The organism is Alicyclobacillus herbarius DSM 13609, assembly GCF_000430585.1.
GTDB lineage: Bacteria > Bacillota > Bacilli > Alicyclobacillales > Alicyclobacillaceae > Alicyclobacillus_G > Alicyclobacillus_G herbarius.
The window spans coordinates 115343-172703 of the sequence record NZ_AUMH01000004.1; the positions used below are offsets into that span (position 1 = coordinate 115343).

Annotated in this window: 60 protein-coding genes (2 of these 60 cut by a window edge); 21 read left to right on the top strand and 39 right to left on the bottom strand. The window is 59.5% G+C overall.

The genetic code is table 11. The annotated features are described in order from the left end of the window. Positions 1-255 carry the end of a GNAT family N-acetyltransferase gene (locus H522_RS20320; RefSeq protein ID WP_026961328.1) on the top strand. Its footprint begins 312 nt before the window's first position, so the window shows 255 of its 567 coding nt (coding positions 313-567); its start codon lies off the left edge, out of view; the stop codon is at positions 253-255. A gap of 21 nt (positions 256-276) precedes the next feature. Here H522_RS20320 and H522_RS0104095 read toward each other — a convergent pair whose 3' ends face one another. Then, a complete protein-coding gene (locus H522_RS0104095) occupies positions 277-987 on the bottom strand; it encodes a cytochrome c biogenesis CcdA family protein (RefSeq protein ID WP_026961329.1) in 711 nt (236 codons plus the stop codon). Between the two features lie 94 nt (positions 988-1081). Between H522_RS0104095 and H522_RS20325 the strand changes: the two genes are divergently transcribed. Then, positions 1082-1573: a helix-turn-helix domain-containing protein gene (locus tag H522_RS20325; protein WP_051343842.1), complete on the top strand. Its 492-nt coding sequence runs from the start codon at positions 1082-1084 to the stop codon at positions 1571-1573. A 92-nt stretch (positions 1574-1665) separates the two neighbouring features. On the opposite strand, the gene H522_RS20330 is transcribed toward H522_RS20325, so the two are convergent. Next, positions 1666-2712, bottom strand: coding sequence for a metal-dependent hydrolase (locus H522_RS20330; protein ID WP_051343844.1), 1047 nt, complete (start codon positions 2710-2712; stop codon positions 1666-1668). 169 nt (positions 2713-2881) lie between these two features. On the opposite strand from H522_RS20330, the gene H522_RS0104110 reads away from it, so the two are divergent. After that, the gene (locus H522_RS0104110) at positions 2882-3220 is read left to right on the top strand and encodes a hypothetical protein (RefSeq protein WP_026961330.1); all 339 of its coding nucleotides are present in this window, start codon (positions 2882-2884) and stop codon (positions 3218-3220) included. A 98-nt stretch (positions 3221-3318) separates the two neighbouring features. Here the strand turns inward: H522_RS0104110 and H522_RS0104115 are convergent, their stop codons facing one another. The 4 genes from H522_RS0104115 to H522_RS0104130 all read right to left on the bottom strand — a co-directional run bounded on the left by H522_RS0104115 (position 3319) and on the right by H522_RS0104130 (position 7743). Beyond that, positions 3319-4446 carry a DUF1648 domain-containing protein gene (locus H522_RS0104115; RefSeq protein WP_026961331.1) on the bottom strand — a complete coding sequence of 376 codons (1128 nt, stop codon included), beginning with the start codon at positions 4444-4446 and terminating at the stop codon, positions 3319-3321. A gap of 3 nt (positions 4447-4449) precedes the next feature. Further along, the gene (locus tag H522_RS17500) at positions 4450-4863 is read right to left on the bottom strand and encodes a GntR family transcriptional regulator (RefSeq protein WP_051343846.1); all 414 of its coding nucleotides are present in this window, start codon (positions 4861-4863) and stop codon (positions 4450-4452) included. Positions 4864-5398: 535 nt separating this feature from the next. Next, positions 5399-6487, bottom strand: coding sequence for a class I SAM-dependent methyltransferase (locus tag H522_RS0104125; RefSeq protein ID WP_026961332.1), 1089 nt, complete (start codon positions 6485-6487; stop codon positions 5399-5401). Between the two features lie 245 nt (positions 6488-6732). Beyond that, positions 6733-7743 (bottom strand): hypothetical protein, encoded by a 1011-nt coding sequence (locus tag H522_RS0104130; protein ID WP_155836167.1) that lies wholly within the window; start codon positions 7741-7743, stop codon positions 6733-6735. Positions 7744-8072: 329 nt separating this feature from the next. Here H522_RS0104130 and H522_RS0104135 point away from each other — a divergent pair, with 329 nt between their 5' ends. Beyond that, entirely contained in the window at positions 8073-8501 is a 429-nt protein-coding gene (locus H522_RS0104135) for a DUF1641 domain-containing protein (protein WP_026961334.1), read from the top strand. A 160-nt stretch (positions 8502-8661) separates the two neighbouring features. Here H522_RS0104135 and H522_RS0104140 read toward each other — a convergent pair whose 3' ends face one another. The 3 genes from H522_RS0104140 to H522_RS17505 all read right to left on the bottom strand — a co-directional run bounded on the left by H522_RS0104140 (position 8662) and on the right by H522_RS17505 (position 12577). Beyond that, entirely contained in the window at positions 8662-10014 is a 1353-nt protein-coding gene (locus tag H522_RS0104140; RefSeq protein ID WP_026961335.1) for an MFS transporter, read from the bottom strand. A 243-nt stretch (positions 10015-10257) separates the two neighbouring features. After that, positions 10258-11520, bottom strand: a complete 1263-nt coding sequence (locus H522_RS0104145; RefSeq protein ID WP_026961336.1) for a glycosyltransferase family 2 protein — start codon at positions 11518-11520, stop codon at positions 10258-10260. Between the two features lie 40 nt (positions 11521-11560). Beyond that, positions 11561-12577 (bottom strand): aldo/keto reductase, encoded by a 1017-nt coding sequence (locus H522_RS17505; RefSeq protein ID WP_051343848.1) that lies wholly within the window; start codon positions 12575-12577, stop codon positions 11561-11563. A gap of 127 nt (positions 12578-12704) precedes the next feature. Here H522_RS17505 and H522_RS0104155 point away from each other — a divergent pair, with 127 nt between their 5' ends. The 4 genes from H522_RS0104155 to H522_RS17515 all read left to right on the top strand — a co-directional run bounded on the left by H522_RS0104155 (position 12705) and on the right by H522_RS17515 (position 16359). Next, complete coding sequence (locus H522_RS0104155; protein ID WP_026961337.1) at positions 12705-13172, top strand: hypothetical protein; 468 nt, start codon at positions 12705-12707, stop codon at positions 13170-13172. A gap of 183 nt (positions 13173-13355) precedes the next feature. Beyond that, positions 13356-14489, top strand: coding sequence for a substrate-binding domain-containing protein (locus H522_RS17510; protein ID WP_035452507.1), 1134 nt, complete (start codon positions 13356-13358; stop codon positions 14487-14489). Further along, entirely contained in the window at positions 14486-15577 is a 1092-nt protein-coding gene (locus H522_RS0104165) for an extracellular solute-binding protein (RefSeq protein WP_026961338.1), read from the top strand. Before H522_RS17510 ends, H522_RS0104165 begins: the two co-directional genes overlap by 4 nt. Further along, on the top strand, positions 15574-16359 hold the full coding sequence (locus tag H522_RS17515) for an ABC transporter permease (protein WP_051343851.1): 786 nt from the start codon (positions 15574-15576) through the stop codon (positions 16357-16359). The genes H522_RS0104165 and H522_RS17515 overlap by 4 nt, the downstream gene beginning before the upstream one ends. A gap of 116 nt (positions 16360-16475) precedes the next feature. Here H522_RS17515 and H522_RS0104175 read toward each other — a convergent pair whose 3' ends face one another. Both H522_RS0104175 and H522_RS0104180 read right to left on the bottom strand, forming a co-directional pair. Next, positions 16476-16748, bottom strand: a complete 273-nt coding sequence (locus H522_RS0104175; protein WP_026961339.1) for a hypothetical protein — start codon at positions 16746-16748, stop codon at positions 16476-16478. 50 nt (positions 16749-16798) lie between these two features. Beyond that, positions 16799-18457, bottom strand: a complete 1659-nt coding sequence (locus H522_RS0104180) for a phospholipase C (RefSeq protein WP_245578010.1) — start codon at positions 18455-18457, stop codon at positions 16799-16801. 263 nt (positions 18458-18720) lie between these two features. On the opposite strand from H522_RS0104180, the gene H522_RS0104185 reads away from it, so the two are divergent. The 3 genes from H522_RS0104185 (at position 18721) to pobA (ending at position 21608) form a co-directional block, all read left to right on the top strand. Next, the gene (locus H522_RS0104185; RefSeq protein WP_026961341.1) at positions 18721-19464 is read left to right on the top strand and encodes an IclR family transcriptional regulator; all 744 of its coding nucleotides are present in this window, start codon (positions 18721-18723) and stop codon (positions 19462-19464) included. 13 nt (positions 19465-19477) lie between these two features. Then, positions 19478-20239, top strand: a complete 762-nt coding sequence (locus H522_RS20335) for an IclR family transcriptional regulator (RefSeq protein WP_026961342.1) — start codon at positions 19478-19480, stop codon at positions 20237-20239. Positions 20240-20423: 184 nt separating this feature from the next. After that, positions 20424-21608 (top strand): 4-hydroxybenzoate 3-monooxygenase, encoded by a 1185-nt coding sequence (gene pobA, locus H522_RS0104195; RefSeq protein ID WP_026961343.1) that lies wholly within the window; start codon positions 20424-20426, stop codon positions 21606-21608. Between the two features lie 28 nt (positions 21609-21636). On the opposite strand, the gene H522_RS0104200 is transcribed toward pobA, so the two are convergent. The 7 genes from H522_RS0104200 to H522_RS17535 form a co-directional block, all read right to left on the bottom strand. Further along, entirely contained in the window at positions 21637-22320 is a 684-nt protein-coding gene (locus H522_RS0104200) for a response regulator (protein WP_026961344.1), read from the bottom strand. Beyond that, positions 22317-23969, bottom strand: a complete 1653-nt coding sequence (locus H522_RS17525; protein WP_051343853.1) for a GAF domain-containing sensor histidine kinase — start codon at positions 23967-23969, stop codon at positions 22317-22319. The genes H522_RS0104200 and H522_RS17525 overlap by 4 nt, the downstream gene beginning before the upstream one ends. 120 nt (positions 23970-24089) lie before the next feature. Then, positions 24090-25175, bottom strand: coding sequence for an S-adenosylmethionine:tRNA ribosyltransferase-isomerase (locus H522_RS0104210; RefSeq protein ID WP_081411860.1), 1086 nt, complete (start codon positions 25173-25175; stop codon positions 24090-24092). 1 nt (position 25176) lies between these two features. Further along, positions 25177-26040, bottom strand: coding sequence for an SDR family NAD(P)-dependent oxidoreductase (locus tag H522_RS17530; protein WP_155836169.1), 864 nt, complete (start codon positions 26038-26040; stop codon positions 25177-25179). A 103-nt stretch (positions 26041-26143) separates the two neighbouring features. Beyond that, positions 26144-26962, bottom strand: a complete 819-nt coding sequence (locus H522_RS0104220) for an ABC transporter permease (RefSeq protein ID WP_026961346.1) — start codon at positions 26960-26962, stop codon at positions 26144-26146. Beyond that, positions 26922-27734: an ATP-binding cassette domain-containing protein gene (locus H522_RS0104225; RefSeq protein WP_026961347.1), complete on the bottom strand. Its 813-nt coding sequence runs from the start codon at positions 27732-27734 to the stop codon at positions 26922-26924. The genes H522_RS0104220 and H522_RS0104225 overlap by 41 nt, the downstream gene beginning before the upstream one ends. Then, the gene (locus tag H522_RS17535) at positions 27731-28234 is read right to left on the bottom strand and encodes a MarR family winged helix-turn-helix transcriptional regulator (protein WP_051343857.1); all 504 of its coding nucleotides are present in this window, start codon (positions 28232-28234) and stop codon (positions 27731-27733) included. Before H522_RS17535 ends, H522_RS0104225 begins: the two co-directional genes overlap by 4 nt. A gap of 206 nt (positions 28235-28440) precedes the next feature. On the opposite strand from H522_RS17535, the gene H522_RS0104235 reads away from it, so the two are divergent. The 4 genes from H522_RS0104235 (at position 28441) to H522_RS0104250 (ending at position 30957) form a co-directional block, all read left to right on the top strand. Beyond that, the gene (locus tag H522_RS0104235) at positions 28441-28701 is read left to right on the top strand and encodes a hypothetical protein (protein WP_026961348.1); all 261 of its coding nucleotides are present in this window, start codon (positions 28441-28443) and stop codon (positions 28699-28701) included. A gap of 98 nt (positions 28702-28799) precedes the next feature. Then, the gene (locus H522_RS0104240; RefSeq protein ID WP_026961349.1) at positions 28800-28991 is read left to right on the top strand and encodes a hypothetical protein; all 192 of its coding nucleotides are present in this window, start codon (positions 28800-28802) and stop codon (positions 28989-28991) included. Positions 28992-29070: 79 nt separating this feature from the next. Continuing rightward, positions 29071-30063 (top strand): aminoglycoside phosphotransferase family protein, encoded by a 993-nt coding sequence (locus H522_RS0104245; protein ID WP_026961350.1) that lies wholly within the window; start codon positions 29071-29073, stop codon positions 30061-30063. A gap of 6 nt (positions 30064-30069) precedes the next feature. Continuing rightward, positions 30070-30957: a R2-like ligand-binding oxidase gene (locus H522_RS0104250; RefSeq protein ID WP_026961351.1), complete on the top strand. Its 888-nt coding sequence runs from the start codon at positions 30070-30072 to the stop codon at positions 30955-30957. A 168-nt stretch (positions 30958-31125) separates the two neighbouring features. Here the strand turns inward: H522_RS0104250 and H522_RS0104255 are convergent, their stop codons facing one another. From H522_RS0104255 to H522_RS0104285, 6 genes are all read right to left on the bottom strand, one after another. Next, complete coding sequence (locus H522_RS0104255) at positions 31126-31740, bottom strand: nitroreductase family protein (RefSeq protein ID WP_211230645.1); 615 nt, start codon at positions 31738-31740, stop codon at positions 31126-31128. A gap of 244 nt (positions 31741-31984) precedes the next feature. After that, positions 31985-33376 carry an MATE family efflux transporter gene (locus tag H522_RS17540; protein ID WP_245578011.1) on the bottom strand — a complete coding sequence of 464 codons (1392 nt, stop codon included), beginning with the start codon at positions 33374-33376 and terminating at the stop codon, positions 31985-31987. A 248-nt stretch (positions 33377-33624) separates the two neighbouring features. After that, positions 33625-34872, bottom strand: coding sequence for a hypothetical protein (locus H522_RS22040; protein ID WP_026961353.1), 1248 nt, complete (start codon positions 34870-34872; stop codon positions 33625-33627). Next, positions 34847-36064, bottom strand: coding sequence for a glycosyltransferase family 4 protein (locus H522_RS0104275; RefSeq protein WP_026961354.1), 1218 nt, complete (start codon positions 36062-36064; stop codon positions 34847-34849). Before H522_RS0104275 ends, H522_RS22040 begins: the two co-directional genes overlap by 26 nt. Then, a complete protein-coding gene (locus H522_RS0104280; RefSeq protein WP_026961355.1) occupies positions 36061-37104 on the bottom strand; it encodes a nucleotidyltransferase family protein in 1044 nt (347 codons plus the stop codon). The genes H522_RS0104275 and H522_RS0104280 overlap by 4 nt, the downstream gene beginning before the upstream one ends. A 469-nt stretch (positions 37105-37573) precedes the next feature. Next, positions 37574-38818: an aminopeptidase gene (locus H522_RS0104285; RefSeq protein ID WP_026961356.1), complete on the bottom strand. Its 1245-nt coding sequence runs from the start codon at positions 38816-38818 to the stop codon at positions 37574-37576. A gap of 168 nt (positions 38819-38986) precedes the next feature. Here H522_RS0104285 and H522_RS0104290 point away from each other — a divergent pair, with 168 nt between their 5' ends. The 5 genes from H522_RS0104290 to gcvH all read left to right on the top strand — a co-directional run bounded on the left by H522_RS0104290 (position 38987) and on the right by gcvH (position 42482). Further along, complete coding sequence (locus H522_RS0104290) at positions 38987-40168, top strand: Gfo/Idh/MocA family protein (RefSeq protein ID WP_026961357.1); 1182 nt, start codon at positions 38987-38989, stop codon at positions 40166-40168. 98 nt (positions 40169-40266) lie between these two features. Further along, the gene (locus H522_RS0104295) at positions 40267-40677 is read left to right on the top strand and encodes a Fur family transcriptional regulator (protein WP_026961358.1); all 411 of its coding nucleotides are present in this window, start codon (positions 40267-40269) and stop codon (positions 40675-40677) included. A 90-nt stretch (positions 40678-40767) separates the two neighbouring features. Further along, complete coding sequence (locus H522_RS0104300) at positions 40768-41307, top strand: peroxiredoxin (RefSeq protein WP_026961359.1); 540 nt, start codon at positions 40768-40770, stop codon at positions 41305-41307. A gap of 246 nt (positions 41308-41553) precedes the next feature. Then, positions 41554-42012, top strand: coding sequence for a TlpA disulfide reductase family protein (locus H522_RS0104305; RefSeq protein ID WP_051343859.1), 459 nt, complete (start codon positions 41554-41556; stop codon positions 42010-42012). An 86-nt stretch (positions 42013-42098) separates the two neighbouring features. Next, on the top strand, positions 42099-42482 hold the full coding sequence (gcvH, locus tag H522_RS0104310) for a glycine cleavage system protein GcvH (protein ID WP_026961361.1): 384 nt from the start codon (positions 42099-42101) through the stop codon (positions 42480-42482). 73 nt (positions 42483-42555) lie between these two features. Here the strand turns inward: gcvH and arsC are convergent, their stop codons facing one another. The 11 genes from arsC to H522_RS17550 all read right to left on the bottom strand — a co-directional run bounded on the left by arsC (position 42556) and on the right by H522_RS17550 (position 53520). Next, on the bottom strand, positions 42556-42975 hold the full coding sequence (arsC, locus tag H522_RS0104315) for an arsenate reductase (thioredoxin) (RefSeq protein ID WP_026961362.1): 420 nt from the start codon (positions 42973-42975) through the stop codon (positions 42556-42558). Between the two features lie 15 nt (positions 42976-42990). After that, entirely contained in the window at positions 42991-44280 is a 1290-nt protein-coding gene (locus tag H522_RS0104320) for an arsenic transporter (RefSeq protein WP_026961363.1), read from the bottom strand. Positions 44281-44446: 166 nt separating this feature from the next. Continuing rightward, a complete protein-coding gene (locus H522_RS21405; protein WP_155836171.1) occupies positions 44447-44572 on the bottom strand; it encodes a VOC family protein in 126 nt (41 codons plus the stop codon). Beyond that, positions 44569-44940 (bottom strand): ArsR/SmtB family transcription factor, encoded by a 372-nt coding sequence (locus H522_RS17545; protein WP_051343861.1) that lies wholly within the window; start codon positions 44938-44940, stop codon positions 44569-44571. Before H522_RS17545 ends, H522_RS21405 begins: the two co-directional genes overlap by 4 nt. A 501-nt stretch (positions 44941-45441) precedes the next feature. Continuing rightward, a complete protein-coding gene (locus H522_RS0104335; RefSeq protein ID WP_026961364.1) occupies positions 45442-45840 on the bottom strand; it encodes a VOC family protein in 399 nt (132 codons plus the stop codon). A 125-nt stretch (positions 45841-45965) separates the two neighbouring features. After that, complete coding sequence (locus H522_RS0104340) at positions 45966-46730, bottom strand: phosphosulfolactate synthase (RefSeq protein WP_026961365.1); 765 nt, start codon at positions 46728-46730, stop codon at positions 45966-45968. Continuing rightward, positions 46727-48337 (bottom strand): AMP-binding protein, encoded by a 1611-nt coding sequence (locus H522_RS0104345; RefSeq protein WP_026961366.1) that lies wholly within the window; start codon positions 48335-48337, stop codon positions 46727-46729. The genes H522_RS0104340 and H522_RS0104345 overlap by 4 nt, the downstream gene beginning before the upstream one ends. A gap of 88 nt (positions 48338-48425) precedes the next feature. Beyond that, complete coding sequence (locus H522_RS0104350; protein WP_026961367.1) at positions 48426-49607, bottom strand: acyltransferase; 1182 nt, start codon at positions 49605-49607, stop codon at positions 48426-48428. A 32-nt stretch (positions 49608-49639) separates the two neighbouring features. Further along, positions 49640-51058, bottom strand: a complete 1419-nt coding sequence (locus H522_RS0104355; protein ID WP_051343863.1) for an MFS transporter — start codon at positions 51056-51058, stop codon at positions 49640-49642. Between the two features lie 576 nt (positions 51059-51634). Next, positions 51635-52486 carry an NAD-dependent epimerase/dehydratase family protein gene (locus H522_RS0104360; RefSeq protein ID WP_026961369.1) on the bottom strand — a complete coding sequence of 284 codons (852 nt, stop codon included), beginning with the start codon at positions 52484-52486 and terminating at the stop codon, positions 51635-51637. Positions 52487-52695: 209 nt separating this feature from the next. Next, positions 52696-53520 carry a G1 family glutamic endopeptidase gene (locus tag H522_RS17550; protein WP_051343865.1) on the bottom strand — a complete coding sequence of 275 codons (825 nt, stop codon included), beginning with the start codon at positions 53518-53520 and terminating at the stop codon, positions 52696-52698. A 262-nt stretch (positions 53521-53782) separates the two neighbouring features. Between H522_RS17550 and H522_RS0104370 the strand changes: the two genes are divergently transcribed. Further along, positions 53783-54301 carry a transcription repressor NadR gene (locus tag H522_RS0104370; RefSeq protein ID WP_026961370.1) on the top strand — a complete coding sequence of 173 codons (519 nt, stop codon included), beginning with the start codon at positions 53783-53785 and terminating at the stop codon, positions 54299-54301. Between the two features lie 51 nt (positions 54302-54352). Here the strand turns inward: H522_RS0104370 and H522_RS0104375 are convergent, their stop codons facing one another. The 4 genes from H522_RS0104375 to purU form a co-directional block, all read right to left on the bottom strand. Further along, entirely contained in the window at positions 54353-54643 is a 291-nt protein-coding gene (locus H522_RS0104375; RefSeq protein WP_425386995.1) for a metal-sulfur cluster assembly factor, read from the bottom strand. Position 54644: 1 nt separating this feature from the next. Beyond that, complete coding sequence (locus tag H522_RS0104380; protein WP_026961372.1) at positions 54645-56060, bottom strand: hypothetical protein; 1416 nt, start codon at positions 56058-56060, stop codon at positions 54645-54647. A gap of 3 nt (positions 56061-56063) precedes the next feature. Beyond that, complete coding sequence (locus H522_RS0104385; protein WP_035452512.1) at positions 56064-56555, bottom strand: DUF2249 domain-containing protein; 492 nt, start codon at positions 56553-56555, stop codon at positions 56064-56066. Between the two features lie 153 nt (positions 56556-56708). Continuing rightward, positions 56709-57361 carry the 3' portion of a formyltetrahydrofolate deformylase gene (purU, locus tag H522_RS17555; protein ID WP_081411863.1) on the bottom strand. The gene runs 343 nt beyond the window's last position, so 653 of the gene's 996 nt are visible here — the last part of the coding sequence; the start codon falls outside the window, past its right edge — the gene reads right to left on this strand; its stop codon occupies positions 56709-56711.

Consider the following 57361-nt stretch of genomic DNA (forward strand, 5'->3'; position numbering starts at 1 on the left):
CCGGTGGTCAAGAAGCGGATGTTGACGGTGGCGTTTACCAGCTGGGCCGCCGATTGGTGTGTGTTTGTCATTCCTTCCCGCAACCGGCGCGCCATTCGCGCTTTTCAACGCTTGCCTTGGCCATACGATTTGGAGACGCGCTCCCATAACGGGCGCTTTCGCACGCTCCTGTCCCGGCGGGAATGGGAAACGGGTAGCCCCTGCACGCTTGTCTCGATTCATCGTTCCGCCGTCCCACCGCCAGCCCATCGATAAGCCTCGATACACCGCCACCAGTCAGATGCCCTGAAACCCAGTCCACTGCACCAACCAAATCGTGAGTTCATGCAGCCGGTTGGTGGCCAGGAGCAGGCCCATGACCACCAACAGGAAACCGCCCGCCTGTTGCAAGCGCTGACCGAAACGCGCCAGGCCGGACATTGAATCAAGAAGCACCGCACAGAGAAGAAATGGGACACAAAAGCCCAATGCGTAGGCAATCATTAGCAGATTGCCGCGGGCGGGATGCGTCACCACCATGGTCAGGACCGCAGCCAGAACCGGCCCGACACAAGGGGTCCAACCACTGGCAAACACCACCCCAACCAGGGCGGATCCCACATACCCATACGGCTTCTGTGCAGGCAGTGCAAACCGTTTTTCGCGCATCAACCAAGAGATACGAAGTACGCCGGCCATGAATAACCCCAGTACGATGATAAGGAGACCGCCGACAATTCGGATTTGCTCTTGATAGGCAATGAACCACCCGCCCACCGCGCTGGCCCCCCAGCCAAGCGCCACGAATAACGCCGACAACCCAACACAAAAACACAACGCGTGCAGCAGTGTACGCACGCGCATCGCCGTATCCACCCCCGTGCGCACGCGACCGCTGACGGACACCCCGCTCAGGTAGCCAAGGTAGGATGGAACGAGGGGCAGTGTGCACGGCGACAGAAACGACAGTACCCCTGCCGCGAAAGCGGCCCACAGCGGAATCGACATCACAGATCCTCCCGCATTCTACAATTGTGTACATCCGCGGATCTCGCTATAATTCAGACCAGAAAAGTGTGGTCCGAAGGGGGCAAACACGGCGGTGTCCATCGGCGACAAGGCACGCAAGCTGCGTCTTGAGCACGGTATGACGCTGGAACAGGTTCACGAGCGGACGGGAATTTCCGTCAGCCACTTGAGTGCGATTGAAAACGGAACTCGTCCCAACCCTTCGTTTCGCAACGTCCTCAAACTGGCCCAGACTTACCAAGTCCCGGTCTGCTACTTCAGTGAGGATGGCCCGTGCGCCGCGCATCGGGATGCCGTGCCAAACCGCTTTGCCACCCCACAGGCGCCAGAGCCGGACGGATCGCCGCCATCCCCAGGAATGCTGGCCCGCGATGACGCCTGGGCGCTCATCGCCTCGGAACAATCCGGTCCATACCTGGCTCTGGCTCGCCGGCTCATGGACGCCAACGCCCTATCCGAAGACACGTCCGAGGTGTTGCAGGTCATTGCCGAGTTCATCCGCGAGCAACGCCCGCCCCGCGAGCTGGAAACCAAACCTTCCGACTCCGACAGCGATATTGGGTAACCGCGGAAGGGACCGGATCCCTCCGGGTTCATCCCCGCTATCTCCCCGTTGCCGCCAACTGTGCCTCCGTTTTCGTCGTAGAGTGACGAAAGCTATGGCTTTTTCAGGAACGCGCGTGTGCGGCGCGCATCCGCGTTCGCCGCTTGATCCGGGTATAACAGCTGGTTGGCCAGCGCCTGCCGGTCTACCTCTTCTGCCCGCAGCCGTTCATCGGCCAGGAAGAGCCGCCCATCGGCGCGTCTCTTGACGTAAACGGAGGCGGTAAACGGGAATACCCGGTCATAGCGATACGTGGCGTCCGCCATCGTGACAAGGATCCCGCCCGCAAGGGGGGTCTCCGTCCAGATCAGGTGGCGCGCAAACCAACGAAAGACTTGCCCCACTCGACTCCGCTTGAGTGCCAACGCCAAGGCTTCGCTCGGCTCTGTCTGCCGCCAAACGACCTCAGGCCGACGAGCTCCACCGTTGGTCAGACGCCCGGCCTCCAGTTCGCTTCCGCGTTGTACTACGTAGTTCCAGAGCCAAGGCATGGGTCCCGGCAACACGCTGATGTGTCTTGCATCCGGGTACGCGCGGTGCATGCGCTCATACAACCAACCGGTGTGCAAACAGCGCACGGCGATGTACAAACAGGCGATGCCCCCACAGACAAACACGGCCTTCGCCGGCGACCACCCGCGTACAACCAACGCAATACCCGCAAATCCACACAGCAGGAGCACCAGGTCCACGATGAACAAACAGTCCATGGCTAATCTACGTTTGGAAAACGGCCACAATGCCTGTGTCCCGTAGGAGGTGAGGACGTCAAGTCCCACATGGACGAGGACACCGCACAGGGCCAATAGATAAAAAAGCCCCATATGGCCGGGCCAGAAAAGCGATAACACCAACGCCACCAACAATGGCCAGAGGAACCAGGCGGGGACGCTGTGTGAGAGCGCCCGGTGCTGGCGCAGGTATGCCACGGGGCCGCGAAAAACGCGGACCGCATAATCAAAATCGGGCGCTTCAGAACCTACCACCGCGGCCAAACACGCCCCGGTCGCCACATCCCCCGTCAGGGCCGTATGCCCGCTGACTGCCGTCCAGAGACCATAAATCCCCAATCCGCACAGGGCGTGTGTGACATTGTCCAAGCCAACTCCCCCTCGATAGCTCCCCCGTCAAAAGACTCAAAGTTGATTTCAATTATAAAGAAAATCCCTTTGCATCGCATAACCCATCCGTAAAGGATGTCAAAGTCTTCTGTACGCCATGGACGAGACTCGGACACTACGATATGCTTTGAACAGTGAGGTGGTATGAGTGGCCGGTCAGAATGAACAGCTGGAGCGAATTGGAAACCTCGTCACCCAGCTCATCGGTAACGTCGGCAGCATGCGCGCGGAGATGAACAAGAGTATAAACGCCCTCCGTACGGAGATGAATGAAAGTATAGGCACCCTTCGTACGGAGATGAATGAACGGTTTAAGAGAGTCGACAAGCGGCTGGAGGCGATGGATGGCCGCTTGGGGCGAATGGAGCGACGCCAGGAGAACCTGGAGGGACAGCTGCTGTTGTTAAACCAACGATTGGATTTTCAACTGCAACGGATTGCGAAAACCGAGGAAGAAGTACACCTTCTGAAGGGGACGCGCACCTAAACCTCAGGTCATTTGAACGTCCCCTTCACTCCAGGAGCATCTCAGTCAGACCAAGTCGTAGGTCGTTGAGCCTCACCGCCAGGTGACATCTCACATGGTCAAGCATGTACGGATATAACGCCAAAGACCGCCAATCCTACGGGTATCCCAATGATGATAGCAATCAGGAGCCAGGCAGTCGGATGCGCCATGTTCAGCGTCCACCCTACACCAAACCGCTTGGGAACAAATACGGCCGGATCGTTCCGGTTGAAGTAAATCACCCCAGCCAACCATTGCTGATCATCGTTGTAAATCACCAAGGGAGCGGCTGGACGGTCAACTCCGTCGCCGGCAAGCCCTGAGGAACGACGAGCCCTCACCGCAGCCCGATAAGTGATCATGAGAAACCCGACAACCGCTGCCAACGGTAAGACCAAGGCAATATTGGAAATCCATTTGGACTGTCCAGCACCGTGGGTGATAACCCACTCCATCCCGAAAAAGACGGCGTTGATACAGGCGGTCAACAACCAAAGCCCAGACAGCAAAGTACGGTTAAGCTGCCACTCGCGGCGGGGCGCATCCGGATTTGAGGCGTCCCTGCGCAGCGGCGCCCGTTGAATCAACATTGCCATTCCGCCAATTAACAACGTGAGACCAAGGGAAATCCACACGGGAGTAAACACCGTGGTCACCGTCTTTGGTGCCCAAGCGTCAGGACGACCGTGCAAGTCAAAATGAACCGGCAGGATACCCGGCAAGTGTGGGTACGACACCCCCGCCAGCAACGCTGACACTGCTACGATTCCCCAAGAAGGGATAGCCCAAGCGAAATGAAGGTGCGGTCGACGCGAAGGGAGCCAATCGGTATCTACCACAAACCGTTGACGTTGTCCTTCATACCATTGCTGGCGCCGCTTCACCTGCTTGACAGAGGAATGGCAGAGTAGATAGACAAGAAACTGCCCAACCAGTGCAAGGAGCGGCCCATAGAGGAGCATCGACAAGGTCGCTGTACGTGTCCAAGCCGAGATCAGCCCGTACAGAACGATGCCGGCGAATCCAAATACCGACAGACCCAGCCAATATAGGTGCCGAATGCGCACCAATTCAGGCTGACGCAAACAATTTTCCGGTACCCGCACCCCGAATACGAGGGTCGGATCTGTCATCAGCGGAACCATAGCCGCGGCCACGGTAATCAATACCACCAAACTCGAGCCGTATACCCATTCAAACCCCATCGTTTATCCCTCCTGTGCCCCGTCTTCCGCGTTGCACGGGACTACACTGGACCATCCAAACTCGTTGAGCACAGCCTGGAATGCAGCCTGAATTCGGTCGGGCGGTACACCCTTTGCCACGGCCTCCGCGAGAACCAGGCGCAGCCTCTGTTCCCACGCGGCCACGTCTGCGTCGGAGGATTGGGTATGCACGACACCCCCCGCCTTGCGCGACAATCGAATGAATCCCTCCTGGCGCAAGAGGTCGTAAGCTTTGTTGACCGTGTGGAAGTGGATTCCAAACTCGGCTGCCAATTCGCGAATCGGCGGCAAGCTATCCCCATCACCGAGCGCGCCGGTGGCAATGGCAAGGACAATTTGATCCCGAATCTGCTGATAGAGAGGCTGTTCGCCGTTCAAATCGAGGCTCATTCGCATCGTTCATCCGCCCTATTTGTTATATATCAACTATAACAAATGTAATTCAAACACGCCGGGCTGTCAAGGAGACGTTCGCACAAGATGATTGCGTTTCGATACATTTCATCGTGTGGGTTGAAAACGGTTCATTCGTGTAGTGAGTAACGGTGATACAGGGATTGGCTACTTTCATATCGAATACTTCGGTGAGGTGAACGCAATGTAAATGTCAGGGTATTATAACTAACTTCGAAAAGAAACCCGATTACATGTTGTTCCGAAACATCTCCTCGAGTGTTTGGTGGCGAGGAATTTCGATAGAGTTACCGTGAGGAGATATAACCAGGTTGCGTACATCAATTTTGTGTTGGAGTGCATCGTGAAGGGTGGAAAACTTCACATGAACGAGGGATTTCGCTCAGTAGTGACCCTGACAAACAACGGGGCTGTCCCTCAGTGCTTCAGCACTTTTGGGACAGCCCCTTGGTCATAGATCCTCTACCACGATTTCGAGGCAACCCAACCTAGCCCTTTGTCTCTTTTCCAGGACTGGCTAACGCACTTGTGCGATGATGCCGTTGTGCGCCTTGATGACCCCGTGGCGAACAATGTTCAACCCGTTTTCGTACAGGTACAGGCCCATCTGCTGGACGGTCATCAGCTCCCGATAGGTGTAGTTCATCGCCTCTGCCATCACGTGGTAAAACATGCGCGTCTTCCAGTGGTAGCGGGGTGTGGTCAAAATCGCATAACCGCCCGGTTTCAAAAACTGACGGTGCCAGTCGATGGCCTCCGGTTTGTATTCGTCAGGGAAGTGCTCAATCAGACCGACACTGAGGACAATATCGAACTCGTGTCGAAACGGTAAATCGCGAATGTCACTCACGAGAAAAGACAAGTTCATCTCCGAGCGATACCAAACCCCGGGCCCTCCGGTGTTGGGGTTTGTGCCAAGGAACGGGTACGTGTCCGGAAACTTTCCAAACCGGTCTGTGGCGCAGAATGCGTCATAATCGACCAACACCGCTTCCCCGCCAGGGTACATCGCATACAACTGCATCGCCTCGTAGCCGTCTGCGGCACCGAGAAACAGGATACGCGGGCGGGAAACGTCGAGGCCGCGAAACAGAGCCCGCTTCCCGCGCGGATCCCAGATGGCATCCTGGATTCGGTGCGCAAGGTTCCAAATCGAAAGCTGCTCCAACTCCCGCACCGCTGCCATGGCACGGGCCGCATTCAACCGCCCCATGCCACGCAGAGCCTCGGCCGCCAGACGCCGCCGCTCACGAGGGACGTCCTTTATAAACCAGGAATGAAAGGAACGGTTGAACATCTCCCAGGAGACTTTGACGGGCATCGTATCCCCGTGCTCTTCCTGCCATAGACGGCGGCCCTCGGCATAGTTCTCCACGCGAAACGGGCGGCCGACGTCCTCCCACCTTAAAAGCGACCAGTCCTTTACCAGGTCATCGTCGATAAAATCGTCCAAATCCGCCTCACACGGATGGCGTAAATCCATGCGGTAGTTTCCGGTCAGCTGAGTCCACCCTAACGGATGATCCGGTCGTCGCCACCCCGAATTCGCTTCCACCTCCGGCGCGACCCGCTGAACCTGCTCATCCGGCAACTGCATCACCATCATCGGATACCCCCGTCCGTCGCAGGTTATGGATTGGCTCGACTCCGGCCAATCAACAAGTTGAAGATTCCGATATTATAAGTTGCGTTCTACTCCTGAGGAAACCCTACACCGCCGTTTTCTTCAGTGTACGCGACACCACCCGGTCGTGCAATGCAGAACCAGGTCTGCACGTCGCCTTAATTCGAACCTATGACAATATCAGGTTGCCCCGTGGTGACGTGACAAGCCTCATCACCTCAGAAATCTCATCCCGTGTAGGGCTTCATCGCGGCCGCCATGCGAATCGCGGTGGCCAGCGGCTGCCGGCAGACGGAATACGTCTGGACATCAAACAGTAGGTTTCGACGCAGCCAGGCCACAGTGACGTCCGTTTCCTGCCGTTGCTGGTGAACAAGGATTTCGCCCGTGTCTTTGGGCACCGGCAGGAAGTATTGGTTGAGCAAAGCCACCACCTGAGCGGCCGTATCGGTCGGAGCCGCGGTAGTGTTTTCCCGCGTGACAAGGATCTGCCAGCGTCCTTCCGACCACCCCACACGCCCAATGCGCCTATCGGGATCGACCGCGGCTTTGCCTGCGAGACCGCCCCCCAACGCAACCGAACTAACCTCCCCTGGCACACGCCTCGCATCGCCCCAATCGTTCCAAAGCCCCTGCTCTGCCTCACTAAACGAATCGTACCGCCCCCCGCCAAAGGCGGCCAAGCGGCCCTGCGGAGAGGAGAGCTGCACAGTGTACGCGTGGAGCAACCCCGGCCGTCCGTTTACCGGCCCCGCTGTCTCGATGTCGTGATAGAACAATGTGGTCGATCCGTTCGCACTCACGGGAAACACGGCTGGGGCCCAGGCACCGTCTTTCGTGGCAGGCGACAGGCCATCCATCGCCATCCGGATGATTTTCGGAAACGCATCCGTCGGCTGAGACCCAGTAGACAAACCGCCCTGCGTCGAACCCTGTGTACCCGTGCCGGAGGTACCTGTACCACCTGCGGACGAATGGCCGCTAGTCCCGTTGCCTATAGCCCCCTGGTCTTTGCTCGATGTCGCGCTCGAGGTCTGCCCCACGTCACCCGTGCTGTTTTGTCCCTGCCCAGTGCTCGTCCCGTTGCTGGACGGGGTTGTGTGAGATCCGCTATGTCCTTCACCGCTATGCCCTTCACCACTATATGATCCGCTGCCCAACAAACCTGCACACCCGGACAGCATCAAGGCTACCCCTGCCACCAAGACGCTGATGCACCTGCGCCAGGATTTCCCCATACTGCGTCGCCTCACTTTTTCGGCTGAGCTTCTGTTGACTTTGACGACGCCAGCGGGTACTCTGTTGCAAATTCCGACGCGTTTAGGTGTTTAACCGATAAGCCGGCGGTGTTCTTTGCCACGCCAGAACGGCGATTTCGGACGGTGAGACCTTGATCACCTGGAATAACGGACACAGGCCTGTAGAGTATTTTTATACGCACCGCGCATGCTATAAGAAGATCGACGTGTTGGTGATATGGTGTATAATGGACGAGGTCCCCACGTGGGCGTTCGCTTTATCATACTGACATGATTCGTACGGAATCCACATTGAGGAGGAACCCGGTATGACGCAAGCCACCTTGCCGGAAACGACCAACTCCCTGCAGTCTCAGGACGAGGTGTTTGAACTTCTGCTCAAACCCGAAGTCCAACAGTCCCTTGCCACCTTGGTGGAAAGCCTGCCGCGCATCGCGAGCATGGTGGCCGTTTTGAACAAGGTTTGCGACCTCACCACAGGGGTCCTGACGGACGGCGAATTTATGGGCGCTGTCGATGAGATGATTCGCGAGAAGACCAAACCCCTGAAGGACAAGTTGGGTGGTCTGCCTTCCGCGATTCAAGAGGCGAAGCAGCGGGCGGAAGCCAGCAACGCTCAGATTGGGTTGTTCGGTATCTTGCGCTTGCTCAAGGAACCGGTGGTTCAGAAAAACCTCCGCTTTTTTGTCGCGCTCTGTGAGGTTTTGGCCGAACGGGACGCCGCTAAGACCCGTTAACGGGCTGCAAGAAACGGATTTGCCGCGACGATTGACCGCTACGCGGGGTAATTCACCGCGGCACCGTCAGCGAGGACCATATCACGGTGTCTTTCCAACACCCCCGGCTGGACCTTCGCCCAACGTGGGGTGTTGGGACTTCATTTGATTCCGTCCGTGCTTATTCCACCTCCGCACGCCCCTTTGGCAATCGCCAGCTCATCCAAATTACGAACGCGGCACATAACGCCAGGATACCGGCCAAGACCCGCAATCGGCCGGTCGTCAACGTAGGTGCAAAGACCATCCCGAGCAAAACGGAAGATATGATTGTGCCCATATAGCGGGCTGTCATGAACAGGCCGGAAGCAGCCCCGATGATCTCTTTAGGTGCACTCGCAAACAGGGCAGCCTGCATACCTACGTTGTTTAAGCCGTTGCTAACGCCCAAAATCAACAGCACAATCACGAGGACGACCAACGGACTCGTCTGATGAAACGTCGTCATCCCCAATGCACCACAGGTCATCAAGACGCCCGACAACAGCAGTCCTGGGCGCGATCCGGCCCTATCCACCCACCTCCCGGTCAACGGTGCCACCAATACGGAAATGCCGGCCAAACACAACATGAGCAGTCCGGTTTGCTGGGCGTCAAAGCCACGCACCTCTTGAAGATAAGTGGGCATCCCGAAAAAAAACGAGTAAAAGATGATGTTGACGACGACAAACTGGATATGTACCCATAAAAACACTTTGTTTTGGGCAAACAAGCGAATGCGAATAAAGGGAGGTTCGGCCTTGAGCTCCCGCCACACGAACCCGGCCGCCGCCAAACCGCCAATCATACCTGCATAGAGGTTCAAGCGTCCATTGAGCGAAAGCAGAAACATCAGCAGCCCCAGGATGGCCACGGCAAACAGAAAAATCCCCGGGAAGTCTAAGGACCGCAGCACCTGCCCCAGGTGGAAACCCGTGGTACGGTCTCTCGGCAGAACCCACAAAGCGAGCACAAAGGCGATCGCGATGATGGGAATGTTGACCGTGAAAATCGCCGGCCAGTCTCGCCAGTGCAGCAACACCCCGCCAATGGTCGGACCAAACGCGGCGGCCCCGGACGAGAAGACAGCCAAGAAGGCCAGGGCCTTTGCCTGACCTTCCTGCACCTGGTGCCGGACCATCGCCATACCCGCCGGGTACAATACGCTGCTCCCCACCGCTTGAATCAGGCGGAACACAATCAGCCACGCAAAACTCGGTGAAAACGGAGCCGTCACCGACGAGAGCGCCACCAAGCCGAGGCCGATGAGAAACATTCGTTTGTGGCCAAGTAGGTCAGCCAACCTGCCCATCATCGGTTGAGCAATCGCGCTGGCCAAGTAGTAGGTGGAAATGAGCCACGATACCGTGTCAAACCCCAAATGAAACACGAGTTGGAAGCGTGCAATGGCAACCGAGATCATCGAGGAGTTCAGAGGATTGAGCAGCACCCCAAGAGCAATCGACAATAACATCAACCAGACCGGTCGCCGCATGATTAACGCCTCCCACGCCCACAGTTTTTCAGCACCTCACCTTTCCATATCACACGGCAGGAAGGTGTTGCAAGCGTGGAGGCGGATGAATTCATAGATGGGGCAGATATAGAGCGGATGCTCTGACTGCCGACCCACGTATCATGATGACCCACGAAAGAAACCCTGCCAACCGTCGTGGCAGGGTCTCGACAGACGATGAGGCGCTCTGTGGAGCCCCCCGCTTCATTTCATCCGGAAAGCTTACAGACCGCGGCGCAGCTCGGCCAACGGATAAACCGTCCCCCGCCACAGCAAGCCGCCACGACGCACCACCATCCAGGCGGATCGAACAAAGGTGTACATGAACAGGAAAAGCGTGATTGGCAAGAGGAGAAACTGATGCTTGGGAAAGCGAAGGAACTGATTCACCAGCGTATAAAGCACAAACATGACGAGTAATGCCCCGACACTAGGCAAACGCCACCAGCCGGGGGCGAACAAGACGCAGGCAAACGGCCCGTCGTACAGGACCAGGAGGGGAATGAGACTGGCCAACAGCGCCGTGATGGAATAATGAAACGCCGCCAACGGACTCTTCTCCAATCCACGAAACATCTCGACCAGCGTTGGATACCACTCGATTTCCATAAAATCATCCGCGAGCGCAAACTCCTGCCGTCCACCGCCGCGTTTGACGATCCGGCCGAGCTGGATGTCGTCGTCTGGACGCAGCGCCAGCGATTGGTGGCCACCGATGTGTTCATACAGGGAACGGCGAACCAGGTTAAAGGCGCCGATGCCCGCGTACGCGCGCGACCTGTGGCGGTACGCACTTTGCGGTCGTTTGAACAGGACTAAATTGTACGCGAACAAAGCCGTGAGGGCGCGTAACCAATAGCCACGAGCGATGACACGGGGCGCCACCGTCAGGTGATCGACCGGTCGGCGTTGTACATGGGCCATGGTGCGGGCCAGTGCGTCGGGAGCAAAGCGAACATCTGCGTCCGCAAATAACAGCCATTCGCCGCAGGCAACCTCTGCCCCCCGCTGCAAGGCGTGGTTCTTGCCTAGCCAGCCCGTGGGCAAGTCGGTAATGTGCACGACCCGAAAGCGGGCATCTGTGGCCGCAAACGCATCCGCCACCGACCCGGTTTCGTCTTCCGAGCGGTCGTCGACGACAATCACCTCAAACGCCGGGTAGGTTTGCTCGGCCCACGCCGCGAGCGTATCCGGGAGCCGCTCTTGTTCATTGCGGGCGGGAATCACGACGCTGACCATGGACCGTACAGCGTGATCGTCCGGATCGTCCACCTGCGTATGAGAGGAGAAGACGGTCGCCGGGGTGTTGCCGGGGCAGGTTCTGGCCTCTGCAACCCCTGTCCATGCTGCCTCAGGACTTCCGGACGCCCCTGCCTCCCGTTTCGGCAGGCGGGGCACCCGCAGGAGGTCCGGCAGGTTCAACAGTAAGATTGCCAGCCAAGCCGCACAGAGTAGGAGCGATAGACCGGACCACCACCAGCTCAAGCCGTCTTCTCCCTCCTATTCGAGCTCCTCGACACGCGCCCTATCCGCGGTTATCTGGGCGCGCGCTATACGCCATCAACTTGAAGCCCAGCACCGGATGCGGCACATAGGGCTCTTCGAGACGTGCCACCTCTTCTTCCGTAAGGTGCAGAGACAGCGCGGCCACCGCTTCCTCCAGGTGGTGCATTTTGGTCGCGCCGACTATCGGGGCGGTCACCGGCTTCTTCTGCAGCACCCAAGCCAGTGCCACCTGCGCCCGGGATACCCCGCGCTCCTCGGCCACCTCTTTCACCCGCGCCACCACCTGTTTGTCCGCCTCTTCCATCACATTATACAAGGTGCGTCCAAAGTTGTCCGTCTCCGAACGCTTGGTCGTCTCCTCCCAGTCCCGGGTCAAGCGGCCGCGCGCCAGCGGGCTCCAGGGAATCACGCCAATCCCCTCCGCTTCGCACAGCGGCAGCATCTCGCGCTCCTCTTCCCGATACAGCAAGTTCAAGTAGTTTTGCATCGAGACAAACCGGGTCCACCCGTTCTTTTCGGCGACATGCAGCGCCTTGAGGAACTGCCAAGCGTACATCGAGGAAGCGCCAATGTAGCGCGCCTTGCCCGCCTTCACCACATCGTGCAGGGCCTCCATCGTCTCTTCAATCGGCGTCTCGTAGTCCCAGCGGTGGATTTGGTAGAGATCGACATAATCCGTGCCGAGCCGGCGCAGGCTGTTGTCAATCTCAGCCATGATGGCCTTGCGTGAGAGACCGGCTCCATTGGGCCCTGGACGCACGCGGCCGTACACCTTGGTCGCAATCACCACGTCCTCACGGCGGGCGAAGTCCCGCAGCGCGCGGCCGACAATCTCTTCACTGGTGCCGTCCGAATACACGTTGGCCGTGTCGAAAAAGTTGATGCCCAACTCCAACGCCCGCTTGATGAACGGGCGCGCCTCCTGTTCATCAAGCACCCAGGGATGATTCCCCCGTTCCGGCACACCGTAGCTCATGCAGCCCAAACAAATCCGCGAAACTTCGAGGCCTGTCCGGCCCAACCGCACATATTCCATGTCCACACCTTCTTTCGCTTCAGGATACCTCAAATATTAGCACAACCACCCGCACGTCCAATATTCCCTCGCAGCGATTTGCAATTGTGGTACGCTTGACGCAGAATCGTCGGCAGAGGTGTTCAGCTTGCAGATAGACCTTACCCCAGATCAATACCGCAACCTGGTCGCGCTTATGTTCCTCGGCGAATGGGTCATCAACGGCTTGCCGCCCGAGCGTCGACCCCAGCAGCTGCAGGAAGTCGCAGACTACATCTACACCCTGGCCGAAGAGTTCGGGGCCAGCGACTGGATTGGCTATTGCGAAGACTGTGGCGCCTGGCACCCCAACCAGTCCATGGAGGAAACCCTGCTTCCCATCGTGGATGAATACGATGAGGAAACGTTCTGGGACGTGCTCGCCCACCACTTAGCGTATCGGGACGTGATGCTCGGGGCCGATCCGGACGCAGAGCTGACCCCGGCGCTGGAAATGCGCCTGTGGCGACGCAAGGAACAGTATCAGCAGGAGTTTGACAAACACGGGCTGGATCACGTACGGCTGGTGTTTCCAGGCAAAAAGAGCGGCCGCAGCGGCAAGTCTACCCGCGAGTGAGAACCGAACGCGGGCAGACCGGCACCCAAGACCGTTTCCTCACCCCTCAGCACGCCCAAGCCATTGACGCGTGGGCGTTTTTGGTTTACCTTTCAAGCAAACATATTTTCTATGCGGATAATTTCTTTTCCACGCGTTTTGTCGGCACATAAACCATCCAGGCACCCCCAGGAGGGAGTACCCATGAAGTTCCCCAACCGCGTGCGTGAGGTGCGGACTCAACTCGGCCTGTCCCGCGAGGAGCTGGCCCAGCGGGTGGGCGTCACACGCCAGAGCATTGGCCTCATCGAAACCGGCAAGGTCAGCCCCACAACCGTGACGGCACTACGCCTGGCACGCGCCCTCGGCCATTCGGTGGAGGAGTTGTTTCACTTTCCTGACGATCCGCTTGCCGCTCGCTGGGTCAGTACGCCGCATCGCGTCGGGGACTCGGCGCCACAACGCGCCTACCTTGCCTCCATCGGAGGCCACTGGGTGGCCCGGCCGGCAACTGCAGCTTCGCCACTGACCTTGCCCGGACACGCGGTGGCAGAGCCGCTGGATGGCGCGCGTAAAGAAGCGCGGCTGTCGCTCCTACAGCCGTTGTCCGAGGCGGAAAAGACCGCCTTCGTTTCCGGGTGCGATCCCGCTCTGGGTCTCTTGGGCCAATACGCCCAGGTAGTAGCCAAGGGATATCGCGGGGTCTGGTTTAACGCTGGCAATCAACAAGCGCTTGCGGAACTGTGGGAAGGGGCGACGCATGTGGCGGCCGTGCACGCCAAAGACGAGGACGCCCTGCGTGCGCTCCTGGCTGCCTCACCGAGGCCGCAAAACCCACCATCAGACCGACCGTTACACGTCCTCCGCCTGGCCCAATCACAACTGGGCTGGGTCATGTCAGCCAAGACGCGGGAGCGCTTTGCCGGGGCGGAGAGCGTAGTAGCCGAAAGGCTGCGCGTGGTGAATCGGGAACCGGGATCCGGCGCGCGGACCGTGCTCGACGCGGAGCTCACCCGAGCCCGGATCGATTGGCAGCAGGTGGCCGGTTACCATACGCTGGCCACCAGCCATCTCGAGGTGGCGACGGCGGTTAAACACGGCCTGGCCGATGTGGGTGTCGCGCATGCAGCTGCGGCTGCGGAACTGGGGCTCGCCTTTGTGCCGATTCAGGCGGAGGTTTGCTTTCTGCTCATCCGTCCCGACGTGTTTGGCCACGATGCTGTGCAGGTGCTGCTGGAGGCGCTGCAATCGGACGTGTTTCGCACCGAGTTGTCCGCCTTTGGCCCGTACGATGTCCATGGCTTTGGCAATGTTGAAACTTGGGAGGTTAACACATGAACAAGCGAGGGCGTTTTTGGTCCTATCGTGCCCTATGTTCGGTCTGTGCGGGGGTGGCTCTGACCGCGAGCCTGGCCGGGTGCGGCACTATCGGCAGCGGCTCGAACGCGTCGTCGCATCCGTCGGGGGGGCATCCCGTCGGCACGGCGAAAACCACCGCGGGCGCCGGAGAAGCCGCAAAATCTGACACACTGTCCGTGCTGTATGCCGGATCGATGACCGATTTGATGGAGCACACCATCCGCCCGGATGTGAAACAGCGTTTACACTTGAATCTCGAAGGCGAAGGCAAAGGCTCGGCCGCCCTCGCCCAGATGATAAAATCGAACATCGCCAGCCCGGACGTGTTCATCAGCGCCTCGCCGAGTGTGAACGATACGCTGTTGATGGGCAGTCAAAACCACAACCTGGAGCGGTGGTACCTAAAGTTCGCCCGGGATCAACTAGTCATCGCCTATTCACCGAAGAGCCGCTTCGCGAAGCAGCTCAACCAGGCGGCGGAGGGCAAGACAGACTGGTGGAAGGTGTTGGAGGCTCCCGGGTTCCGATTTGGTCGTACCGATCCGAAGCTGGACCCGAAAGGGGTTTACACGCTGATGCTGTTCCAGCTGGCCAGCCAGTACTACCGTCAACCGGACCTAGAAAAGAAAGTACTAGGGAGCGTCGAAAACAGCCAGCAGGTGTTCCCGGAAGAGTCGCTCCTGGCCCAGTTGACTAGTGGCCAAATCGATGCCATTGTCGCCTATCGGCATGAAGCGGTGGAGTGGCATGTTCCGTACATCTCTCTGCCGGACGCCATCAACCTCAGCAATCCGGAAGACGCCAAATACTACGCTAAAGCGGTATACAAGCCGGTTGGCGGACCGGCACAGCATGGCGGACCCATCGTATTCACGGCGTCCATTCCGTCCACCGCCAAACACCCCGCCCAAGCCGCCCAGTTCATCCGCTACCTCACGGCTGGGCATGGCCGCACCCTACTGCAGGCGGATGGATTCATTCCTATGCAGCCGAAACTGGTCGGGAAAGTGCAGGATGCGCCCAAGACCCTGCGCGACCTCGTCACCGAGGCGAACAAAATCGGATGAAGATGCGCGCTTCGTCCCGGTTCCTGCCTAGCCTGTTGGTGGCGGCCGCGTTGCTGCCGTTCGTCTATATTGCGGCGCCGCTGTTGCACATGTTCACCACGCTGTCGCCCGCAGAGATTGAGGCAGAGCTGACCAACTTGGAATTCATCCGCTCGGCGGCGGCGTCCGTTCTCGCCGCCTTGCTGACGACCGCGGTGGCTTCGGTGTTTGGCCTGCCGTCGGCGTTTTTGTTGTCGCTGCGCCCGTTTTTCGGCCGCCGCCTGTTGGAGGCGCTGCTGCTCCTGCCCCTGCTCCTGCCGCCGGTGGTCGGCGGCATCGGCCAGCTGTTCCTGTACGGCCCGATGACCCCGGTCGGCGCCTGGTTTGGCGCTCATGGAGTCCCCCTGACCAACTCGGTGCTCGGCGTCTTCCTGGCCCAGTCGTACATCACCAGCCCGTATCTAATTCTCACCGCTAAGGCCGGGTTCGAAGACGTGCCGCCTGAGTTGGCGGAGGTTACGCGCACACTAGGCGGCGGCCTGTGGGATGTCTTCTGGCATATCAGCCTGCCCTTGGCTCGTCCCGCCATCTTCTCCGGCATGCTGTTGACGTTTGCCCGCGCCATCGGTGAGTTTGGCGCCACCATGATTATCGCCTACCACCCATACACCCTGCCCGTGGAGGTGTGGGTGCAGTTCACCTCCGGAGGATTGGCCGCCGTCGTGCCCATCGCCGCCTTGGTCACCGCGTTTGCGCTCGTCGTCGGACTCGTTGCCACGAGTTGGCAAACACGGCGACGCTAGTGAACCCTTCTGCCCGCATTCCCGCACGGTGACGCAAAATAGGGCGGCTCGCCAAGCCGCCCCGTTTCGTTCACCACGTGTACAAAGGGGGTCAAACCGTCTGTGTCGTCCACCCGTTAGGGGCCAACTATCTCTGTGGTCGCCGACGTAACGGTGGACGAGCTGGAGTTCTGCGCCGAGGTAGATACAGAAGTGGAGGTCGCCGCGCGTACCGGCAGCAGCCAAGCCCCCATGACCACGGCGGCCATGCCGGCGGCCACCGCCGCGAAGCCGACCCGCCAGCCGGGAGTACAGCGCTCGCGTCCAATCGGCAGCGCCTTTCTCAGAACCCATCCAGCCGCCAGTGGCACCCCAACGACCAACGCTTTAACCAGCATATCCTCGGTCATCGCTAGCCCTCCCCATGTTATCCACGAGCGGATGCGTGGGTTACGCAAACCTATCGACCGGGATGAAACGGACCCGCCGGCTGCTTGACCCCGGCGTCTTGATACAACGACTTCAGATAAGCGGCCACCTGCTTCTTCGCGGCCCCTTCACTTTCCGGCTCCCCGGTGCTGGGATTCAAATACAGGGGTTTAGCCGCCGGATGCGCAAAGTCGAACATGTTATTGAGCGATCCGGCCAGCGCATCCATCGACTGGTCGCCAATGCGTCCCAGGTGCCAGTTGTCTTCGATGAAGCGCAAAATCGACGTCTGGTCCGTCACACTGTGGTCGACAAAGTTGACCTTTGCGTACGGCGAGATAACGAGCAGCGGCAGACGCGGACCGTAACCCGCCCGGTCGAGATACGCGCCGGACTTCGGGGTGCCCGCGTTGCCTGGACCGTCGAGGGCGTCGGCGTTCGGATCGTTCGAAGGATTGACCAACGGGCCCATCACGTGGTCATACCAACCGTCCGAGTCGTCATAACTGATGATGATGGCCGTATTCTTCCAGGTCGGCAGCTGTTCTAGGTGATTGATGGTGTTGGTCAAAAACGTTTGTTCGTCGAGCGGATCGGAATAGCCTGCATGGCCGTCCTGGTAGGCCGGCGCCTTGAGAAAGCTGACGGCCGGTAGGTGGCCGCTGTCGGCGGCCGACCAAAAATCGGTCAGGTCGTACTGGTGGTTGGCCTGGTCGGTTTCGCCAATCTTCGCAATCGATGAGGGCGGGAGATGGTTGGGGTTGGCCGTCGACTTGTAGTACTGGAACGGCTCGTGGTGCGGGATGTAGTCGGTCGAGGCGCCACCGGCCACATTCTTGTGCTGCTCCGAGCTGTTGCGAAATCCGCCCTCGAACCAGCCCCAGGTGATATGCTTTTCGTTCAGCAAATCCCCGATGTTTTTGCCGCTCATCGCCACCGTTTGCCCGCGAGAGGTCTTGTCGTAATACGGATCGATATCACTGTAGAGGGTGCCGTGATTCAGCTTGCCCGGAATCACGTTGCCCGGTACCGGTTTGCCGTCGGCCGTGACGTTGGCGGTGTAGGCCGTCGCCCCGTGCGTCTGCCCGGAGACGAGGTTGAGCGCACCTGGAGTAGACGGACCGAAGGTGGTGCCAAACGAGTTGTCGCTCATCGCGAAGTGCTGCGCCAAATTCCAAAGCGCGGTGACGGTGTTGCCATCGTAGTAGTCCATGACGATGTCGTTGTTATGCCCCGTGCCCTGGACAAAGTTGTCCATCAGGCCGCCGTCAAACGCCTTCTGCTCACTGGTATAGCCGTGGTCCATGTCGGGGGTAACGGCTTGCGAGCGGTCGAGACGCTGCGGACTCGCCCCGTTGGGGTTGGCCGTCAGGAGTGGCGTGTTCAGCCCGTTGACGCTGGGCGTGTTCTTGGCTGCCGTAAACTTGGGCTCGCCAGGCGGGTTTTTCGCGTTTGGATAGGTGCCAAAGTAGTGGTCGAACGAGACATTCTCCTGAAAGATGACGACCACGTGCTTGATGGGGGTGGCAGTCGCCGTCGAGGCCGATTGCGTGCGCTTCGCCGGACTGACTGTAGCCTTAGCGGCTCCCGTCTGAGCCTGGGCGTACATCCACCCTCCCGCACCGAGCGTGCTGGTGATGGCCGCGGCTCCGGCCAACACAGCCCATGGACGCTGCATCCGCTGCTTCATCATGTATCCCTCCGTTTCGGATTCCGTTAAACTTTCTCCTACAATTCGGAGTATAAGGGCCGGGTGTTGACAGAGTGTGAAGTTCCGTTAAAGATGCGGTGTTCCCCTACCCCATTGTCAAAATCGCGGGAGTTCCCTATCATTCCTATTATCCCAAACTGTTTCGCGTTGCCGGACTACCTCTATACCCCGGGGCGTGCATCAGCCGTGCATCGCCATGCTACGCCCTTTGCCGCGCGAAGATTCGTGTGGAGTGAGCGCCCGTGTTGAGCTCTGTTCAGAATGTTGCACGCATCTTGCACAGTTTTCGAGTGGATTGTCCGGAGTTGTCTTTGACCGAACTGTCCCGAAGTCTGCAGATTCCCAAGTCGACCATGTTCAAACTGTTGTACACCCTGCAGGCGGAAGGCTTTCTCGAACGCAACGAGGAGACCGGCAATTACCGGCCCGGTCGACAGTTATGGACCCTGGCCCGGACCATGCTCAGCCATTCTGTACTTGCCAAGGAAGCGCTTCCATTCCTCCGTCGACTGGCCAAAGAGACGGGGATGTCGGCGCACTTGAGCTATTTCGAACACGGCGAGGCGGTGTGGATTGAGAAGGTGAACGCCCGCTCGGAAATCCCGCTCTATTCCCGTCCGGGAAGGCACGTCCCTGCCTATGCGCCGGCGTCCGGTCGGGCGATTCTTGCCTACCTGCCCCAAACGCTGTGGGGGCCCCTGCTGGCAAGGGAGTGGGTTCGGCTGACGCCCCACACGCTCACAGACAAAGACCGCTTTCTCGCCGAGTTGTCTCGCGTCCGCCGTGTCGGCTACGCGCTGCAGCGGGAAGAAGTAGATTTAGGAATTGCCTCCATCGGCGTCCCGCTGTTCGGGACAGGCAAGACGCCGATTGCCAGCATCAGTATCGCCGGACCCGCCGCCGTGTTCACGGAAGAGAATGCGTCTCGACTCGGCGGTCTGTTGAAAGAGGTGGCCAGCGGTGTCGCGGAATACGCGACGGTCTAAGGAGGAATCAGACGTGACACCCGGAAAAGACCCGTCGCGCCTGGTTACAGTCACCAACGCCCTGCAGCTATTGAAACAGTTTCACAGCGGAGACGCGGAACTCGGGGTTTTAGAACTGAGTCGCCGCATGGGCATATCGAAAAGCGCCGTCTCACGGATGGTGACCACGTTCGTAGAGGAGGCCATTCTCGAGAGGAACCCGCGCACGGGAAAGTATCACTTGAGCCCGCTGCTCTTGGAGTTGGGGCTCATCGCCGAAGAGCACGATCCGCTGCTCGCCGCAATCCGCCCGCTCATTGAACATCTCGCGGCAGAGACCGGATTTCATACTTCGTTTCACCTCCGAGATGACCATGAACTCATCTGCCTAGCCGCGTGCGGGACGAATGGGCCCGCGCCGGGCGAGCGGGCCGCGCTGTGGGAAACCCTGTACGGATTGACGATTCTCGCCTTTTCCGAGGACCATCCGCAGCGCTGGCTAGAGCAACACGCCGACACCGCCACGACACCCAGACTCCCCAGAGGTCCGGCGCAGCTGGCGGAGGTGCTGGCCGAGATCGACCAAACCGGCTACGCCATCGGCCCAGAGCTCACCGGTGCAAACCGCTGGTGCGTAGTCTGTCCGGTGTTCAACGACACCGGCCGCGCCGTGGCTGCCCTCGCACTGACCGGACTGCCGATAGACCAGCAAGCGCTGCGAGCAGCTGTACCTGTGGTCGGAAAGACGGCGCAGCAGCTCGCACAGAGGATGGGTTCTTTTTTCTCTCGAAGTTAAGCGTTTTCAAGTGGGTTCACGATAGCGGGACGCACCTCTCCATCGGACCGACGGTTCCTCCTATAATGGCACGAGAAGAGGTTTCCGGAAAGGGAATGTAAGCGCGGTGAAACCGCCCTACAGATGGAATCGCTTACACAAGAATAGAGTCATGGAACCATCCGGATGGTGAGGAGTGAAAGTCATGCGTACGCAAGTCGGAATTATCGGCGCGGGTCCGGCAGGTTTGATGCTCTCTCATCTGTTGCATCTAAACGGCATCGAATCAGTCATTCTGGAATGCCGCAGCCGCAAAGACATTGAGGAGACGGTGCGGGCCGGCGTCCTTGAGCAGGGGACCATCGACCTCCTGAACGAGACCGGTGTGGGAGAGCGGATGCGCCGGGAAGGGCAGCTCCATAAAGGGATTGAGCTGCGCTTCAACGGCCAAGGACACCGTATTGCCATGCACGACCTGACCGGGGGCAAGCACGTGGCCGTGTACGCCCAGCACGAGGTCATCAAGGACTTGGTCGCGGCGCGGCTCGCTGCAGGCGGTGAAATCATCTTCGAGGTAGCAGACGTCAGTTTGCATGACCTTGACACCGAGACTCCGAAGATCCGGTTCCGCCGAGACCAAGACGGTGAGCTTGAGGAGCTGGTCTGCGACTACATCGCAGGCTGCGACGGATTTCACGGACCATCTCGTCCGTCCATCCCGAGCTCCGTACGCACGGAGTATCAGAAGGTGTTTCCGTACGGGTGGCTTGGCATTCTCATCGAGGCGCCGCCTTCGTCCAAAGAACTCATTTACACCAACCACGAACGCGGATTTGCGCTCGTTAGCACGAGGTCTCCGCAGGTTCAGCGCATGTACATCCAGGTCGATCCGCACGACGACATCAAGAACTGGTCGGACGACCGGATTTGGACGGAACTGCATGCCCGCCTCGAAACCCACGACGGCTGGAAACCGATTGAAGGCCCTATCTTTCAGAAGAACATCGTCGCTATGCGCAGCTTCGTCTGCAATCCAATGCAGTACGGACACCTGTTCCTCGCCGGGGACGCGGCCCACATCGTGCCGCCGACGGGCGCTAAGGGGCTGAACCTCGCCGTCGCGGACGTGCGCGTCTTGGCCCGCGCCCTCAACGCCTACTATCAATCGGGCCGGACGGATCTCCTGGAACAGTACACCGCAACCTGTCTCCGGCGGGTTTGGAAAGCGGAGCGGTTTTCCGCGTTTATGACCGGGATGCTCCACCGCGACGCCAACCACACTCCGTTTGAACGGCAGTTGCAATTGGCGGAATTGGACTATGTCACATCCTCGCGCGCGGCTGCCACCAGTCTCGCCGAGAACTACGTCGGCCTGCCGATGGAGTGGTAATTAGGGCGTATCCACTCGCGCCGGCCCTTTAATCCAGGCGGATGAGCCCGAGCCGCGTGGCCGTCAGCACCGCCTGCGTGCGATCGTATACGTCCAACTTGCCGAGGATGTGGCTGATGTGCACCTTCACCGTCTTCTCCGCAATCCCGAGCGCCGCGGCGATCTCTTTGTTCGACATGCCTCTCGCCAGCGCCTGAAGTACGTCCTGCTCCCGCTCCGTGAGCGGCTCACGAAGGCGCGGCGCCCCAGTTCCCTCCCCCACGGGCGGGGTTTCGCTGCGCGGCCCCCCGCCGCGCAGCGCATCGAGTGCTAACGGGTCCAACACTGCCCGGCCCAGTGCCGCCTGGCGAATGGCCGTCACCAAGTCCTCCGGGCTGACATCCTTCTGCAGGTAACCCGTGGCCCCCGCTTGGATGGCGCCAACGGTGCGATCCCGCTCCTGAAACGATGTCAGTGCGATGATGCGGATGTCCGGGTGCCGCCTGGTGATCTCGCGGATGGTCGCCACCCCATCGCAGGCGCCCGGCATCACCAGGTCCATCAGGACCACATCTGGATGGACTTCGCCGGCCAACTGGACCGCCACCTCCCCTGTGGCGGCCTCGCCGACGACCTGGATGTCTTCCGACAGTTGCAGGAAGACACGCAGACCCTCCCGGACCATCGGGTGATCGTCGACAATCAGAAGTCGGATAACCCGTCCCTCGTTCATGGGTCTTCCCCCCTCTCCCGGTCCCCCGACGACGGCACCGTGAGTACGACCCGTGTGCCCCGGCCCGGCTGACTCGTGATGGAAAGGCTGCCACCCGCCTCCCGCATACGCTCGTACATCGTGCTCGTCCCAAGTCCCCCCGCCACTTGGCCCGGAGTGAATCCGCAGCCATCGTCCTGCACCGACACCTCGACGCTCTCCTCCGCCATCCGAAGATGGACGTGCACGTTGCGCGCACCCGCGTGCCGGAGGGCGTTGTGAAGCGCCTCGTCGAGAGCCGCCAGCAGGGCCTGGCGCGCCTCAAACGGGATCGCCGGCTCGCCGTCCCCGGCAAAGTCCAGGTGGATGCGCGTTTGACCCTGCAGCTGCAGCGGGGCAATCCGTTCGCGCACCTGCGCCGCCAGCCCCCGTTCTCCAGACGGACGCAACGCCTCGATGAGCCCTCTCATCTCGCGCTGGCTCTCGGCGACCAATGCCTCCAACCGCTCCAGCAGCCCGTCCAGTTGCGCCTCTGCCTCCCTGCGCCCCGCAAGCAGACGGGCGGTTCTCACCAACAGCTGTGCGGAGAACAGGCGCTGGCTGACCGCATCGTGCAGATCCGCGGCCAGGCGGCGGCGCTCCACCCAGCGGGCTTCTTCCAATGACCGCTCGTACAATCTTGCGTTTTCCAGAGCTGCTGCCACGTGCCAAGTGAACGCCGACAACATCTCCTGGTCGCTGTCCGAAAACGCGCTCCGGAGGCAGCTCTCCACCCGCACTTCGAAAGGACTGTGCGGGATTAGCCGGGCCATGACGCTGCGGGCTTCCGGCAACAGGATCCGCTGCGTTTCGTCCAGCAGCGGTTCGTCCTCTTCGTTCGCGTACGAGTACCCGGCAGGTTCTCCTTCGGGGGGCCGGTGGGCCGACGCTACAAGCCGTCCGGTCGGTGCAACACCCGAGTCGCCCACCGCTGGATCGTCGGGCTCACACAAGGTGATGCCGCAGCACTCGTACCCGAGCCGCTCGACGAACCGGCGCACGGCCAGTTCGAGCACCGCCTGGGGCCGGACCACGCTGACCAGTTCCGCTGCGATGTCCGACAGCGCCCGCAGCTGTTCTGCACGCCGGCGCTCGTCCGCCAGGATGGCGGCCCGGTCGACCGCCACCGCCACGTGGTGCCCGATGGTAGTGAGCAGCTGCAACGCCTCGGGGGTGAAGACGCTGTGGCCGGCGGCGGCCACGTTCAGGATGCCGAGCGGTTTGCCTTTGCTCCGCAGAGGCACGCTCGCGTGATAGGTCAGCCCGCCCTTGTCGCCGGCGGCGTCGCGCAAGCGGCTGCAGCGCACGATGTTCACTGCGCGGTCCAACCGCCCCTCTACAAACCGGTCCTGACATTCACACCACCCTGATTTAAGCGGTGCCCCGCCATCGCACGCCAGTGCGGGCGGCAGCCCGCTCGCCCCCACTTCGACAAACCGACTTCGCCTGGCGTCATAACGGAACGCCCATGCCGTGGACAGGTCCAAGACCCCGCTGAGCCTGGGCAAGATGGCGTCCATCGCCTGCGAAACGTCGGTCGCCTCGTTCAACGCTTCAGCGATGTCCTTGAGCATGGCCAGGCGCTCCGCTTCCCGCCACCTCTCCTGGACCGATGTATCATGGTCACTCATGTCCGCTCATCCCGTTTCATAACTGTGTACTGATGGTACCACACCGCAGCCGGGAGTGGAGCCCTCGCACCCGAGCAAGCCACCGCCCCCAAACCAGCCCGATAGCCCGTCTCCGGTGACTCACACCACCAGGCTGACGTCGCCGAATTCGTGCCACAGGTATCCCATGTGGACCGCCTTCTCGTAGGCGCGACGCAAGAACTCGGGGCGAGTGAATGCGTACATTAGCGCCAGGTGGCTGGAGTGGTTGTCGTGCATACCGGTGATGAGGCCGTCGACCACCTGGGGCGGGGTGGTGGGTGTGACCAAGTGGGTCGTCCAGGTCGCTCCGCTGCACACCCGCACCCCTTTGCCCGGGGAGCCCACAACGGGCTCCACAGCGCTCTCCAGAGCCCGCACCACGGTGGTGCCCACTGCGATGACGCGCCGTCCTTCCATCATAGCACGGTTCACCGCGGCGGCCGTCGCGGGCGGAATGTGATACCACTCCGGCAGCACAGGGTGGTGGGCCAAGTCCGTCGCGACCTCGTGCGAAGACACGCCGGTGTGCAGGGTGAGTGATCGGACACGCACTCCCCGGGCTGCAAGGGCGCGCAGTACACGCGGCGTGAACGGGCGACCGGCCGACGGCATCTCGGCCGATCCGGGTATGCGCGCGAAGATAGTCTGGAATGCGCCCGGCTCCAGCGGGCGCGTGACATAGCCGTACTGGATAGGAAGGCCGACGGATTGGGCTACCCGAAACAGGTCGTGATCCGCCCGGACCCGCCACAGACGGCTGGCAGGGTGAAAGTGGGCTTCCACCCGGATTCGGGCCAACTCCCAGCCGTCCCCGGGAGGAATGACCACCAGCGTGTCTCCCGGGGTAAACGGACGCGGGTCCGGACCCCCGTCCGGTCGCCGTCGCTCTACGATGAATGTATCTTCCGCCAACCGGGTTGCCAGGTGCAGGTATAGCGGTTCTCCCTGGTACCGGGCTCGCAGCCGACCCGGGATGGTGGCCGAGGTGTTGACCACCAGCAGGTCCCCCGCGGACAGAAATTCGGGCAAGTCGAAGAAACGTGCGTGCCGGCAGGCGCCCGTGACCCGGTCCATGACGAGCAGTCGCACCTCATCACGCTCAAGTCCCCTCGCTTCCGGAGGAAGCGGTGCGGATGCCGGAGGACGGCTCAGATGCAAGTCGAGATCCAACGCAGACTGGGTCATGTCAGCACCCCCCTTCGCACGGGACGAGGGCTGTGCCGCGCACCGCGAGGCGGGTTCCGCTCGGGTGCGGGAAGGGGGCACCAGTGAGCACCGGATCGAACAAGTGGGCCAACACCGCCGCCACCTCTGCGGGGTCGGCCAGCCCGTCCGCAGTGGCGTCGGGATCCGCCAACCGGTGCAGTTCGGTATCCATGTCACCGGGGTCGACGCTGTAGAGCGCCATGTGGTCCAGGTCGGTTTCACGGGCGAACGTCTTGGTGAAGAGATCGAGCGCGGCCTTCGATGCGCCGTACACCCCCCAGCCAGGGTACCCGGCTACGGCGGCATCGCTCGAGATGGCTAGACACAAGGAGTGCGGGCGCTCGGCCAGTAGCGGTAGCGCCTGTTGGAGCAGTAGAACAGGGGCAAACGCGTTCACTTCGAACACGGTGCGCAGGTTGACGATGTGCGTGTCGCGCAAAAAGGGCATCGGGATATCGCCGAGGGTGGACGCGCAAATCACAAGGGCATCGAGACGCCCGAAGCGGCGCACCACGTGCGATAGCCAAGTGTGACGAAACTGCGGGTCTGCTATATCCCCCGCCACGCCGTCGACGGGGCCGAGTGCCAACAACGACTCAACCACTTCCTGGAGCCGGCGCTCCCGGCGGGCGCACAACACCACGGACAGGCCGCGGCGCAGCAGGACCTCTGCCAACGCCCGGCCCAGCCCGGCGCTACCGCCTGCGATGGCGACGACTGGGCAGTGCTCTACCGGATGACGAATCTCTTCACGCATGACCAAACGCCTCCTCGCGGCCACTTTGGCCAGAATGTTCCTTCTGACCAAAGCGTACGGCGAGGAGATGACTGCTACATCGGCCACCGGTCATACAACGGCTCGACCAATGGTCCTACGACCTTCAACCTATGACCTGCAGCCGAGGTCAGAACCTTGAGGTCACACGGCATGCAAGGGGATACGTCCTTCAAGCCGCCAACCGGCGCGGGAACAGAATTGAGGCCAAAAGCAGCATGAGCGCACCCGCACCGACGAGCACTGCCCAATCCAACCAAAGGTGAGCGCTGGTGCCGAGCAACAGACCGCGCAGTCCGTCCACCAGGTAGCTCATCGGATTGATGGTGGCCACCACGCGCAGCCAGACGGGCATGATGTGAATCGGATATAGTGCATTTGACGAGAAGAACAGCGGCATGGTGATGACCTGGCCGATGCCCATCATGCGCTCGCGGGTCCGCAGGAGCGCCGCCAGGACCATCGACATCCCGGCGAAAAAGGCGGATCCCAGGATGAGCGTGACCAGCACGCCAATCAGGTCCCAGCCCAAGCGCAGGTGTACGCCGACCACGATTGCCAGCAGAACAACAATGATGCCCTGTCCAATGGCGCGGACTGAGGCGCCGAGCATCTTCCCCAGCACCAGGGCCGAGCGGCGCATGGGGGACGAGAGAAACTTCTGCAAGAGACCCATATCCCGTTCCCATATAATCGCGATCCCATAGAAAATCGAGATAAAGGTGATGGACTGCGACAAGATGCCTGGCGTCAAAAATGCCATATAACTGACGCCCCCGGTCGGGATGGCCCGTAGGCGACCAAACGCCTGGCCAAACACCAGCAGCCAAAGCGCCGGCTGGACCGCACGCATCAAGAGTTCCGACGGGTCCTGACGGAGCTTGCGCACCTCCAACTCCACGATGGTCAGGGCGTGCACCATATACAACCAAGCTGTCCGCCAAGGCGAATCAGCCCAGGCGGCGCGCGGTGCGACGGCTTCTTGAGACATCGCGCATCCCTCCTCCCTGCGGTTCAAAGGCGCCGGCAAAGTGTACGAAAATGTCATCCAACGTAGCGTCCGACTTGCCCATCTGCGCCCGTAGTTCCTCCACGGAACCGAGCGCTGCCACCTGTCCGCGGCTCATAATGGCAATGCGTCCGCAAAGCTGTTCCGCCTCGTCCATGTAGTGAGTGGTCAGGAGAATGGTCATCCCGTGCTCCCGACGCAGCTGCTCAATGTGCTCCCAGACCCCCTTGCGCGCAACCGGATCGAGCCCAACCGTGGGTTCATCCAAAAACAGGACCTGGGGGCGGTGTAGAATCGCCTGGCCGATTTCCAGCCGGCGAATCATCCCGCCGGAGTACGTCCGCACGCGGCGATGAGCGGCGTCCTCGAGGCCAATGAGAGCTAGGGTCTGCGGGATGCGCTGCCGCCGCTCCGCGCGGGTCAAGCCGTACAGTTTCGAAAAGATGAGAAGATTCTCGTACCCGGTCAGTGCACCGTCCACCGACAGCGCCTGCGGCACGTAACCAATCGATGCCCGCACCCGCGTCGGCGACGTCGCCAGGTCCCAGCCCGCGATGCGGACACGGCCATTATCCGGCTTGAGCAGCGTGGTCAGCATCTTGATGGTGGTCGATTTCCCAGCCCCATTGGGCCCCAACAGACCAAAACACTCCCCCGCGGAGACCGTGAAACTGACGTCGTTGACCGCACGCACCTCGCCAAACTGTTTCGACAGGTGTTCCACCACAATGGCGTCCCCACTTGGCGTAGTCACGTCGCATCTCCTCCTTCATCTCGGGTCAATCCGCTCGTTTCGCCTCCGCTTCCACCTTCTGTTCCACCTTCGCGCACAAATCGGGCCAGTTTGCTCATCAGATGGGTCAGCTGATCCTGCTCTTCGGCGGTCAACTGAGCAAACGGCTGGCGCAGGCGGGTGAGCCAAATGGACTCCACCTGACGGATGACCTGTAGACCGAGTTCGGTCAGACGGACCTGCTTAATCCGCGAATCCGCCTCCGCCGCTTCTCGTTGTACGTAGCCGACCTTCTCGAGCCTATCCAACATCTGGGACATCGTGCTGGGTCGCACGTTTAGCCGTTCTGCCAGCTCCCCCACCATGCACCCGGGGTGTTTGTGAACGTGGCGCAGAATCATCCACTGCACACGCGTAATGTTGACCCCCCCTTGCGCCAGGGATCCTTTGCGCAAGGCCCGATTCACCGCCTGAAACGACTCAAACAACCGTTCCAGGCGAGCATCGTCTTCTCTCGTCATCGGGCTCCTCCTTTCATATGACCCGCAACTTGTCACCGTTTGCTTGCATTATATTATATAGCGACACTAAATAAATGCGACAAGTGTCGCGACGTGTCGTGGCACGGTTTGAACCCGTGTTTGATGCCGCGATTTGTTTTCCTCTGGACGTGGCAAGGACGGAGTAGTACGCTTAGCGCAAGAGCGCCAAGAAGGGGGCGGGATCAGTGGATGCGTCCTGGTTGTCACTACTGACCCTATTCCCCGTGTTTTTCGGGCTGGGTTTGCACCTTTGGCACTCGCATCGACGGGTCCCTGCACGTGTTACGGCGCTGCAGACCAAGTATGACTGGCGCCCCTACCCTAGCGATTATTCCATGGAAATCCGCCCCATCCTGCGTATGCTGCGCGCAGTCCGGCGCAAGCTGACAGGTTCTGGTGACGATGAACCTCCTCTCACTATGGCTGGCCACACCGCGCGCGTTTGAACCAGACGCGCTGCAATGAGTACAAGGCGTGTGTCGGTGTCTTGTCTCGCTTGTCCACACCCTTGGCCATGCACAGATGAAGGAGGACTGAAGATTCTATGTATAACCTCATTGAACACTTCCTACAGGCGGTGTTGGCCGCCATAGCAGGTTTTACACATGATTGGGGATTGGCGATTGTTCTCCTGACGGCTGCGGTGGCCCTCTACTACGTAACGTCCGGGCTCTGGAGCGCGGGTGAACGCGGCCTGTTGGGACGTCTCTATAAACCGGTCGTGACTGCCGCCTAGTTTTGCAGGTATTGCGCGCTATTCCTGCCGGACGAATCGTCGGCTGAGGATGTCGACGCATCCCGGGGAGGTGCAAGAAATGAACCAACTCACAGGAAAACTGGACTGGCAATCCATTGCGACCGCGCTGGGTTTAGGGCGAGCGCGCGTCCGTCCGGTGGCAGAAACCGCTCAGGCCACCGTGGTTCGGCTCGTCCCTGAATCGGGCCTGTCGCGAGACCCGCGTCAAGCCGTGATTGTGAAAGCCTCACGCAATCACGCCGCTGTAGCACGCGAGGCGATGCTGTATGAGCGTCTGGTTCAGCACCTCCCCGTCTCTGCGCCAAAGGTCCTCTCCGCCGGCAACGTAAGCGCCTACGCGTGGATTGCCTATCACGACGATGGTCTTCTGCCCATCACCCGGCGCCGGCACGGGATCCTGCGAGCGGTTCAGGCGGCAGCCCGCCTTCATCAGACACCCCTTCCCGCACAAGCGGAAGGGGTGGAACTGGTCTCACATACGCCCAGGTGGGATGAAGTGCTGCAAGAAACATGCCGTATCGATCCGGACGTATTCACGGCAGCGATGGCCCGTTCTGGGTGGTCGGGAACCGCCCGGCGAGCGGTGCGGTGTATGCACCGAGAGCTGGCAGTGTGGGGGGAATCCTGGGCGGCGCATCCACGCGTCCTCTGCCACGGCGACCTGCACCTGGGTAACCTGATGTGGTCGCGGCAAACCCGTCAACCAATCTTGATTGACTGGGAATACACTCACCTCGACTGCGACTACTTTGACTTGTTTCAACTGTTGGACGCAACCAGCCCGACGACGCCACTTAGGCGGCCTGTAAGTCGCTGGCGGGTACTGCAGGCATACGTGAAGGCCAGACCCGATTTGCCCCCCCGCGCCGCAGCCTGGGTGCGTAGCTACCTGCAGTTCGCTGCCCTGCATTTGCTCTGGATTGCGAGACTCATTCAGCAAGACTGGGCAGATGGACGCTTCCCGGAACATGAGCTGAGGCGGCAGGAGCGGGAGACCTACGCGGGTCTCGTCTCGTTGGCCCGCGATATGAGGCGACTAGAAAGGAGTTGATGGGAAATGCGTAATCGTATGATTACGACGAGTCCGTCTGGTTTAAAGAAGGATATCCTTCCGTATCGGTTATACGAAAAGGCGAAACGCCTGGGGGTTTGGAACCCAAGAGACCTCGATTTCACGCAAGACAAGAAGGACTGGGAAGACCTGACCAATGAACAACGTGGTAGCATCCTAGGCCTCATCTCCAAGTTCCAAGCCGGTGAAGAGGCTGTGACGCTCGATTTGCTTCCCTTGATGATGGCGATAGCGCGAGAAGGACGACTTGAGGAAGAGATGTTCCTGACGACCTTTCTTTTCGAAGAAGCCAAGCATACGGAGTTCTTTAGATTGGTGCTGGATGTGCTCGACATCCACGATGACCTGTCTGCATTTCACACACCCACGCACCGCAAGGTTTTTTATGAAATCCTTCCTGAAACCATGCAGAAGTTGATTCACGATCCGTCTCCGCAAGCGCTGGCAGACGCCTCGGTTGTGTACAACATGTTTGTGGAAGGGATGCTCGCGGAAACCGGGTACTTTGCGTTCTCCAAAATATTTGAGAACAGTGACAAAATGCCTGGATTACGAAGGGGAATTGCTTACCTGAAGCGCGATGAATCACGGCACATCGCATACGGAACATTTCTGTTGCAGCGGCTGATCGTTGTGCAACCCTCTTTGTACGACTTCATTGAGCAGCGAATGAATGAACTTCTCCCGCTGGCCATGTCCATCAACCAGGAATCCATGGCAGTTCACGACACAGTCGACAGCTCAAACGACAGCCTTATTATGGATTACGCTAAGCAGCAATATCAGCTTCGACTTGAAAAATTGCAAAGGGCCAAGACGCACACAATCGAAGAACTTTATCAAATGCCAGAGGATTTGCTGGGCGTCCTTTGACAACTATCCATCAGAATCGGTCGAGCGACGGGCCAACATACAAAAGCCACCGGGGGCGTTTTAAGCATCCCTCCCGGTGGCTGCGAGTTCCCCCGATTTTAAGTCAACGGACGGACGGCGGGCCGTCCCCTCTCGTGGGCACTTCGGGTACGATGTATTCGGAGGCCGTTAACGGAAGACTTTCACCCGCTCCGACAACGGCTGGAAGTCCTTTTCACCGGCCGGGGCGGTCGGCTTGCCAAACGGCATCTGGGCAATCAGCTTCCATGTCTCCGGTAAGTTCCACTCCGCCTTGACCTGTTCGTCAATCAGCGGATTGTAGTGCTGCAGGCTGGCCCCGAGACCCGCAGCCTCCAGCCCCATCCAGATGACGAGTTGGTGCATCGCGTTGGTATGCTCCGACCAGACGGGGAAGTTATCCTGATACAACGGAAACTGCTTCTGCAGTGACTCGACCACGATTTGGTCCTCAAAGAACAGAACCGTGCCATAGCCCTGGCGAAAGCTGTTCATCTTCTGTTCGGTGGATGAAAACTGGTCGGCCGGGACGACCGCTCGCAGGACCTCCTTGGTGATGTCCCACAGGCGATCATGCTGCTGGCCCAGCAAGAGCACTACGCGTGTACTTTGCGAGTTAAACGCAGACGGCGTATGTTTCACCGCCTCCTCGACAATCTCCTGAATCTCCTGGTCCGAAATCGGCGATTCCTTGCTGATCCCGTAGATGGATCGCCGCTCGCGCAAAGCAGTGAACAGGTCCTTTGTCACAGTTGCTGTTGTCATTTTCTCCACTCCCTCTATCTCTGTGGCTAGGGACAAACCAATTGTACATTACTCACTATACGTAAGTCAAAGCCACAAACCACAGATGAATGGAGCCCGCTCCAACGACGTCGACAAATAGGGACGACCCGTTCATAGAATGGGCTGGCTTACGTACCCCTATGTGCTGACGATCCGCCAGTATCTGGATGCTCTGCCACCCTGACCGGCATCTCCAGCCAGCGGACCCCCGAAACCCGCAAAACTACACCGAGGCGTTGGGTGTGGGAGTCTGTTCGATGGACGGGGTCGCCATCCCCTGCGACTTGGTGAGGATAAGTTCCCAGCGAATGGACAGATATCGCCAAAAGTTGGCCACCGCGATGCCGACAATTAAGGTGCAAAGCGCCAACCAGGCGCCTGCTTGACCCCAGTGCAATACACTTGTCACGACAATGGTCATCGGAATAAACAGCAGCCAGTTGAGAATGAGTGACATCCGGAACAAAAAGGTGGTATCGCCGACGCCGCGTAATCCGCCCGAAAGGATGATGCCCGCGCCATCAAACAATTGAATGAAAGAAGCGATGTGAATCAACGAAACCGCTAAGAGCGCCACGCGCACGTTGGCCGTGTAGATGTGCGCCGCCGGCAGCGCAAACAGCCACAAGCAAACCGAAAATGCCGCCATGAACATCAGGCCGAGAAGCACGGTGTGCAGACCGACCCTCTTTGCTGCGTGCGGTTGGCCGCGGCCAATCTCCTGACCGACGGCGATGGTCGCCGCCATGCCGAAGCCGTTAGCCGGCATGAAGCCCAGCGACAGGATATTGAGGGCAATCTCGTTCGCAGCAATCGCGTCCGTCCCCAGCCGTGTGATGCAGGAGGTAAACACAAGCATTCCGAGACTCATGGATAGCTCCATGACGCTCAGCTTTACGCTTTCTCCCATCACCAGCTTCGTTTGGGCACGCGTAATGCGCTGCCACACGCGGGTTTGAAAACGGTCATGATAGAAGCCGTAGTAGACCACGGCGCTGGCCGCAAAACCGAGAAACTCGGTTATCACCATGCTCCAACCGGCACCCGCGAGACCAAGGGCAGGGAAACCGAAGTGCCCGTACGTAAGACTGTAGGTCAAACTAATCAAAAGAACGCTGGTCGCCACGGAGATGTACATGGGCGTCTTCGTGTCGCCCACACCCCGCATGTACGCGTAGAATACGTTGGTTAAAAGCGTAAAGGAAAAGGCCAAAAAGCGCGTTTGTAAATAAGGTGTCCCGAGTCCGGCCAGGGAATGGTTCACCCCCATGGCGAGGAGAATCGGATGCGGTGCAAAGAAACTGACGACAACTAAGCAAACCGACAGGCAGGCCGACAGAACCAGAGCAATCTGCGTCCGCTGGTTGCCCTCTTTCATGGTCTGTTCGCCGTAGTTTTGCGAAACCAGGTAGTTCACCGATTCGTTCAGCCCGGCGAACAAGGCCCAGGTGTTGTACATCAGAATGTTGCTGACACCCACGATGGCAATGGCGCCCGGTCCTAACCGGCCGACCATGACCAAGGTAATCATGCCCGTCAGCGTCATCGACGAAAACGTGGCAATGGACGGCAGCGCCAGTCTGAGAATCTGCAGCCAAAGCTGAACTATGTTCACCCATACCCCACCCCGTAATCGACACCCCGTCGTCAAATCGCTCCCATCTTATCACGGATGGCCTGGTTGAGAATACGGATTTCTCGTCCATGTCGGTCGAAAAATCCATCGCTGAAAAAGAAAAGTGCTCGAGCGAAAACAAAGGGGGGCTCCTTCATCCGTCCTGGTCCTGGAGGCCCCCTGCTGACGTAAGCCCAAGCATAACCGCTTATGCATATCCTGGAAAACCGATAAGACCGCGATGGGCGTTACACCCCGGCTGCCGCGCCGCGCGGGTAAACCACTGCTTCACTATCGATTCGGACCAACCGCAGGGACACGGCGAACGCCTGCGTGAACAGATAGGATAGCGTCGATTCGGCACCTCGGTTGGGATTTGCTCCTGTAGGCGAAAGCCCGTCACAGCAACTGCCGTCGGACGGATCGGCCAAAGGCAATTGGAGGTCGTTGGCCCCGTGAAACCAGTTGAGCGCCCGCTGCACCACCTCGCGCCAGCGTGCATCTCCCGTGGCCAGGTACGCCTCGCGGGCGGCCAGTGCCAGTTTCATCACGTCGATAGGCTGTTGGTCCCACTCAGCCTGCCACTCACGTGTGCACCAACCACGATTGCCAATGGGCCGGAGGCAGCCGTCTTTGCCCGTCATCTTCGCCACCAAAAACGACAGGCTCTCCTCCGCCACCCGCCGTGCCTCCGCCCGGCCATAGACGCGCCAGGATAACCAAAGTGCCCATGGAATGAGTCCGTTCGCGTAGGTCAGATGGGGTTCAAACCAGTGCCAGGCCGCATCCGAGTGAACCTCGTAAAGCGTGAGCAACCTTTGCTCCAGGTCGGCGGCCTGTTCAGACAGGGTTCCTTCGTTCAGGTCGAGGCCGTCCTGCCGGCGGAACGGACCTGTGTACTTCAACAGGTCAAAGGCGGCCAGACTTGCCCCATCCTCGGCCGTGTGACCGGGGTTGACCGCATCCTTTGCGGCAGGCTTTGCCGCCGAGTTGGTCCGTCCCCGCCGATTGTGAGCCCCGAGCAGGCAACAGGTGGCCAGCGCCCAGGCCAGCCCGCGCGGGTGGCGCAGTCCCGAGGCCGCGGGCAGCGCCCGGCGCAGGATTTCCGCCGCGACCTGTCGCCGAGCCTCGTCGGAAAGGTGGACACACGCCACCGCCGCCGCCCAGAGAGAACGACCAAGACAGTCGTCGGACGGACCCTCCGGCTCTGGCGTGCGGTCAAACCGAATGTTGTTCTGAAACCAACCATTTTCTTGCTGAGCCCATAAAAGAAACGCTAAGTATTTATCCAATAAACGATACAGGAGACGCCGCTCCCGGGCTGCGTCCGCGGGCAGCTGCGCCAACCACTCGACACACAACCAGATGGCCCGGGCGTTGTCATCCGTCGCATAGCCCTCGCGCCGGCGCGGGATCCGGCCCAAACAGTGCTCCAGCAAGCCCGTATCGTCCGTTAACCGTTCCAGGTGGTCAAATCGAATCGTGGACGGGGACAATGGGTTTCACCTGCCCTCTTGCGGGTGTTTTCCCGGTTGCCGTGCGCAAGTCTTCGCCGCAGAGCCGGGCAAACAGGTTCAAGTATTGCGCTCCGATACGGGGCCAATGGGTGGCTTGCCCAATCTGTCGAATGCGGTCCTCCCAGCGACGCCTGGCCGTGTCGTCACCCAAGAGCCGTTTTAGCGCCGACTCCCAGGCCGCCGTGTCTCCGTACGGCAAGAGCAACTCTTCACACCCGGCCAACAGGTCGCGGGCGTGCTCGTAAGGCGTAGAGAGCACCGGTCGACCCAGGCCCACCGCATACGCCAGCGTTCCACTGGTAATCTGCTGCATTCCTGGATACGGCGTGATGTACAGGTCACAAGCGGTCAGGTACGCAGTCAACTCCTCCTCGCTGATGTAGCGATTGACCATGCGTACATACCCATCTAAACCAAGCTCATGCACCTTCGCCCGGAGTTCCTCGCGATACGCCTCTCCCTCCTGTTTGCGCACCTCAGGATGGGTCTGGCCGGCTATCACGTACAGGGCGTCCGGCACCGCCGTGATGACCCCAGGCAATGCCTGCAGGACCGATTCAATGCCTTTCCCCCGGCTCAACAGGCCGAATGTGAACATGACCTTACGCCCTGCAAACCCCAGCCGCCGCCGCAGTTTGGCGCGCTCCTCGCGCCTGGGCTTGGGCGATCCGTGCGGAATATAGATAATTTTCTCCTTTGGGATGTGATAGGCGTTGGTCAAATACGGAATGGCCCGGCGATTCATCACGACAATGGCATCGGAACGTTGGGCCAATTCCTGCTGAATCGGACGGAATGGTGGCTGCGGGTCCGGGAAGATGGTGTGAAACGTGGTCACAAGCGGCTTGCGCAAGGCGCGGACAAAATCGAGTACATACGCCCCGGCCTCGCCGCCGAAGATGCCAAACTCGTGTTGCAGCACGACGACCGAGACATCGCTCCGGTTGATGCGCTCGGCCATCCGCGTGTAGGCCGATTGGTCTTGAACCGGCAGCGGCCAGAAACGCGCATCATCCCGATACGCCTCGGCATCGTCGCCCGCCATGACCACCACCACGTCGTTATCCCGTCGCTTCCCAGCCTGGTGGATACTCTCCCGCAGGTGTTCCGTAAACGTCGCGATGCCGCAGCGGCGCGGCGGATATGTGCTGACGTATGCAATCTTCATCATGCCCGCACCGCCTTTCCGGTCGTGCCGACCACAGCGTCCGCAATGCGTTCGCCTGCTGGAGCCACCGTATGCGTGCCGAAGATGGTGTTGGACACGCGGGTTTTCTCCCGTATGCTCGATCCGTTCCACAAGATGCTGCGCGAGACGTGAGCGCGGGCACCGATGTAACAGTTGTCCCCGATGACGGCGTACGGTCCAATCAGGGCATGTTCGCCGACCGCCACTCCGTCCCCAATCAATACGGGAGGCACCAACAAGGCCCCGGGGGCAAAGGTGACACCTTCACCAATCCACACTCCCTCCTGCACCTGCTTCCCGCGCCGAGCCACCGGCAGTCGACCGTCTAGCATATCCCAATGTGCCTGTCGGTATCGCTGCGGAGTGCCCATGTCCTGCCAGTACCCACCCGTGACGTATCCGTAGACCCCCGCGCCTTTCGCAATCAGGGTTGGGAACGTCTCGCGTTCCACCGACACCTCACGACCTGCAGGAATGAAATCGAACACCTCCGCGTCGAACACATACCAGCCGGCGTTGATTCGATTGGACGGAGCCTCTGCGGGTGTCGGCTTCTCGACGAAACGAACAATCTCACCGGTATGAGTCTGCTCGACCACACCGTACTGAGATACATCATCGACTTCCGTTAACGCGATAGTTGCCACCCCGTCGTGACGGCGGTGGAATTCAAGCAAGGGCAAGACCTGGGGCAGGTGAAGGATGTCCGCATTGATCACGAGGAAACGATCCCCAAGCCACCTTTCGGCGTTCTTTATCGCCCCGGCCGTCCCCAACGGAAAGGGTTCGATGGCGTAGGCCATATGTACGCCAAAGCGTCGACCGTCACCAAAGTGCTGACGGATAACGTCCGCGCAGTGACGAGCGGCCACAACCAATTCTTCGATTCCCTGTTCTTTCAGGTGCAGAATCAGGTGTTCCAACCAGGGCCGGTTGGCGATGGGCGCCATCGGCTTTGGGAGGTTTTCAGTCAACGGACGCAGGCGGGTGCCCAATCCGCCAGCAAGCAGCAACGCCTTCATTTTTACCATCCCTCCATTTGGTTTCGAGATCAGTGTTTCCACAGATACGAATGCCGAAATAGATGAATGAAAAAATGAAAAGCGATGAGTCGGAGAGAAAGCACTGCCGCCTTCGCGGCTCGAGGGAAAATACAGGCCCACGGCGTGTTTTCTCGTCGGATTCCTTCACAGTGGTTAGATTCGGGATAGCCAGAGCGCCAAAAGATTCTATGGCCCGATTCGCATTCTCATCACCTCGATGAGACCACGATGGCTTAGACTTTAGCACTCATGACGGACGTCTGCTAACAAGTATACATAACCTGGTCACAAAGGTGCAAGCTCGACTTTCTCAGCATCCCCCAATAAGCCCCGCCGTCCCCGGATGCCGGCGGATGAGTAAACAAAGGGCGCGGCCCAGTGTCACTGTGCACCAAGCCGCGCCGTATCTTGCCATGCGAGAGGAATCGTAAAGCGTTACACCGAAGCGTTACACCGACTCGGTCCAGCGTCCGCCACGGAACAATGGAACCGTGCGGCCGTCCGCAGTCTCGGCGTCGATGTCAAGCTGGTCGGAGCCAATCATAAAGTCGACGTGCATCAAGCTCTCGTTCAAGCCGTACTCCGCCCACTGCTCCCGTGTAAGCGAATGCCCGCCTTCCACCAACGGGTACGCTTTCCCAATGGCCAGGTGACAAGAGGCGTTTTCATCAAAGAGGGTGTTGTAGAACAGCCGCCCGAGCTTGGATATCGGGGAGTCCACAGGAACTAAGGCGACCTCGCCTAGGTAGTGGCTGCCCTCATCCGCCTCGATGATGTCGCGCAAGGCTTCCTGCCCCTTCTTCGCCTTGTACTCGACAATCCGCCCGTTTTCAAAGCGCAGCTGAATGCCGTCAATCAGGTGTCCGTTATGGTTGAGCGGCATGGTGCTGGAGACCACGCCATCCACCCCGTCTTTTTGCGGCGCGGTGTACACTTCCTCGGTCGGCATGTTGGCAACAAACGCCACGCCCTCAGGTGTATGTTGCAGGGCCGCGGTGAAGTACGCCTTTTCGTGCAGGCGGATGGTCAAATCGGTGCCCGGGGCTTTGTAATGAAGCTTGCGAATGCCGAGGTTGTTCAGGTGCTGGCTGCGCCGCTTCAGGTTTTCGATATGCTGCTGCCAATCGGCAATCGGGTTATCCCCGCTGGCGCGAGCACAGAACAAAATGTCCCGCCACAGGGCCTCCAAGCGCTCTTCGCGCGGCAGCTCTGGATAGACCACATCCGCCCAATCCTGCGTGGGTGCGGATACCAGCGTCCAGCTGTACTCATCGTTGGTCCGCTTGTCGTTGAACGGCCGAAACACCGACGCCACGGCGCGGTTGGCGGTGGTGACACGGCTCGCATCGAGGCCCTCAAAAAGGTTCGGATTGGACGCAGGAATGGCGATGTAAGCAGCCCCTTCTTTAGCCAACTGCTCAATCCACTGCAGCTGCCAGCGGGCGCGCGCCTCCAAGGTTTCCAGAGAACCGCGGCGAATGGTTTCCCGCTGCCACCATTCATCGCCCCACTCCACATGAACGAACTTGGCCCCGGCGTCGTAACCCGCCTCCGTCAAAAGCCGAGCAAACTCGATGTGCTCAGGGAGAACTTGACGAATCCCGTAGCCAATCACCAAGTGTTGACCCGGCTGTAGGTTAACCCCCACACGTACGGCAAGATCGGCATATTTGCGCAACTGTTGTCTATCCACTGCGCGCTCATCTCCTTGAGTATGTATGGCTGCGAAGCGTCCTCCGCCGCCACCTTCAGGTTACCACTCGCCTCTTTCGATGTGCAAAGCATCCAGAGCCCGCTCCTTGTATTACAATGAATGGAGGAGATAGTCCTTGCGGAGTTGCTGGGAAAGGAGTGGCTGCCGATGTCGGTTCAAACTTCGTACCGCGTGGGCATCGCCGGCGCGGGAGCGTTCGCTGCCTTTCTGGCCCAATCACTCGCGCCGCTGACAAACTTCAAGCTGACGGCGGTCGCCGGTCGGACTGAAAAGAAGCGGCGTGCGGTCATCGAGACCTACCACGCCCACCGCGTGTCCGCGCCCTCTACGCGCGTTGCCGCCACGGAAGCCCCGCGTGAATACGAGGACGCGACGCAGTTGGTGGCGGACGCGGAGGTGGATGTTGTCATCGTGACCACCCCACCCCACCTTCATGCTCCGCTGACCGCTCTAGCCCTCGAGCGCGGGAAACACGTGTTGGTGGAAAAGCCGGGTGCTCTCTCTGCAAAGGCTCTGGACCAAAACGGACGCCTGGCGAAGAAAAACGGCCTCGCTCTGGCCGTCAACTTGGTGCAGCCGTTCAACCCGTTAGTTTGGGCCGTCGGCCAGCTCCTGCGGCTGGGCGTCCTCGGACGCCCGTGGCACGCAGAGTTGCACAACTCCGTGCATCGCGTGCCCGACGACAGCCACTGGTTCTGGTCATCCGAACAAAGCGGCGGCATCTTCGTCGAGCACGGCGTCCATTTCTTTGAGGTAGCGCGCCGGTGGTTTGGCGCAGCGGTACAGGCGGAGGGGCAATATCTTCTCGACGAGGCCGGACGCGCTTCCCGCGTGTTCGCGCATGCCGTGCATGAAAATCCCAAAGGTCAGCAGACAGTCGTGCAGTATTATCACGGGTTTACCCTGAATGAAGACATTCCCGAATCGACCGCTTGGCAGTTGCACATGGAAAAAGGCGTCATCACCGTGGAAGGCTGGATTCCCATGGAACTCCGGATTCGCGCCCGGCTTCGCAAAGCCGAAGCTGAGCTCTGTGATGTTCTACTGGACGCCGTGCCGATACAACCGACGAATCAATTCCTAACGAAATTGGCCAAGCTGAACCTATCGCCCACGCCCACGCAGGCTGACGCGGAAACCATCCCGTATGTCCGATGCGTCCGACTAGCAAATCGCCAAGGGTGGTATGAAGCCATGGTCCAGGCGCGCTGGCTCGACTTTTGTGCGATGGTCGAAGACCCGAACTGGAGCGGGTACGTTGCCGTGACGGACGCCGTAGCCGACCTCACCTTGGCCCTGGCCTGCACCCCGTCTGAGGCCTGGGCATAAGCGCCGCTGGTCGCCCCCCCGTGCCGCGTCCGCCCTTGAGCGGATAGGATAGGTCGTGTACGATAAAACTATGATTATGGATATTGGAGGAATCATCTGTGCAATCACTCAACATGACTGCTCCACGCCGAGCTGTTTTGGAGGTGATCCGGCAGTCCAGGGAACACCCGACCGCAAACGATATTATGGATATCTTGGCCCGACGCGGCGAGCGGTACGCCTACGCAACCATATACAATTCCCTGCGCTACCTGGCGGATCACGGTTTGATTAAGGAATTGAACATTGGCAACGGCATCACCCGCTACGACGGACGAATGGAGGAGCATCAGCACGTGGTGTGTTCTCGGTGCGGCGCGATTGCAGAGGCCGACGTCGACATTCCGGCCGAGTTGGTGCAGCAGATTGAGGCGGAAACAGGGTACAAAGTCCACTCCCTGAACGTCCACTTGACCGGCTTGTGCCCGGCCTGCCGCGAGAAGGAGCAAAGCGGACAAGGTCGAGACTAGACATTCCTCTTGTCGGTATGATATACTCGCCTTGTGAATTTAGACTAAGTCTAAATCGCAAATCAAAATCGATTTGGAGGTTGACGCGATATGCCACTTGTAGGAAATCCAGCGCCCGACTTCGATATGCTCTCGACGAAAAACCTCAAGACCCTCGATGAACGGGTCAAGTTGTCCGATTACCGTGGAAAATGGCTGGTTCTCTTCTTCTACCCGGCCGACTTCACGTTCGTCTGCCCAACCGAAATCATCGCGATGAACGAACGGCTGCAGGAGTTCAAGGACCTGGACGCCGAAGTGCTGGGTGTCAGCTGCGACAGCGTGCACAGCCATAAAGCCTGGATTGAGACGCCGCGGGACAAGAACGGGCTGGGCGGTATTGACTATCCGCTGGCTGCCGATTTCACGAAGGAAGTGGCGCGCAAGTACGACGTCCTGGTGGAGTCGGAAGGCCAGGCGCTGCGCGGACTGTTTATTATCGATCCGGAGGGTATCCTGCGCTACCAGGTCGTCCACGATATGAACATCGGCCGCAGCGTGGATGAGACCCTGCGGGTACTGGAGGCCCTGCAGGCGGGCGGCATGTGCCCGGCCAACTGGAAACCGGGCGACAAACTACTCGAAGTTTGACGAGAAGTTCGGTCTGCACCGGCCGCGCGGTTTGCGCTTGAACATGCATATGGACCGCCGGCGGGCATGCACTCGCTCGCCGGCTGGCTGATAGCCGCCCGGCCGAATAGCTCACGACCCCCGACGTCCGGGTTCTGTCCGGGCGTCGTTCACCATAGATTCAGGACCAGAGAAGTCGAATACATACGCGCGTGCGCGTATGGGCAACGTGACGGTGCAACTTGAATCTCAGGGAGGTTAATCCACATGCCAATGCGTTTGGGTACCCCGATGCCGAGTTTAGACGGTGCCACAGAGTGGTTGAACAGCGACGGACAGCCACGCGTCGAGCCGGGGAAAGTCACGCTCATCCACTTTTTCGCCGTCTCCTGCCACATCTGCCACGAAACGATGAATGACGTGGTGGCGATACGCAACCGCTACAAAGACCAGGGACTGCAGACCATCGCCATTCACATGCCGCGCCAGCAGGAGGATGTGGACAAAGACAAGGTCCTGCGGGACATCGACGAATATCACATCGAGCAGCCGGTGGGGCTGGACCATCGCATGGAAATCGCCGAGCGTTTTGAAAACCAGTACGTACCAGCGTTCTTTGTCTTTGGCGAGGACGGTACGCTCAAGTTCCGCGCCGCAGGGGATAAAGGATTCCAGAAGGTCGAACCGAAAATCCGCGAGGCCTTGGGGCTGCCGGCGGAAGGTTGATTGGGCCCCTAGGACCGGCGGTGCCCCCGAGTGGGGGCCAAAGCCCTGCCCGGTGTCCGCAGGCAGCCAAACGAGGAGGGAGAACCATGTCCAATCCATCCGATAGGAAGTACCATCCAGAACACACGTGGGCCAAGGTCGAAGGCGAACTGGCCCGTATCGGTATCACCGATTTTGCCCAGGAACAGCTGGGCGACATCGTGTTTGTCGACTTGCCGTCGAAGGGCGGCCGGCTCACCCAGGGCGAGAGCTTCGGCACCGTCGAGTCCGCAAAAACCGTCTCCGACCTGATTGCGCCGGTCAGCGGCGAGGTGGTCGAGGTCAACAGCGCCCTGGACGACGACCCGGAAACCGTGAACGAATCTCCGTACGAAAACGGCTGGATGGTTGTGGTCCGGATCGACAACCCCGGCGAGTTGGACGACCTATTGTCAGCCGACGCCTACGAGCAGGTCATCGAGGACGAGTAGTATCCCAAGAAATTTGAGGCTGTAAGCCCCGTCCTGCTCCAAAAGTGGGCGGGGATTTCCGCATTGGTCCAAGTCACTCGATTTCCTGTAGGAAGGCTTCAATTTTGTCGCGTATCGCATCCCGCACCTCGCGGAATTTGGCCTGAATCTCCGCCTCTGTCCCGGTTGCCTTTGCCGGGTCCTCAAACCCCCAATGCAGGCGCTTCACATGCGCGGGCGTCCTGGGACACCTATCGTTTGCATCTCCGCACAACGTAATCACGTAGTCAGCCTGATTCAGCAGGTCCGGATCAATCAATTTTGATTGGTGATGCGAAATGTCGATTCCAACCTCTTGCATGGCAGCTACGGCCCTGGGATTGAGCCCATGGGCCTCCACGCCTGCACTGTGTACCTTAATCTTGTCGCCACCAAGATAACGCGCCCATCCTTCTGCCATCTGGCTACGGCAGGAATTTCCGGTACAAAGGAAGTACACCCGTTGTTTCGTCATTGTGAGCCCTCCTTGTTAGTACACAAGCAAAGTCCACAAGTATAACCCGGACAGCGTGATGAACAGCGTCGGAACGGTTAGGACGATCCCGGTCGTGAAGTATCGGCCCCAGCTGATGGAAATCCCCTTCTTGCCGAGTACGTGCAACCACAGCAGGGTCGCTAGGGAGCCGATGGGGGTGATTTTGGGACCGAGATCGCATCCTATGACGTTTGCGTAGACTAGGGAGTGGTACATCACTCCGGTTACGCCCGTAGCGTGAATGGCCAGCGCGTCAATCATCACGGTCGGCATGTTATTCATGACACTGGATAGAATCGCAGCGATGAACCCAGTGGCCACCGTGGCGACAAACGGACCAGCGTGTGTCGTCGTGAGGACCGCATGTCCGAGGAGATTGGTCAATCCGGCGTTGCGCAGCCCGTATACCACGACATACATCCCAATCGAGAACACGACGATGGCCCACGGAGCCTCTCGAATCACTCGCCCGGGCTGAATCACCCGCGTGCGTGCGCCAGCCCCCAGGAACACGATGGCGATGAGGCCTGCGACCGAAGATACAGAGATGTGCAGCAGCTCTGTGAGAATGTAACCGACTAAGAGTACCGCAAGGATGATCCACGATGCCTTGAACATCCCGTGATGTACAATGGCACTGCCTGGCTCCGGCAAATCACTTGGGTTATACCTTTCTGGGATGTCACGCCGGAAAAAGAGGTACAGGACAAGCATGCTGGCACCCAGAGAGAACAGGTCCGGCACAATCATGTGGACAAGGTAACTCAGAAATCCGATATGAAAATAGTCAGCCGACACGATGTTCACCAGGTTGCTGACGACAAGCGGCAGGGACGTGGTGTCCGCGATAAATCCGCTCGCCATAATAAACGGGAGCATCTTCTTGGTATCGAATTTCAGGAGCTTGATTTTTTCAAGAACGATGGGCGTCAAAATGAGCGCCGCGCCGTCGTTGGCGAAGAAGGCAGAGACGATGGACCCGAGCAAAGTCACGTAGAGGAACACCTTTCGTCCATCGCCGTCTGCAGCACGTGCCATCCTCAAGGCCGCCCATTCAAAAAAACCGATCTTATCAAGGATGGTGGAAATGATAATGATGGCAACGAATGCAAACGTCGCGTCCCAAACGATTTTGGTAACCGCCAGCACATCCTGAAACGAGACCACATGAAAAATGAGTGCAAGCACGGCGCCACCGAGCGCGCTCCAGCCAATGGATAAGCCTTTCGGCTGCCAAATCACAAAGACCAATGTGACGACAAACAACGCGACCGCTAAATAAATCGCTGTCTCTCCTTAGTGGGCGGACCTTCGCGGGCGTCGGCAACGAGATCGACGCCCTTTTCCATTTCGTCGATGTTAACTTACACAACACGCAGTGGATTCGGCTGGCGTACGGCACGCTCCAGACAGTCCGCCACACGCGACTTGTGCGCCAGATTCTTTACGGTCAACCTCCTGTTGGAGGACGACGAAGACTTCCCACCGGATCGAGTCCGAAAAAGGTGCGGTAGAAGGTAAGCGACCGTTCAAAGTCGCGCACATTGATAGCCACGTGGGGTTTCAAGGCGGTCATGGGCAACATCCTCCTTGTGCATTGACACCGTAATTCTCAGCCTCGCCGTTCCCAGAAGGGTACAACTCCACTCTCAGGGCATGGATCAATTCTTCGATGGCGTCCGGATTCGGAAAGTAGCAAGTCCACGGGCCTCGCACTTCCTTGCGAATGAGGCCCACCTTCTCCAGTGCTTTCAGGTGGTGTGAAACCGTGGGCTGTGAGAGGCCTGTAACCGCGACCACGTCCGCGACACAACAGCCATTCTCATAGGCTTCAATCCGGTCACAGCAAGTACCAATGGCTCCCTTCGCCATAATTCGCAGGATGGTGAAGCGGCTCTTGTTGGCGAGCGCATTTAGCCGAGCGAGCACAGTTTCCGTATTCATATTCACCTCCATCGATATCGATGTTCGTGAATATCGTATCGTGAGTATGTGGGGGTGTCAAGGTGAAATTCCCGTATGCGCGGCATTTTAGAGGAAAACAAACGCATTCACGTTTTTGTTCTGATGGTTGATGTCGCTTTGTCAAAAAATCCTCCGAGAACAGGTCCAACGATTGCGCTAACGAATCCCAAGCATCGTCGGAATTCTTTAGGTAAGCGGACCGCTTGGCTCTGACTACTCTGGAAAAGCTTTGCTCGTTCCATGTGAATCACCTCCGCAGGCCACTGCCTGGCCAGGACAGGGACCGATTGTCCTCACGATAAATATTCGCCAGCCGCTGGGCGCATCGTCCACATCGGCGTGCGAGCCATGTATATCCCTCATCCGGTCCGCGGCGTGCATCCACAGTCCCCTATCTGCCATGTCGAAGACGGCAATCCATTCTGCCCCCATTATACTGGATGGGGTGCAACTGGGGGTGTGCATACAATCCGCCTGGTCTCAGTACATCATCCGCTCATCCAGGTAGTACTTGAACTCCAGCAGGTTGTTGGACGGATCAATCAGAAAGAACGTCTCATGTTCCTCCACCAAGCCTTCGAAACGTCTGGAAGGGGGCTGGAAAAACGGTAGTTCCCGCATTTTCGCCAGGCGGAGCAAGTTATCAAACTCACGCTTGTCCGAAAACGTGATACCAAAATGGCGGGGATACATCTTGGGATTGCGGTCCCAGGCGTCGGAAAGGTGACACACTACCTGATCACCGAAAAAGTCGAGGGTGATGCGGTCGTCATAACGCCGGGCCAATTTGCAGCCTAGACCCTTGACATAAAACTCGTACGCCTCATCCAAGTCACGGCAAGGAATCGCCAGGTGAAACACGTTATTCGCGTTGCGCATGGAGAACCTCCTTTGTCAGCAGCCGTCGGAAATTGCCGGGTAACGCCAAGCGATGGTCAAGGCAGACGGGCCGGCCGAAGGAATGCCGGCCACGGGTAGGCGACCAAAGGCACCGCACACTTCCATCAGGAAAACCGCAATAAGGTGTCCGAACGCAGACCCAGACGCAGCGTCTCCAGCGCGACAGCATCATCAAAAGCCACATTGGCCAGGTTCACGTTGGCGCCGAACGAGTGAATGAAGTAGGTCTGCAAGGTTTTGTTCGGCGCCTCAAACACCACCCGGTCGAGGTCGATGCCTGAGTCAGCAATCTCTTCAATCAATCCGTAGCGGACCTCGCCGTTGCTGCGGCAGATGCCGCTGGTGCCACTCTCTCGCGCCTCTGTGATGACCTTGGCGGCGCCGGCAGCCAAGTCCTCCTGGATGTACGCAATCCAGCGCGCCGGTGAGAGGCGAATGGACTTCTCCCCGTCCTTGTAGCCAACCTCGCTGAAGACCGTAAACTCGTCGGAAAACTCCCGGATATAACGGGCCTTGTCCCTGTTCGACAGGTCAATGGTCCCATTGGAAATCTCGACGTAGCGGCACCCGTAGCGGTGCAAATAGCGCCGGTAGTCCGCCAATTTTCCCTGATGGAGGTGCTTTTCAAACAGCGTCCCACCGAAGAACCAGCCAATCTCGTGTTCATCCAGCGTGCGGATCTTCTCGGTCAGGTGCTTGGTGATGACGGATGTACCCCAACCAAATTTGACAAAGTCGATGAACCCGTCAAAGCTCTCGATGACGTCCTGAAAGTGGCGAAAAGGTACACCATTATCAATCAATATGGTGAGCCCGCGCGAGCGGGGTTTTCTCGCCCGCTCCGGCAGCGTCAGTGCGGCCGTATTCACGGCATGGACCTCCTCTCTTTGGCCACCGGAACCCGCATCGTCTCCATCAACTCCTGCTTCAGTCGCGTCCGCTGCACCTTCCCCGTTGGGCCGACCGGAATCGTGTCGACAAACCGGATTTCCGCCGGCCACTTGTAGCGCGACAACGAAGACTGGCAGAGCTCAAGGATTTCGCTTGCAACCCGCTCTCGTTCGGATGGGGCGGCATCGGTCACGACACACGCCGTCACCCTTTCTCCGTACAGGCGATCCGGCAGGCCGATGACGCCGACCTGGCGCACTCGCGGGTGTTCCCGAATGACGTCCTCGACCTCATACGGGCTGACCTTCTCCCCCGCACGGTTAATCATCTCTTTCTTGCGGCCTGTGAGGTACACGTAGCCATCCTCGTCCTGGTAGCCGAGGTCACCCGTGTGGAACCAGCCGCCGGCAAAGTCTTTCGGGCTGTCCAGACCCTCGTACGCCTCAATCACGCTGGCCCCGCGGATGACGATTTCCCCTGTTTGCCCTGGAGGCAAGGGGCGATTCGCCTCATCCACCACCTGCAGTTCCAGCCCCACCGGCCTCCCGACCGATCCCAGTCGCCGCTCTCCGGGCGGTAAGGGATTGACGCAGATTTGGCTGGCGGCTTCGGTCATTCCGTAGGACTGGATGATGGGGATGCCAAACTCCCGCTCAAACCGCTTCGCGTCCAGCACCGGCAGCGGAGCGGAGGCGGACCGGACGAAGCGCAGGCTGTCCGGAATCCGCTCGGGGCGCGGCTTTTTCAACAGAATCGCGATGATGGTTGGAACCGCCGACACCCAGGTCACCCCAAACTCCTCCACCGTCGGCCAGAACGAGGACGCGCTGAACCGGGGGGCAAGGATGATGCGCCCGCCGGAGAGCAGGGTCGATAGAAAAGCGATGACCTGCGCGTTGATGTGAAACATCGGCAGGAAGCAGTAGGTCACGTCATCCTGGGTTAAACGGTGCGAGAGGATGACGTTGTTCGCGGTGGCCAACAGGTGCCGGTGGCGCAAAGCGACCGCCTTCGGGGCGCCCGTGGTGCCCGAGGTGTAGAGCAGCACCCCCTGTGCCTCGTCGGATACGGCGGAAACTGGCGCGAGGACCCCGGTGTTCGCAGCCTTCGGGGCCTGGTCCACCGGCAGCGGGGCTTCCACCCATCGTCCGCCGTCTTGCTTGACCAACCGTCGCGAAGGCTGTGGATCGGCCACATCATCAGTCAGCCAGACCTGCTCAAGGCTGTCCGGAACACCCCCCCTCTCCCCAAGCACTTGCCACTGTTCAGGCCGGAGCACCGCAGCCGCCGCCTGACACCGCTCGAAGAACACCGTAAGCTCCGCCACAGGCATCTCCGGGTTGCAGGGAGCCGCCACAGCGCCGAGGCGAATGAGGGCCAACCAGGTCACGGCAAACAGCGTAGAATTCGGCACCCCCAGCACGACCCGCTGCCCGGGCTTTACGCCAGCGGCGGCCAGCTGCACAGCCAACCGCTCGGCTTCCTGAAACACCTCACGCCGTGTGTGCCAGCGACCGGCAAAGTGGAGGCACGGGCTTTCCCCAGGGAACGGCGCGGCAAACAAACGTTCAATCAACTGGGACATCACTTTGGACTCCTTTCGCATTCTCCCGATGGTACGGCTCTCAATCACGATGGGCAGGTGCTCATCACCCACAGCGCTGACGGCGCCGTCAGGCGCTCGGCGAAACGGTGTTCGCCGCCTCGGGCTTGCGCACCGGCCACTTCACTTTGCGGCCGACACAGTACGCCAAATACGGCACCTTGCCTATCAGGTAGGCGACCAGCATGCCAGAGAAGTACACAAACAAAACCGCAAACGGGACCGATCCGTACGTCACCCAGCTCGGGGTGTGCAAATGCGGCACGATGTGCCACAAAAGGTCAAGCGGGAACGGCTGAAACAAGAAGATCCCGAACGAGGTCGACGAGGCGAGCATCACAAACCGGCTAAACGGCTGCCAGCCTGGCCGCGTGCGCCGCTCTGCCCAGGCCATGCCCAACTGCCACATGTTGAGCGTGACAATCAAAGCGTACGGAGCCATAAGCGGGGTCTCGGCCAACTCCGCCCGCGAATCTGAATAACCGAGGACAAACCGTTCAAAGAAGTACTGCGCCCACATCGCCAGCACGCCGATAACCAACAGCCAGCGCAACAGCGCCACATGCGATTTGACGTACGCCTTCACGCGTTCATAGTGACAAGCCAGAATTCCGCCCGCCACGAACCAGAACTGGTATGTTAAGACGAAGGTGCCATAGCGGGCTGTGATACGCGCAATTAGGTACGGCCACTGATGCTGGTAGTCGATGTTGGGCAACCAATAGTGGTAGAACGCCGTCAGCGCCAACTGAAAGACAAAGCTGCCGATGAAGATGTGCACATGCCAACGCTCCAGTTTCCGCAGGCCGTAAAGAAGAATCGGGAAGACGATGTAAAATTGAATGGACACCAGCACGTAGTAAACATAGCCCTGGTCTCCGACTTTGAGCGAATGCCCGAGCTTCGCCAGAAAGGCCTCGAAACCGTGGCCGTAGTTGTGAGCATAGAGAATATAGGCGATATTCCAGACCACGTACGGCACCGCAATCAGGGTCAGCCGTTTCCACCAAAACTTCAGGGTGCTGAACGGCCTGTGGTAGTACGTGATAAACAACACCAACCCGGTGATAAACATGAACGATTCGCGCGTAAAGTGCATCGACGAGTGCACCGCACCGACCGATAAAAACGGAGCGGTCCAATCGGTCAGGCGCGACATGTAAATCGTGACGGTGTGCACTGACAAGACGCCGAGCATGATAAACGCGCGCATCAGGTCGATTTCATACAAGTGAACCTTCTTTTGCGCCAAAACCTGCGACCTCCTTGCACGCGAAACCGCCTCTAGTGCACCAAGCGTGCCTCCACCTGCTCCAGCGTGAGCGCCTTGGTCTCCGGCGCCAGCACCAACTCAATCACCAATGCCGCGAAGGCCACGCCAGCGACGATGTAAAACCCGACGGCCATCCCGGCCGACTGTAAGATCACGGGCATCACGTACGATCCGACCACACCGCCGAAAAACCGCCCCAAAGTCTCCACGGTTGCGGCGCCGGTCGTCCGCAGGTGGGTTGGGTACTGTTCCGCGTAAGACATCTTCAACGCGGGGAACGCCCCGGTGCCAAACAAGGACATCACGCAGGCAAACACCACCATCCCCACCGGCGAACTGGCGAGCCCGAAGAAGAGCGATGCTATCCCGGCCACACCCATGAACAGGACGTACACCCACTTGCGCCCCAGGCGCTCCGCCAGCCACCCGTTGATCAGCTTGCCGGGGATGGCCGCGGCCGTGATAATGGCGGTAAACTCAAGCGAGTGGGCAAACGACAGTCCCTGTGAAACAAATAAGGTGGGCATGTAGGTCATGACGATGTAGAACATAAAGAATGTCCCCACCGCCGCCGCCGCGCGTGCCACCGTGCGCCGCAGGAAGGGCGGCCGCCAGGGTGCCAGAATCCCGGCCGCATTCGACGCGGGGACCGCTTTTGCCGGCACTTCTTCGTCCTTATCCTCCGCCAACGGGACCGGACTGGGCAGCGGCCGGCCGGTAAGGCGTTGAACCCGTTCCTCAATCGACTGCATCAACGCCTCCGCTTCCGCAAGCCGACCCTTGCGCGCCAGCCAGCGCGGGGATTCCGGCAAAAAGCGGTGAATCACATACGCGTACAGAATCGGCAATGCCGATACGGCAAAAAACACACGCCATGACAGCGCTAGGTCGAAACGCGGCAAAATTACGAGGCCCAGGAGTGGCGCGATGAAATACCCGACCGATAAGCAGGCGTCCAACAGGCCGTTGAACCAGGCTCGCCGCGTGCTCGGCACAAACTCGCTGACAATCGCGTACGGCAGTGGAAACACCGCACCCATCCCGAAGCCAGACAGAAACCGAAACAGCAGCAGCACCCCGTAGTTGGGGCTGAACGCGCAAAGCAGCGTAAACAGGCTGTACTCGATGATGCCCCAAACCAGCATCTGTTTGCGGCCGAACTTGTCCGCTAAAAAGCCAGCCGGTATCAGGCCGAGCACGATGCCAAAGGTGGACGCCGCCGTCAACACCCCGACCTGGCCCGCCGTCAAGTGCATCACTTGTTTAAGCGGATCGAGCGCAACCCCGAGAGATCCGATGCTCAGCGACTCGATGAACCACGCCAGACCGGCCAAAAGCACGACCATGCCCGTGAACCGTGTCATCGGCAGCCGCTCCATCCGTTCCGGGATGTGACCGTGTCCACGCGCACATGAAAATTTGGAGATCATGACAAACAACCCTCCTGCTGTAGAGTCACCCCATGAATGGCCTGTCAAGCCTTTGGTTGGTTACCCCCGCTGGACGGCATAAACAGTCCGTGTTTATGTCTCTCTTCACCTGTCTCTTCGACAATGGATAACCCCAAATCCATAGCAAAGATACTTTTATTCTACCAACCGAGATTCCGCGAGTGATGGATGCTATGTGGACATTGTGGAGAAAATGTTGAGATTTTGTGGAGGAGCCACCCGGAAAAGCGCGCATTTCGCCCGAGATGGTACTGAAGCAGGTGTTCCAGTTTCGTCCTGTGTATCAAGGGACGACAAGCACGATACTGAGGGGGAGCCTAACGGCGAGCGCCTTATATCCCGAGAGCTAAAGCTCTGGGTCTGCCGCGCATATTGATAAAAACCCTGCTCGATACGATCGACGTAACCCGTGAATCCTTTAATATCCTCACCCGTTGTCCTCTGGAAAGTGTAATGGTCTATTACCTCCTACGCGCACCCTGTACAAATCAGCCCGCAGCCGAGTTTCCGCTGCGGGCCATGCAAGCACACGCCGTGAGATGCGCCACTCACAGACTATGCGTTCACGTATGTACGCCACCGGTGCACCGGCTGCCAACCGAGGAGTTGTTTGGCGCGACGGTTGTCCAACAACGTCTCATACCCATCCAGAGGCGCCCGAAAATCGGATACGTCCGGGTAGCTCACCGCCAACAGCTCGCGGCTTGGGATGTCCATGCTCGTCTCGTCCGCGGCAATGTTCAAGCGAACACAACCCAGACCCTCCGCTTCTACCGCCAGCCTGTAGGCAGTCGCCGCGTCGCGGGTGTCAATGTAACTCCAGAGAATCCGCTCGCGCTCGCGCGGGTTCCGGATGAATGAGGGAAAGTTGGCGTACATTTCCGGGGAAATCACATTGCCCAAACGGAAGGAGACAATCTGCATCCCGGTCCGACGGTGAAACATATCGGCCGTCTGTTCGTTGACCACCTTCGACAACCCATAGCTGTCCTGGGGCAGCTGTGGGTGGTCTTCGTCCACAGGCACGTACTGCGGGGAAAACGGGTGTAAAGCGAAGACGAGACCATACGAAGATTCGCTGGAAGTAATGACGGCCTTCTGGATACCCAGGTAAGACGCGGCCGCCAGAACATTATAGGTAGAAAGGACATTGTTGCGAAACGTAAACTCATTCGGCCGCAGGCCCGCCGCCGGAATCGCCGCCAGGTGAACCAATGCGTCCGCCCCTTCGAGGACGTCAACCGCGTCTCCCAGCTGCGCCAGATCCGCAATAATTGTCCGACAGAGGGCCTCCTTCGGGTGCCGCGTGTCGATGTTGACCACATCATATCCGTGTTCCAGAAACTCGCGAATCACCCACGGCCCTAACAGACCGCTGCCACCCGTGACGACGACGCGCTTTGCCATGACGACCACTCCCCAAAACCGAATTGATGACGTGTTGTGACATCAACCAATTCTAGCAAAACTCCATCCAAGTTTGCTAGTGGCAGCCCACAATTCGCAGGGCTGACGCCCGGCTGACCTAGCCACAACAGAGGCCCGACCGCCACCTCGCCGTTGCAGAAACCCCGTCGCCAGACCTGGCCAAGAAGGCCAAGTCTGGCGATATTGTCTTACGCTCCAGGTGGCGACGGCGACTGGCTGCCGTAGGCTATCGTGAATGCATCCCCGGTCTTTGCGGGTACCGACGGTACCGCCACAACCTCTCCCCCCTGTACCATCGCGCCCGCGTTGGCGGGCTGGAGGCGAACTGGGGAACCATTGACGCTGCAGCCGGTAAAGGTCACCGACCCAAAGTCAGCCAAAGTTGCCAACTGGCCGTCGACCTCTGGCGCCTCCTCAATCCATTCGGCGGACATCAAGGGGCCGTCGTACGATAAATTGGAACGGACAAACACCCAGCCCTGGCTTTGATTCCACAGCGAGATGCGCCAGCGCCCGTCCTCCTGGCGGGTAATGGTAGCCGTCATCTGGTCACCCGGCTGCACGGGGTACGCAGCGGGCGGAATCACCGTCTCCGGACTGGGGAGAATTTCCCACCAGGCGTAGTACTGAGCCTGCCCTGCGATGACGTTCTGGGCCGTGCCCACCTGAATCAACTGGGTATCGGTAAACCCGTCAATGCCAATCCAGGTGGCCGAGTACGTATCCGGTGCCCATCCGGTCTCGCATCCGAGCCACAGACACAGCCAGCGCAGCAGACGCTGCCACCATCCGCCCCCGCCGGAGCCGGGTTCCCCCGCACCCGATGCCTTCACCTCGGGCACGCTCCAGTTGCCGACAATCGATGTAAAACTCCCGCTGTCGCCGGAAATCGCGTAGCCAGACCAATTCTGCGAGGTCCATCCGTAGTCGCTGCTGGTTGCTGCGTGCGTCACCTCGTCCAGCGGACGCCGGGCGCCTGTGCGGACATGGGTCAACGGAACACCCTGCCGCATAACCTTGTCCCCCCTTTCCAGACCGACTTGTCTTCAACCTATGCGCAGGCGGCGCAAGCGCGTGGACAGGCATCTAGGGCAGGGACCTTGCGGAAGAAAAGAGGGAACGCTGTGCTACAATACAGGTGCGGTGCTTACCGGAGAAATCGGTGTTGGAGAGATCCATGTTTTTGAGAAGAGGCACGCGTGCAACTCGTCTGCTGCCAGCAGGGGATGTCGGGGAAAGAATCACAGAAGGGCGTATAAGGAGAGGAAAGTTCGGATGGGAGAACGACAAGACCGCCAGGCGCAAATTGTCCAGATTCTCCGAGACAGCCGACGACCGGTGACCGGATCGGACCTGGCCAGCATGTTGGGCGTGACGCGCCAAGTCGTAGTGCATGAGATTGCATTGCTACGGGCGCAGGGTCAGGAAATCGTATCGACTCCGCGCGGGTACTTCCTCGAATCGCGCCTGGGGCGGCCGATGCGCCACGTCTTAGCGGTCAACCACCCGCCGGAATTGACGCGGGCTGAGCTATTCACGCTGGTCGACTATGGCATTCGGGTCGTCGACGTGCTCGTCGAACACCCCCTGTACGGGGAACTGCGCGGGTCGCTCAGGTTGTCTTCACGCCGCGATGTCGAATTGTTCCTACGCCAGGTTGAAGAGTCTGGGGCGACACTGCTGTCGAGTTTGACGGACGGTCACCACCTGCACACGGTGGAATGTGAGGATGAAAGCCTGCTGACGGAAGCGATTGCCGAACTGCGCAGGCAAGGCATTGAGGTGCATGAATGAGGGCGTCCGCCGCGGTTCCCGTCAGACGCCCATCGCCGACCTGGGAGGTCCTTAGAAGAACAGTTGCGAGCGCGCTTCCTCGGACATCCTTTCTGGAGACCAGGGTGGATCCCAAACTACATCGACCTTGACCAGTCCGACCCCAAACACCTGCGCCGCAGCCCATTCCACGGCATCCCGCAGCGTCTCGTGCGCCGGACATCCCGGCGTCGTCATGGTCATTTCGATGTGAAGCGTCCCTTCTTCCGGTTCCTCTAATTTATAGATAAGCCCCAAGTCCACAACGTTGATGCCTATCTCCGGATCATACACTTGCTTTAACTGCTCCCGCACCTCGTCCAAGTTAATCACGGCCAGTCAACTCCTTTACCACTTGACTCGGATGGATGACTCGCAGCATCTGGTAGACAAACACGAGCACCGCACACGCCAACAAGAGACACCCCACAACCGTAGAGGCCCCAAACGGTACGGTCAATCCGGCCGTGACCAACACGAGCCCGAGCGCAGCGCCCGCAAGCACCCAACGAGACAGGCGTAAGTTGATGAGGTCTGCGATTAACGGCGTCTTGCGGGGGACGCTGGCCGGAAGGCGTCCGCCGCTGGTCGACTTACCCGTGGCGGCCGTTGGGTCTTGGCCTGCGGCCGGCTTAGCGGCTGCCGAACCTACGGTCGGCTTTTTGCGCGCGGCGCGAGCGCTGTAACGCTCGGTCCAAATGAGAAAGGGAATGATTTTGTACGCATAGCCCATGATGGTCAACGCGATCCACCCGAGCAGGTACAGACTGGCCGCCCCTTCCCAGCCTGGGATGCCGCGGCGCCACGCCAATTGCAAAAGCAACAGGCCAATCGCCAACAAAGCCGCAAACCCAGCTGCGGTTACGCCTTGAATCGGCGACTCCAGGCGTTTACGCATGCGGTGCTTTAAGATGCCTCGCACATCCAACAGGTGGTTGACGAAAGCCGCCAGGCCAGCCACTGCGCCCAACCACAAGCACACGGTACGCCCCGACCAGATGCCCGCGCCCAACAGCCAAATCGCCAAATGGGCCAACCCGAGCGTCCACTTCTGCCGCCACGTGGGGAACCCGTGGGCCAAGGTAAACATCGGCAGGAGCTTGAAGCTAAAGCCCATGATGAGGAACGTGAAGAACCCGCCAACAAACAACAAGATGTGGGTCGCCAAAAGTTTCAGCCCAAACGGGGACAGCGGCGTCCACGTGTAGGCAACGATGCGCAGCCAAGCTGCTGTGACGGCGAGAATCAAGTAGGCGTGGGCGGATAACACAAACCCTTGCATGACGCCCCGCACCTTTGTGCCCGCCAAAGTCGCCAGCATGATGCCCCCGTACACGTATAACGCTACCAGGGCGCCGGCGCCGCCCAACAGCATCCCCATCTGCGAGTGCCCCGCCATCGAGCCAATCAACACCGCGATGCTCGCGGTGTAGAGCCAGAAGTTCGCGCGCGCCAGCCGCTCGCCACGGATGGAGATCAAAAACGCCACCGTCGACAGTTGATACACCGCCCCCATGACAAACGCCAACAAGGAGGCCAGGGTCAGCAGGTGGGTTAACGCAGGGCCGCCGCCCGCAAACGGACCGGCCGTCGCCAGGTGCAGCGATTGGGCGGCCAGGTCAAGGGCGAATGCCAGAAACCCGCAGACGCCCAACAGCATGTAGCGGATGGGCAGCGTGAAGGGCGGGGATTGGGCCGTATTCACCCCTTGCAGAGGGGGTACCGCAGCCACGGTGGACATGGCTTACGCCTCCCCGTCGGCCGGCCGGCGAATCTGAATCCGCACCGTACCTTCCGCAAGATCCGAGTCGTCAATCGTAAAGGCAAACCCGCGATCCTCCAGTTCCGGCAACAGGAACACCGGCACCCGCTCGTTCCAGATTTCCAACCCCAGTGTCCCTTCCTGACACGCCGCCTGGTTGTCGAGAAACTCAAGCGTGCGGATCATCGGTTGCGGTGGCTCAAGGCCCCGGTTGTCGAGATGGAACCAAGGAAACTCGTCCTCCGTACGGTAGAACTGCACCACGTAGTGCTCGTGCTCCAGTTGGACCACCGCGGCCCTGTAGCCCTGTTTACCCAACACCCGAATCAGGGGATCCGGACGGAAAGTGGCGTGCAGTTCAAACACGTCCTCTGCGCCCAGCTCGGAGACCGTGCCCATAATCTTTTGAAACGGCTCCTGTTTATTGCGGAGCATCTCGCGGACATCCAGTTCGACAATTCGTCGATTCGACATCAATGTATCCCCCTCAGTCCCCCGGCCGGATGCCGTGGGCACCGAATACCTGGCTTCATCGTATCTCCGCTCAGAGCAAATTGCTGTGAGCCAAATCATACCGGGATGCCCACGACAGGCCGCGCATTTTCTTCGAGTCGGGACCAAAGGGGATTAACGAAAGACGATGGTTTTATTCCCGTGCAGCAGGATACGGTCTTCCAGATGCCACTGCACCGCCCGCGCCAATACGGTGCGCTCGATGTGACGACCGATGCGTTTGAGGTCGTCCGCGTTCATCCGGTGATCCACCCGCTCGACGTCCTGTTCGATTATTGGACCTTCATCCAATTCTTCGGTGACGTAGTGGGCGGTGGCGCCAATCAGCTTCACGCCACGGTCATACGCCCGCTGATACGGGTTGCGGCCGATGAAGGCGGGCAGGAACGAGTGGTGGATGTTGATGATGCGCCCTGGCCAGGCCTGGACAAACTGGGGTGAAAGGATCTGCATGTAACGAGCCAAGACGACGACATCGGCGCCGTGCTCGCTCAGCACCTCCTGGGCCTTTGCCTCCGCCTCCGCTTTCGTCTCACGGCTGACCGGAATATGATAAAACGGGATCTCGTACTGATGGGCCACCTCGGCTGCGTCCGGGTGATTGCTGACAATGGCGCGAATATCGGCGAACAGCTCGCCCATCTGCCAGCGCCACAGCAGTTCGGTCAGACAGTGCAGCTCGCGCGAGACAAAGATTACCATGCGCTTCGGCACCGCGGCCAGCGCGACCTCCCATTGCATGTTGAATCGATTCGCCACCTCGACAA

Coding starts and splice junctions, on each gene's coding strand:
- H522_RS0104095 (WP_026961329.1), bottom strand. CDS start 987: ATGTCGATTCCGCTGTGGGCCGCTTTCGCGGCAGGGGTACTGTCGTTT.
- H522_RS0104115 (WP_026961331.1), bottom strand. CDS start 4,446: ATGGGGTTTGAATGGGTATACGGCTCGAGTTTGGTGGTATTGATTACC.
- H522_RS17500 (WP_051343846.1), bottom strand. CDS start 4,863: ATGCGAATGAGCCTCGATTTGAACGGCGAACAGCCTCTCTATCAGCAG.
- H522_RS0104125 (WP_026961332.1), bottom strand. CDS start 6,487: ATGATGGTGATGCAGTTGCCGGATGAGCAGGTTCAGCGGGTCGCGCCG.
- H522_RS0104130 (WP_155836167.1), bottom strand. CDS start 7,743: ATGGGGAAATCCTGGCGCAGGTGCATCAGCGTCTTGGTGGCAGGGGTA.
- H522_RS0104135 (WP_026961334.1), top strand. CDS start 8,073: ATGACGCAAGCCACCTTGCCGGAAACGACCAACTCCCTGCAGTCTCAG.
- H522_RS0104140 (WP_026961335.1), bottom strand. CDS start 10,014: ATGCGGCGACCGGTCTGGTTGATGTTATTGTCGATTGCTCTTGGGGTG.
- H522_RS17505 (WP_051343848.1), bottom strand. CDS start 12,577: ATGGAATATGTGCGGTTGGGCCGGACAGGCCTCGAAGTTTCGCGGATT.
- H522_RS17510 (WP_035452507.1), top strand. CDS start 13,356: ATGAAGTTCCCCAACCGCGTGCGTGAGGTGCGGACTCAACTCGGCCTG.
- H522_RS0104165 (WP_026961338.1), top strand. CDS start 14,486: ATGAACAAGCGAGGGCGTTTTTGGTCCTATCGTGCCCTATGTTCGGTC.
- H522_RS17515 (WP_051343851.1), top strand. CDS start 15,574: ATGAAGATGCGCGCTTCGTCCCGGTTCCTGCCTAGCCTGTTGGTGGCG.
- H522_RS0104175 (WP_026961339.1), bottom strand. CDS start 16,748: ATGACCGAGGATATGCTGGTTAAAGCGTTGGTCGTTGGGGTGCCACTG.
- H522_RS0104180 (WP_245578010.1), bottom strand. CDS start 18,457: ATGAAGCAGCGGATGCAGCGTCCATGGGCTGTGTTGGCCGGAGCCGCG.
- pobA (WP_026961343.1), top strand. CDS start 20,424: ATGCGTACGCAAGTCGGAATTATCGGCGCGGGTCCGGCAGGTTTGATG.
- H522_RS0104200 (WP_026961344.1), bottom strand. CDS start 22,320: ATGAACGAGGGACGGGTTATCCGACTTCTGATTGTCGACGATCACCCG.
- H522_RS17525 (WP_051343853.1), bottom strand. CDS start 23,969: ATGAGTGACCATGATACATCGGTCCAGGAGAGGTGGCGGGAAGCGGAG.
- H522_RS0104210 (WP_081411860.1), bottom strand. CDS start 25,175: ATGACCCAGTCTGCGTTGGATCTCGACTTGCATCTGAGCCGTCCTCCG.
- H522_RS0104220 (WP_026961346.1), bottom strand. CDS start 26,962: ATGTCTCAAGAAGCCGTCGCACCGCGCGCCGCCTGGGCTGATTCGCCT.
- H522_RS17535 (WP_051343857.1), bottom strand. CDS start 28,234: ATGACGAGAGAAGACGATGCTCGCCTGGAACGGTTGTTTGAGTCGTTT.
- H522_RS0104240 (WP_026961349.1), top strand. CDS start 28,800: ATGTATAACCTCATTGAACACTTCCTACAGGCGGTGTTGGCCGCCATA.
- H522_RS0104245 (WP_026961350.1), top strand. CDS start 29,071: ATGAACCAACTCACAGGAAAACTGGACTGGCAATCCATTGCGACCGCG.
- H522_RS0104250 (WP_026961351.1), top strand. CDS start 30,070: ATGCGTAATCGTATGATTACGACGAGTCCGTCTGGTTTAAAGAAGGAT.
- H522_RS0104255 (WP_211230645.1), bottom strand. CDS start 31,740: ATGACAACAGCAACTGTGACAAAGGACCTGTTCACTGCTTTGCGCGAG.
- H522_RS0104275 (WP_026961354.1), bottom strand. CDS start 36,064: ATGATGAAGATTGCATACGTCAGCACATATCCGCCGCGCCGCTGCGGC.
- H522_RS0104280 (WP_026961355.1), bottom strand. CDS start 37,104: ATGAAGGCGTTGCTGCTTGCTGGCGGATTGGGCACCCGCCTGCGTCCG.
- H522_RS0104290 (WP_026961357.1), top strand. CDS start 38,987: ATGTCGGTTCAAACTTCGTACCGCGTGGGCATCGCCGGCGCGGGAGCG.
- H522_RS0104300 (WP_026961359.1), top strand. CDS start 40,768: ATGCCACTTGTAGGAAATCCAGCGCCCGACTTCGATATGCTCTCGACG.
- H522_RS0104305 (WP_051343859.1), top strand. CDS start 41,554: ATGCCAATGCGTTTGGGTACCCCGATGCCGAGTTTAGACGGTGCCACA.
- gcvH (WP_026961361.1), top strand. CDS start 42,099: ATGTCCAATCCATCCGATAGGAAGTACCATCCAGAACACACGTGGGCC.
- arsC (WP_026961362.1), bottom strand. CDS start 42,975: ATGACGAAACAACGGGTGTACTTCCTTTGTACCGGAAATTCCTGCCGT.
- H522_RS21405 (WP_155836171.1), bottom strand. CDS start 44,572: ATGACCGCCTTGAAACCCCACGTGGCTATCAATGTGCGCGACTTTGAA.
- H522_RS17545 (WP_051343861.1), bottom strand. CDS start 44,940: ATGAATACGGAAACTGTGCTCGCTCGGCTAAATGCGCTCGCCAACAAG.
- H522_RS0104335 (WP_026961364.1), bottom strand. CDS start 45,840: ATGCGCAACGCGAATAACGTGTTTCACCTGGCGATTCCTTGCCGTGAC.
- H522_RS0104345 (WP_026961366.1), bottom strand. CDS start 48,337: ATGTCCCAGTTGATTGAACGTTTGTTTGCCGCGCCGTTCCCTGGGGAA.
- H522_RS0104355 (WP_051343863.1), bottom strand. CDS start 51,058: ATGATCTCCAAATTTTCATGTGCGCGTGGACACGGTCACATCCCGGAA.
- H522_RS0104360 (WP_026961369.1), bottom strand. CDS start 52,486: ATGGCAAAGCGCGTCGTCGTCACGGGTGGCAGCGGTCTGTTAGGGCCG.
- H522_RS17550 (WP_051343865.1), bottom strand. CDS start 53,520: ATGCGGCAGGGTGTTCCGTTGACCCATGTCCGCACAGGCGCCCGGCGT.
- H522_RS0104370 (WP_026961370.1), top strand. CDS start 53,783: ATGGGAGAACGACAAGACCGCCAGGCGCAAATTGTCCAGATTCTCCGA.
- H522_RS0104380 (WP_026961372.1), bottom strand. CDS start 56,060: ATGTCCACCGTGGCTGCGGTACCCCCTCTGCAAGGGGTGAATACGGCC.
- H522_RS0104385 (WP_035452512.1), bottom strand. CDS start 56,555: ATGTCGAATCGACGAATTGTCGAACTGGATGTCCGCGAGATGCTCCGC.